This is a genomic window from Longimicrobiales bacterium (assembly GCA_028823235.1).
GTDB lineage: Bacteria > Gemmatimonadota > Gemmatimonadetes > Longimicrobiales > Gaopeijiaceae > UBA2589.
The window spans coordinates 1-57,671 of sequence record JAPKBW010000004.1; the positions used below are offsets into that span (position 1 = coordinate 1).

Below are 57,671 nucleotides of genomic sequence, written 5' to 3' on the forward strand. Positions count from 1 at the left end.
GCTGCCGCGCTCACAACGCTTCGTCGAGGATTTACCACCTCAGCAGCCGACCGGGAGGTACGTCGACGAGCACGCCATCGTCGACGACAGCACCCCGTTCACGAAGACGTAGCCGATGCCCTCCGCGTAATGCCGCGGATGCAGGAACGAGCCCGGCCCGATACCGTTCCGGATGTAAGGGTAGATATCCGCGGTCACATCCATGCCGACAGTTCTGACCGAGTCGATGAGCGCGAGCGCCTCGACCATGAGCGGCCAGTTCTCTTCGCCCGCCGCCTTCAGGCGGTAGATGTGCAACGGGACGCCTGTCCTCTCACCGATCGTGATCGCCTCGTGGATCGCGTCCAGCACCGCATGGCTCTCGTTGCGGATATGCGTGAGGTACGTGCCCCGGCACTCCGCCGCGACCCGCATCAACTCAATCGCAAGAAGCGCACGGGCAACCCCGACCGTTACTTTGCCTTAGAAGGCTCACCTGCCGCATACGCTCCAGAGAGGCTCTTCGCCCAGGACGTGGTGCGGCGGTGCAGGAGTCCCCGGGGTACCTTCGGAGCACATGACTTGAGGCCGCGCACCGCGATGTCCAGCCCGGCTAAGAGAAACGACCACCGTATCACTGGATGAGATCATGATCTCCGCCCGCCTTCGGATCACATGCTTCGCTCTGTTCGGCACTTTCTTGTTAGCCGCGTGCTCGGGGGGCGAGCCCGATCCCGGCACTGCGGCGACCTATACCGTCGTGGAGGTGCCGCTTCATCAGATCTCTGAAGACCTGGCCTCAGGCCGGACCACGTCGATGGAGATCACCGAAGCCTACGTCGAGCGCATCGAAGCCATGGACGGCTCGCTCAATTCCGTCATCACGGTGGCCACCGATGCGCTGGACCAGGCCGCAGCGTCCGACGCCCGCCGCGCGGCGGGAGAAGAACTGAGCGCGCTCGATGGTGTGCCCATGCTGTTCAAGGACAACCTGGACGCGGTGGGGATGCCGACCACGGCGGGCTCGTACGCCCTCGAAAACAACTACCCGACCGTGGACTCAGAGGTGGTGAGGCGCCTCCGAGCCGCCGGCGTGATCATCCTCGGGAAGGCCAACCTCTCACAGTTCGCCGGATTCCGGAACACGGCATCCTTGAACGGCAGCACGGTGGGGGGCGGCACCCACAATCCGTACGACCCGACCCGCACCGCTGCGGGATCAAGCAACGGATCGGGGATCGCCGCGGCCATGAGCTTCGCAGCCGCTACGATCGGCACAGAAACGGCCGGCTCTATTGTCGGCCCCTCCTCTGTAAATGGGGTGGTCGGGATGAAGCCGACCATCGCGCTCGTATCCCGCCGCGGCATCGTGCCGATCAGCCTGACGCAGGACTCGTCCGGTCCAATGGCGCGAACTGTGAGAGACGTCGCGCTGCTCCTTGAGGTCATCGCGGGCACGGACCCGGGCGACCCATGGTCAGCCGATGCCGACGCGAACAAGGCTGATTACGTCGCGGCCCTGAGCACCGAAGCGCTGCAGGGTAAGCGCCTCGGTTTTCTAAGGCCGACCGGCAGCAGCGCGGAGTCGGTCGGTCCTTTGTTCGACGCGGCCCTCGAGGTTCTTTCGGCTCAGGGAGCGGACTTGGTGGAGCTTCCCGGGGACGCGCTGGTCGATACCAGGCCCGAGATGCGTGTCATTCTGCTGCAAGACTTCAAGGTTGACCTGAACGCCTACCTTCGAGGGACGCCGAGCACGGTATCGGTGCGCACGCTGGCCGACCTCATCGATTTCAGCAGAAACGACCCGCGCGAAAGCATGCATAGCATGGAGTACTGGGAAGACGCCCAGGCGACAGACGGCGGACGCCAGAATCCCAACTACATCGCAAGCTTGGAGGCCGGCAAGCGCCTGGCGCAGGAAGACGGCATCGATCGGCTCTTGAGAGAGTACGATGTCGATGCGCTCGTGACGCCAACCGGTGCTCCGGCGGCGGTACTTCAGCCGGACGGTACTCCCGGCCCCGGACCGATCCCAGAGGGCGCGCGAGGCACTCGGCCTCCTTCACTCACCGCCACGGCTGCCGTGGCAGGATATCCGCTGATTTCGGTGCCCATGGGGCTCGTGGACGGATTGCCGATCGGTCTCTCGTTCGTGGGCACTGCATGGACCGAGGCTGTGCTGATCTCACTCGCCTACGACTACGAACAAGCGTCGATGTCGCGCATTCCCCCGCCGATGGCCATCACCAGTCGGCGGTCCAGTAACTGAGCGGTGCGATACCTGACGAGATCAATCGCCCCTGACTTATGCGCACCCAAGAGCTTAATGCTGCGGTCTTATGATGACCCGAGCCAGGCTCGGCAGGTCGGGTAGAAGCTCATCCTCGCCCGCCGGGATCCCGCCGAAAGCCAGCATGTACGCAAGGGCGTCGACGTACTCCTGCTCGGTCATCGACTCCGGATTGTCTTCCGGCATCGTCGCCCTCGTGTACGCGAACAGGGTCGCAAGTGATCTGTCCTCCCAGACGCGGAGGAATCTTGCCCGCGCCAAGGGGGGGGTCGAGCGCATGTCCGGGTCGTCCGGCGCACCATTCAATCTGTGGCCATGACACCAGCCGCAGGCACCCGCGTACACCGCCTCACCGCGGCCGGCCTGTGCTTCGGTGAACACGCCGTCCCAGACTGATACCACGGGACCGGCATCCTCCAGCCCCTTCAGCACCTCGGCTACTTCTTCGGTAGTCACGCTCCGAGAGCCGTTCGCCCACGCCTCGCGGACGTAGTTCACCAATCCGGTGATCTCGTCGGCGGTCAGCCCGGGAAACGGGGGCATGTGCTCTTTGCCCAAGCGGATGGTGCGGACGACCCTCAGCGGGTCCTCAAGCTGGTCACTGCCGCTCAAGGCCGGAAAGGCCGGCGGATCACCGGCGCCCGAGTCCTGATGGCAGAGCGCGCACTTCTCTTCGTAGAGTTGCTGGCCCTGGCCCAACAAGACCGCGCCGGCCGCTTGTTGTGCACCGGCACCCGGGCTGATCACGAGGGCAAGCCCCAGGACCCCGGCCACGAGTTTCAGCATCAGCTGGACGGCTCTTCGACCGCATGCGTGCCGGCGATGTAGCCGTGCACGTGACCCTTGCCCAAGCCATGCTTGTTGAAGCCGCCGACAGCCTCGCCTCCCGCATACAGACCGGGAATCACCTTGCCCTGCATATCCACGACCTGCTGACGGCCGTTGACCCTCAGCCCCCCGTAGGAGTCGTGCCAGATCACCATGATCGAGAGCGCGTAGAACGGCGGAGTCCCGATGCGATTCATGGGGGCATCGACCTCGCGTTCGAATTCGGGGTCGGTGCCTGATTCCACGTAACCGTTCCAGGTGGTCACCGTCTCCGCGAGGTAGTTCAGCGGTACACGTTGAAATTCGTGATCCGCCTCGACCTTTGCGGCCAACTCGTCGATGGTATCGGCCTGGAAGTAGTAGCCGTTGTCCGAGACGAAGGGGTAACGGAGCTCCCACCCGTTGCGATCGACCGCATCTTGATCGAAAATCGCCCAAATCGGCCCCGAGTAGTACTCAGGAGCCTCAGACCCTTCGTTGAGTGCCAGGGCGGCATGGACGCCGTGGTCGTAGTTGTACATGTCACGGACCCACTCCTTGCGACAATTCCGCCAATCGACCGGCGTGTGGTCGAGCCCCCGCCCTGGGGCACCCCGATCGCCGGGGTACGCGCTCGGGCCTGGCCTCGCCGGGAGACGGACTTCGTTGAAGAAGCGCTTCCCGACCTGATTCACGGCGATGAACTCTTCGAAGCCCGAGCTGCCCACGTTGAAACCCGCTGAGCCGCGGAAACCGAACGTGGGGTGTCCGGGCATCATCCCGGTATAGGCGTCGCGCGTACCAAGGCGCGTCGAGACGTGAAACGTGGTGTAATACGAGAGATTCTGCTGCATCCCAGCCAGATTCGCGCCGACCCTCAAGCCGGCGACAAGCGCCGATCCGTCCTGACCTCCCGGGCCTAGCAACGCCCGACCACTCGTCGGAAAGGCCGGCTCGCGCATGGCCGGATAGAACATGCTGCGGACCTCGGGGTTCCCGGCGTGGCCGCCGCTGGCGAGGATGACGGCCTGGCGGGCCCTGATGTTCACGGTTTCACGTCGCTCATCGATGTTGCCGTTCTGCCAGAGGCCCTGAAGGATCTCGCCGGTCTCAGGGTGATACCGGGGAGAATAGTGTGCCCTTATGCCGAGAACCCGGCCCGAGAAGGGTTGCTCGCGAACGATCTCGTCGAAGCGGCGGTGCAGCATGAAGTCGACGCCCTTCTCACGGGCAGAGAACTCCAGCGGCCGGGAGAGCGCGGCACCATTGGTCACCGCGTTGGGTCCGACCATACGGCTCGCGTTGTTCATCCGCAGGGGAGAGAACGCACTCGATCGTTCTCGATCGGCCACGCCCGCGTCCTCCGCGGTGACGGTTCCCGCCTTCATGTCCGTCACGTCGCCCAGCATGAGGAAGCAGTTGGCCAGCCGTGCGCGTGACAACCCTCCCCCGCCGTGCGTGCTGCTGACCCTCGAGAAGCGGACATAATTGTCGATCAGGAACTGTCGGGTCGCCGGACAGTTCTCGGCCCAAGCACGAGCCAACTCGGGCTCGTTGTAGCGATAGGGGGCCTGCCCCTTGGGGTCGAGAACCGACCAGTCAGTGAGATCCGTGAACAGGATCTCGACACTGTCATCCAGTTCTTCCGGGTCCTCGATAGGGTCGACCGTGATAAGTCCCTCCCGGTCGCTCTCCCCTCTCATGTCTCTCTGCTGAACCGGGTCGCCGCCGCCGAGCGACATCCGGGCCGCACTATGCAGCATGCGGCCGCCGAGGTCGAAATTCTGATCGACCACCAGCACACTGGCCCCGCGATCAACCGCGCGAATGGCCGCAGTCAGGCCCGCGCACCCGCCCCCCGCGATGACGACGTCCACCTCATAGTCCCAGACGACCTGCCCGGAGGCACCCGCGGGGACCTGCGCCTGCGCTTCAGTCGGCTCGAAGAGAGCCGCGGATCCCAATCCGGCGGCGACCCCTGTTTTGACGAAATCGCGGCGGTTCAGCCCATCCTCGTTCTCGAGCGTCGAGTCCTGCGACGGACGGTCGTCTTTCGTTGCCACCTGTAGTCCTCCCCAATGGTCGCCAAGCGTGATTGCTCATCGATCCGGCCAAGGGACATCTTGAGATGACCCTTGAAGCGAGCCTGACCGAACAAGCCACCGACCCGGAATGAAGACCCAAAGGCCGGGACGTTCGACCACGCTAGGTAGGGATGCAGGCCTCCTGCAAGCGGCCCATCCTATTCGCGGTAGAGATTGCGACTCTCGGTTCAGCTCATCGCACGCGCCCGCGGACTGCCCGCCCCGGACGAGCAGCAGTTACCTCACCCAACTCGACCACCACTTCGCCCGCAATGATCACCCATGCGATACCGGTCGAGGGGATCGTCGCGTCCAGGTATGTCGAGCGGTCAATCACGGTCGCAGGATCAAAGATCGTAATGTCTGCGTCGGCGCCGACCTGGAGGCGCCCTTTGCTGGCCATCGACTCCACCGTGGCTTCGAGCCGTCGAGCTGGCTCGATGGTCATCTTTCGGATCGCCTCGGGAAGAGACAAAACACCCTCATCCCGGACATACTGCCCAAGTACCTTCGAGTACGATCCGGAAGTGCGTGGATGGCCACGGCCGTCGACGATAAAGCCGTCGCTCGCGATCATCGTTAGCGGACTCACCACAGCTTTTCGGGTTACCTCCTCCGTGCGGCCGTGAATGATGACTGCCCCGCCCTCTTCCCGAGCCTGCGCGAATGTTTCTCGAGTGGCCCGTTCTCCCGAGGAGACGAGTTGGTGGAGCTCGAAGCGCTCTTCGGGCCAACTCTCCCAGTCGTCAAAGAGTGCCGACTGGATCTCGGTCATCCCCGCGCCATACGGATAGGTCTCGGTGGTAACATCTTGACCGGCATCCACTGCAGTTTGCACGCCGTCCAAAAAGGCGTCGATATCATCGCCCGCGCTTGAATTTATATGTACAAAGTGGAGCGACACTCCAGTCCGGCGTGCGGCGGCGACGGTGGAGTCGAAGCCCGAGAGACCACCGCGCATATGGATGTGAGCGCTTGCGCCAGATTCGGCTGCCACGCCGAACATTCGTTCGATTTCGGACATCTCGGCTCCGGGCGTGTAGGCACTGCCGAAGCCGACCGCCACTGCTCCCTGATCCAGGCCCTCACGAATACGGCGCTCCATTTCGTCGAGCTGTTCCGCCGTGATACTCCCCGAGCCTCCGATACCAGCGGGCAGAATCCCCGCCCCGGGATCTCCAAGAAGCTCCATGCGCACCCCAATGTGCCCAATGCTCGCACCGTAGTTGACGATCTGCCCCCCCTCACGGTCCGCGTAGAAACCATGGATGTCGGCTGTGCCGACCTCCAGCTCCAGGGCAGTCGTCACCCCGTCTCGGACCATGTACGAGTAGGCTTCTTCGCTCTGCCCGTGCTCATGCAGATCGATGAATCCCGGTGAGACGACATGTCCGGTCGCGTCGATCGTGCGTCTGCCGGTCAGCTCGCCCTCAACGATCGAGGCGACCTTACCATCGCGGATGCCCACGGAGCGCACCCCATCGAGTCCCGACTCAGGATCGATCACACGACCGTGTGTGATGACCAGATCAAAGTTGTCGGCATCCTCTCCGCCGCACGCGGTCAGCATTACGCATGTGAGGGCCAATTGCACCAGCCGCTGAAGCTTCACGTTGTTCCTCCGGTAGACTCGTCCGACCCTCGTGACGGATTCGTAATCGACACTCACCGAGTGACCGCGAGGATCCATGCGCAGAAGATGCGAATCAGATCTTCGATCCGCGAGCACTCGTGAATTTTTCAAGAGACGAGGGCGTCACGACCGACGCGCATCACATGACGGCGAATTGTGATTTTTACCCAAACATCCTGGAAGTCGTCCGTGATCGAAGTATCAACCACACGATCGAACAGCTGAGTGCGAGCCCTCGACCGGCTAGCTCACCACCCGCCGGTTCTGTATCACCTTCTGCATGTACTTCTCGAAGAAGAATTTCTGGATGTCCATCATGTCGATCTCGCGGCCCTGGATGTAGGACTGCTCGATATCACTCGTCATATCCAGAGGGGTCCCCGTGGTAATCAGGAGTGTCGCCTGCTTGCCGGGCTCCAGTGATCCGACCCTGTCGCTGATCCCCATGAACTCGGCCGCATTGATGGTCACAGCCTTCATTGCCTCTTCCTCCGGGAGCCCGAACGCCACCGCGACTCCAGCTTCCCAGGGCAGTCGGTTCGTATATAGAGAGCCTGACCCTCCGGAGATGGCGAATTTCACCCCAGCCTCATAGAGCCGAGCAGGCATAGTGTAGGCCCCATCGTATCCTTCGTATTCGCGACCGGGCGCGGCCATGGTCGACGTCAGGATCACGGGGATGTCATTGGCCACGAGTCGATCAGCCACATGGATTGCGTCGGCACCGCCACGAATCACGATCCTGACACCCTCTTCCTGTGCCCAGGTGATGGCGTCGTTGATCTGACCCGCCCCGTCCGCCGAAACCACGACCGGAATCTCTCCGTCCAGCGCGGGAACCATCGCCGCGTAGCGCGAGTCCGTCCGCACTTCCGCACCGGCCGCAGTGGCATCGCGATACGCGCGCGCTTCCGCAAAGAAGTCCTTGAGCTGCTGCACCTGTTCGGCATAGCTCGGCGGCGGATCCTGTGGAGCGCCTCCCCGTCCGCCGCGACCGCCGCGAGGGTTCGGGTTGGGCCAGTTCACGTTGAGGGCCGCAGCCGACTCCATAGACATCTCTTCCCAGTCCCATCCCTCGAGGCTCATCGCCGACGACATACCGGAGATGAGGCCGCCACCCGGGGTCGTGAGCGTGACGAGCACACCAGCGGAGCGGGAGGTGCCGATGTGACGGCTCTCCGCGTTGACCGCGACCTCGGCTCGAACGTTGGGGTTGAAGTCGCCGAGCTCGTTCACGTCGCTCGACACCCCAACCGCGCCGATCTCACTGATTCCCACCGTGCTGTAGGCATCAATGAGTCCGGGGTAGATGTGCTTTCCTGTGACATCGACCACGCGCGCACCTGCTGGAATTTCCACGTCGGCGCCGACGGCAACGATGATTCCGTCATTGAACACGATGGTTCCGTTCTCGATGACCCCATTCGTGATCGTGTGAATGGTGGCCCCCTGCAGCGCCACCGCTTCGGACTGCGGCGGCACGGTCATCCGCACCTGCGCCCCCACCGAAGTGGGCGACACGAACGGGGCAGCAAACGCCACGATCATCGCGGCGAGTGTCAGTGCTGTGACTGCGGCAACCCGGGACGTAATTGCCCTCATGGCTCCCCACTTCGTCATGGTCGTCGTCATGATCAGTTGCTCCCGCGCGATTCGCGCATGTTTTCGCCCTGGCTTTCACTCACCGAGAGAATGGCCTGGATGAGCTCGGTACGCTCACGGTCGATCTCTACCCGCAGGGCTGCGTCCTCCTCTAGGGAGAAATAGCGTCGCCCATCCACCCAAGTCTGTTCGGCTCGGGTGAACTGAGACAGCGGGTTCCCGCTCCAGATGACGAAATCACCGTCCTTGCCCTCTTCGAGCGAGCCCACACGATCGTTGATCGCCATGGCCCTCGCGGCCTGGTTGGTCACGGTCGACAGCGCCTGCTCTTGCGTGAGGCCGGTCCGAAGTAGCTTGCCGGCCTCCCAGTTCATGCGACTGGCGATCTCATTGTTATCAGAATGCAACGCGGTAACCACGCCGGCCTCGATGAGGATGCGAGCGTTGTACACGGAGGCGTCGTACGCTTCCATTTTGAATCCACCCCAGTCACTCCACACGACTGCGGCGACCCCGGAGGCAGCCAGCTCAGGCGCGATCTTGTACGCCTCTATCCCGTGCTGCAGAGTCTGAACCCGGAAGCCGAACTCCTCAGCAAGCCGGACCAGCGCTAGGAATTCGTCGGCGCGGTACCCGTGCGACGAGATCAGCAGTTCCTGGTTCAGGATGTCGAGGATGGCCTCCATCCTCAGGTCGCGCCGTGGGGGGATCCCCTCCTGACTGGCCTCCCAGCGGTTCCATTCGCGCTCATAGTCGCGAGCCGCTAGGAAGTGGTCACGAATGATCTCCTGCGTCCCCATTCGAGTGTCCGGATAACGCCCCTGACGCCGCTTTGGGTTCTCGCCCAACGCGAACTTCACTGTCCGAGGGGCATCCTTCAGCATGAGGTCCTCAGGCAGAGACCCCCATCGGAGCTTCACGAACACGTTTTCGCCACCAATGGGGTTCGCAGAGCCGTGCTTGATGTGCGCGGTCGTTAGCCCACCGGCAAGCTGCCGGTACATCCAGATGTTGTTGTGCGTGACCACATCGCCCATCTGAACTTCGGGCACGATGGCGAAGCCACTCTCGTTGATCGCGCTGACCCCGGAGTGAATGTGGGGGTCGATAAGCCCCGGCGTGACGTGCTTTCCGGTCGCGTCGATCTCTACCGCACCTCGGGGGGCGTCGAGATCCGTACCAATGGCCACTACCTGTCCGGCCTGGACGAGAAGATCAGCGTTCTCCATCCGTCCCAGAGGGCCCTGGCTCCATACGGTGGCGTTTCGCACGACCACCGCGGCGGGCTGCTCGGGAATCGACGGCCTCCCGTACTCCATCATCGGCCGAATGAACGGCAGGTCGATTTCAGGGACATTCATCGCCACTGTGCCCCGTGCTGCTCCCTCATAGATATCGGTGCGAGATCCTCGGAATGACGGATCTGCACCATTGGGCAGGGATGTCCATCCGTAGAAATCCTCACCCCGGACAGAACCGGCCAGAAGAGCGACTCCTTCGTATCCGAGTTCTTCACCGTCGAAGCGAACCTCGATGCGTCCCGTTTCTGCGATGACCTCCGCCGAAGCGAGATCGATGCTCGCGCCGCCTGGGCCGGCAACGTCGATAGACCCTCCGAGGCGGTTCAGCGGACCTTCCAGACGAAGAGTGGCTTCGAACCCCCACTCATCGTCTGATGCGATGGCCCAGGTGCCACGTGGGTCCACCTCCGGTGGTCTGGTGACCTCATATGCCTGACCGTGTACCCAGACATCCCGGACCGCGGCCTCTTCGGTAAAGAGATCGCCCTGACTCACGACGAGGTTAGCAACCCTGCCCTCTGCGATCGTGCCGTGGGTGTTTTCGAGCCCCAGGAGAGCGGCCGGCGTCGTGGTGAGCGCGGCCAGAGCATCTCTTGTGGAGAGCCCTCGTGCGACCGCAATGCGCAGGTTCGGCAGGAACTCATTCAGCGAGGAGAGACCGTCTGAAGTGATGGCAAAACTGACGCCCGCATCGGCCAGCTGGGCTGGGCTCGTGGGCGCCAGATACCAGTCACGGAGGTCGGCCAGGGTGGCGTTCAACGCCGATTCTGGGTCGTCGACCTCGGGAGCATCCGGGAAGCTCAGAGGAATGATGAGTGGATCGGTGCGTCCCTGCAGCACGTCGACGATCCGGTATTCCTCGCCGCTTCCTCGGTACCAAGCATCCACGCCATAATCTTGGGCCAGCTTGTGAGCCCGCAGGTACTCCTCTTCGCTACCCGTATCGAAGATGACCGGCTGACTGCCCATCACGGCTGCTTCAAGGGCACCCAGGGCTTCGCTGGTCTCGGGCGGCAGGACGGAGCGGCCACCGTCTTCGTAGGCGCCCCACGCTCTCATGTACCACTCGGCATCCATGAATGTCTGCTTTATGAGTGCGATCGTGCCCATGGCCGAGTTGGGGTAAGCGCCGCCCAACTGGAAGGAACGCTGAAAGCCGATGGCCTGAGCCAGATCCGGGCGCAGCACTCTGTCGCGGACCCCCGCATCACCAAGGTTCACGACCGAAGCGGTGCCCCGGAAAATGCCCTGCTTGGGCACGACCAGTGCCGTCCCGAAGCCCTGCGACCGAAGAGCAGCTCTGCGGTCGGCGTCGTCCTGAAGGTTGGCCGTGGTGCTGAACCAGGCGCGGACCTGTGGATTCCAGTGCGTTGGCCCCACATCCCCGCCCTCGGGGACCGCATCCATGCCGAGGTCTGCGTGAGCGTCGATGAACCCCGGATAAATCGTGTGACCTTCGAGATCCCAGACACGCGCGCCGGCCGGCGGCTGCATGTTACGACCCACCGCCTGAATGATTCCGTCCCGGATGACGATCGTCGCGCCGTCCAGAACCTGCCCAGGAGCCGTAACCACCCGTGCGCCAACAAGGGCGTGAAAGCCTGTGCCGTTGTCACGAATGCCCGCCACGGGCTGAGTCCGAGACGACTGCTGGGCCGTGAGTCCGCCCGTGAACAGAAGAGTGACTCCGATAAAAGAGAGGATTGCTCTCACGACAGTCTCCAAAAAAATGTACGGTGACCCACGGGGGTCTCCCTGCAGCGGGAAACCGGAACGCAGAGAAAGTACGGCGTCTAGCCTGGATGGCCATGCTCGCTAGGGCATCTCGTCAATTACGGCTTCGAACCGGGCCCTTTTGGAAGACCAGAAACCGGTATGACAAAAAACCACCCTTCAGTCCGGCCTGAAGGGCGTCGCCTCCCACCATGTTACCGAAAAACGGAAAGCGAGCGAGACGCAGTCTCCGAAGCAGCGGACTAAGCTTCCGGATAACGACATCTCTAGGCCGGCCCAGCCGAATGAGGGCTGTGAGATCGGTGTCGTCGACCGGCTCGAAGCCGACGGACTCGGCGGCGTACCGGCAATCGTCGGGCGTGGTGATGCCGGGCACGCGCCAACCCGCTCGGAAGTCCGAGACACAAGTCTGCTCCCGCTCTCTCAGCGAGCCGACCGCCGAAGTCAGGAAGTCATCGACCACGATCATGTGCCCGCCGGGGAGGAGATGATCAGACGCCCAACGAAAGAAACGCTCCGGCGAGGGCGCGTGCGCGAACGACTCAACCGCCACGACGACGTCCGCGGCAACCGCCAGTGGGGTGACAAGGAAATCACCGAGGTGAATCAGACACTGACCCTGGAGCCCCTTCTCGGCCACGATCCGATTTGCGAGCTGGTGCTGACGAGGACTGATGGTGATGCCGTGGAGGCTACTCCCCGGAAGGGACACCGCCAAGTGGAAAAGAGTGCCACCCACCCCGCATCCCATGTCCAGAATGGTGGAGGTTGAGTCGGAGCGAACACGCTCGATCTCTGTCGCAATGAGTCCGTTCACATAGCTCGAAGCTTCGCTCGCGTTTCGAACCCCTGGTCCCCACAACTGCCGATGGATGGACAGCGCACTACCACTACCACCAACGAAGAGGAAGCGAGCCGTATTGCTGTCGTAGTAACCCGCGACGTCTGGGGCCTGCATGGGCCTACTTCCCGGACAGATCGCTGTGGAGCATGTCACCGAGCCAGTGGCCGGCCCTCTCCACTTTGGCCCGCACGTAAGGCAGGTTGTGGGGATTCAGCGTACCGTGCAGGGGTTCGCGAGCCGTGACCTCGATGCCTCCCTCTTCGAGGGCCCTCACTTTCTCGGGGTTGTTCGTGAGAATGCGAACACGTTCGACACCCAGGTGCTGAAGCATGCCAACGGCGGCGTCATAGCGGCGCTCGTCTGAGCCGAAACCCAGGACCTGGTCCGCATCGATCGTATCGAGCCCTTCGTGCTGCAACGCATAGGCTCTCAGCTTATTTCCCAGGCCGATGCCCCGCCCCTCTTGTTGCATGTAAAGGAGCACCCCGCCACCAGCAGCGGCGAACGAGGTGAGACTTCCACGCAACTGCTCGCCACAATCGCAGCGCAGGCTGCCGAAGAGATCTCCCGTGAGGCACGCCGAGTGGATCCGCACCGGTAACGGATCCGGCCAATCCTTCTCATCGCCAATGAGGATGGCCACATGTTCGACGAGACCATTGTCTTCCCGAAACAGCATAAAACGGGCCTCCTCTGCGTCCTTTAGCGGTACCTGAGCCTCGCTGACATGCGTGACGACCACCTCGGTGCCCGGGGTAGCGGTAAGGGTTCGCACGTGCTCGGCCTCCACCCGAAGTGTCGCTCCGGACTCGAGCGCGGCTCGAAGCTCGGGAACACGAATTGGATGCGCACGTACCGTCACGACCGCGGGCAGCAGGCGACCGAAACGCACGAGATCGAGCGCAGCCACCTCCGTCTCGGTGGCGACCCTCGCGTCCAGCCGGGACGGGTTGAATCCTTCCGGGGCACTTGCCAGTCGGAACAACTCCGTCGGCGTCTCGCCATTGAATGCCAGACTCACACCTGTCAATGGCCCATCTCCCGAAGGGACACTCACACCCATGCTCTCGGCACGCCGAGGAGTCACGACGAGCCTCAACGCTCCGGAACCGAGTCTTTTCAGTTCCTCAAGGATCGCAGGGTCGAGACCCTCAACGGGTGCACAAAGCACACAGGCCTCGGGGTCACCCGCTCCAGTCAAGCACACGGGTCGCCCGCGGCGCAGATCGAACAGGCATCTCTCTACCTCGTGCATCCTGGGCTTTGACCTCATGGCAGTCGAGCGTCCCAACGCCTCGGTGCGATAGGACTGATCCGTATCGTCCCCGGCAGGGAGTCGGAGTTCCGCCGGGGTTCGCGTCTCCGACGGGACCAGAAGGATACCACGGCGACGCAGTCCTCGCCCCAATTCAAGGCTGCTCGACACATAGATCAGCGGCGCTGCCAGTAGTAGTCCCGCGAATATCGGAGCCAGCCAGGCGGCGAACAGCGGGCTCGCGACGACCGTGATGCCCATCCAGAGCAGCCCGGTGGCGGTGATCCACGCCGTCGGCCGCCAGACCTCTGCCCAGGAGATGCTTCTGCCCGCACGAGCCTGCGTTCCCCAGTCAACGCCCCGACCAGCTACGATCCCGATAACGAAGTTCGTGTGGTACATCATGAGAACAGGCGCGACCAAGATCGAAAATGCGGTCTCGAGGATCGCACTCGCTACGAGAGCCGGCCCGCCACCGAACTCTGAACGCCGGTGCACCAGCGCATTGAGCAATCCAAGAAGCTTCGGCAGGAACAGCAGAATCGCCGTGAAACCCAGTAGCGGCATCAGCGACGAAGTGAAGCCTGATACAAAGACGCCCGTAATGAGGCCTTGCGCCGGGAAGAGCGGGGCTGCGCTCAACGACGGGACGACCACATATGCCGTACTAGCAACAAGAAGGAGAAGCCAGAATACCGAGGCGAGGTAGCCCATCGCGCCCTGCACAAAGTGGAGTCGGCTAAGCGGGTGAAGACCGGGTTCGCGGAGAAGGCGGAGATGCTGAAGGCTGCCCTGGGCCCAACGGCGGTCTCGCTTTGCAAAGTCCAGTATGTTCGTGGGGATCTCTTCGTAACTGCCCCCAATCGCCGATGCCAGATAGACGTGCCACCCCGCCCGCCTCAGAAGCGCCGCCTCGACGAAGTCGTGACTCAGAATCCTACCGCCCAGCGGTGGCGTGCCCGGCAACACCGGCAATTGGGCGTGACGGACAAACGGTTCCACACGAAGGATGGCGTTGTGGCCCCAGTAGTTGGCGGAACCCCCTTGCCAGAACGCCTGCCCGGTTGCCAGCATCGGGCTATACAGTGCCGCACCGAACTGGACGAATCGACCGAAGAGGGTATCCTGACGCGCAGGAATCGGGACCGTCTGGATTAATCCTGCCTGCGGATTTGCTTGCATCGCGTAAACCAGCGAAACGAGGGTGTCGCCGCTCATCACGCTGTCGGCATCGAGAACAACCATGAAGTCGTAGTCATACCCCCACGTCTCGCAAAAATCGGCGATGTTGCCTGCCTTGCGACCGGTGTTCAAGGGACGCCTTCGGTAGTGCAGCCGCCCGGGCCTGGGAGATCGGGCCCGCAATCGGCTCCATGCCTCCTCCTCGACTCGCGCTAGATGGGCATCCGTGGTGTCACTGAGGAGGTAGACGTCGAAGTGACCCGCCTGACCCGTAGCCTCAAGGGAGCGAACCACGGCGCCGAGCCCCGCGATGAGTCGCTCAGGGTCTTCGTTGTGTGCAGGCATAACCAAGGCTGTCCGACTCACAACAGCGGCTGCGCCTGTATCTCGCAGCCCTGACAGTCCCAGAGACACAGGGTCTCGGCCAGCGAGATTCAGCGCGAAGCCAGTCGTAGCGTTCCAGAAAGAGAGCGATATCCATCCAAACGTGGGCACGAAGAGGCTCAGGATGACGACCTCAAGAGCGGTCAGGCCCTCTGCTCGAACGATATGGAGCATCATCGCGGTTCCGAGGACCGTGGTGCCGACGACTGCTCCGAAGAAGACGCTCCTTCGCAAGCGGAGAAACGGTAAGCGGAAAGGTGACTGGGCAGGTGTCACCGCGTCACCTGCGAGCAGTGATCGCATTAACTAGGTCACTGAAACCCCACGAAACCACGGGGTAGATCCCGCACCAGTACAGGCACCTGCGGAAGGCCGTCAGTGCGAATAACGCGGCCCGGACCAAGCCTGTTGAGGAGGCCTGAGGTGTGGCTTCGAACTGCATATCTGTATCACCTTTGTCTAAGAATTGTAGTTTAAATACGCATAATACCTGCCGCGTGTCCAGCTTTTCTAGATATTGTTGGACAAATCCTTCCTTCCGTGTACTACGAATGGATACCCCACTGCTATATCGGCTAACTGACGGAATCTTGATTGCCGCGGAACCACTGTGGCCGGGACTCTTCGCGGGCCATCTGTTTCGCTCACAGGTCGGGCACCGCATGGGCTTCAAATTATCGATCGCTCCAGCTCTCGTTTTCTAAGCAATCTAATTGGTGGAAATCCTCGGTCCTTGCGGATACCAGACGTAGCTCCAGCTCTCACTCACTCGTGCTTTGTCTCGAACGAGATGGAGTCGCATGTCGGCAGGCTCACTTCCCGCAGGGGAGAGACGAAACGAGACGCGCCACCCGGCATCATCGGGAAGTGGGGCCATGCGTACGTCCGAAATTTCGCCTGCGGAAATCTCAATGACGGCCTCGACCACAGCAGACTCGACTCCCATTGTCCGATCCCCAACCCGGCCACCCAAAGAGAAATCAACAACCACGCGTCGTTGACTGACGGGGGGTGGGGCAGCGGCACCTGGGAGCGCATCCCACCCAATCCGTGTCCGTTGAACTTGGGCCAGCGTCTGATGGTCGAGCCGGTCATCAAAAGTCACGAGTCGGTATTCATAATAACGCTCGTCCCCCGCCCGGAACGGCCGATCAGGCACCCAGGACACTGCGACGTTATCGCTGAACTCCGAGTCGGTCGGGGCCTCGAGCAGCTCTACGCCACCGACACCCCAGTCCCCCCCTACCCGCTCGACCCACTGACTCGGGCGCCTATGGTAGGACGTTTCCAGGTCGAGGTACTGGCCAAAATTGCGAGCGCGCTGAGCCAGCCCGAAGCCTTGTGGCTCTCCGTCGCGCAGAGCCGTGACCCGAACGTCTTGCCGGTTCGCCAACGGCCTCCAGATCCACTCTCCGACCCTGGTAAGCATCATGAGGCCATCGGAATCGTGCACCTCCGGACGGAAATCGTCGTAATTCCAAGCTTCGTTAGGTCCGTAGAGAAACATGCTGCTGAGCGGCGCGACGCCCAGCTTGTTCACATCATGCCGTGCGAACAACCGAGCACTCACATGTAGTACCGTTTCCGGGCCAGGCTCCAGTTCGAACCGATAGGCCCCCGTAACTGATGGGCTATCGAGGAGGGCATAGAAGACGAGGGTCCGGTCGCCCGCGCTCGGCTCAACCAGCCAGAATTCGATGAAGTCTGGGAACTCTTCTCCGGCGTACTCACCGATATCGATCGCGAGTCCTCGCGAGGACAGGCCATGCACGTGCCCCGGTCCGAGGAGTCTGAAATATGACGCCCCCTGAAAGACGACGATCTCGTCGGCCACCTCCGGACGATTCAGCGGGTAGTGAACCCGGAAGCCGGAGTAGCCAAGAGCCGCTCGATCTTCTTGATTCGCCTGAGCGGACCGCCCCTCGAAAGAGAACAGCGTTGGATCGAACGGCATCTCCAGGACCTGTTCCGAGCCGACGACATGGAGTTGAACCGCCTCCGAGAAGAGTCCACCCCTTGGGAGAAGCTGGACTTCGAACGGGGATGCGTCCCTCCACAGGGCAGCCGCCGGCCGATAGCGGATCGACCGATAGTCACTGTAGTCCAGGTTCGCCAGCGAGGCGGGCAACTGCGTGTCACGCCCGGAATACTCTCGTGCGGCCAAAACGCGTGCCTTCGCCCTGACGTGCTGGGCGATCGTCGCGGGGGTCGCGGGCTCCAGCGCGAGGTCCACCACCTGCCCCATCGGGTTGGCCTCCCGCCTGTCCGAAGGTAGTGTGGACTCCTCCTCCGAGACGCCGCACCCGAAGGCAGGCAGCAGGAGCAACGCCAGCAAAGCGAACGAGCGGGATACTTCCGGAGCAGACATGCGACACCAATGGCTACGACAGGGCAGATGAGCGCGGCGAGTGGCGCCCAGATCGCGGGTGCCAACAGCGAACGGCTCTTCGCGAAGATTATGAGGCTGTGTGCGGCCATGACCCTTGTCAACGTGGCGCTCCTCGCTCCGTGGTGGGTTTTGAGTGGAGGCTTCTCCCCTCCGTGGCTCGCACTGGAGGCGGTGGCGATCGTCGCCCTCTTTGCCAGCTTTCCACCCAGGCCTTGGGTCCGATACGTCGCACTGGCGGTTTCGGTGACGATCATGGCGGCCACAATCGTTGGCTTCGGCGAGGCAGCACTCCGGTTGAGCCTGGGCCGTTCCCTGAATCTCTATATTGATATCTGGCTGCTGAGCTCAGTCCGGCATCTTCTCTGGGGCTCGCTAGGGCCCTTGCTCGCGGTGGCGGTCATGGTGCTGGTGTCCCTGGGGCTACTCGTGGTCACAGCGGCCGTAGCCTGGCTGCTGACGTCCCTTCGCATCGACCACCGCGTCCTGTCCGGCCGATTGAGTGCTCTCGGGCTGATCACATTTCTGGCCCTAGGTACCATCGCGGAACGCTCCCCGATGCTTGGGCCCGTTTTGGACGTGCCCACTTTTCGACTCGTGCGGGTGCAGGCGTCCAGCCTAGCGGATATCGCAAATCAGAAGGAATGGTTTGCGGAGGCATTGGCCAAATTCCCGGAGAGCTATGCGAATCAGCCCGGACTCATGTCCGGTCTGGAAGGCCGCGATGTGGTCATCGGCTTCCTTGAGTCGTATGGCGTCGTCGCCCTTTATGACGAGCGATACTCGCCGGTCCTCGGGCCGCGCCTGGACGATCTGGAAGCCCGCGTTGAAGCTGCAGGGCTGCACCTGGCATCTGGAAAACTGGTCGCACCCAGCCAGGGCGGTCAGTCGTGGTTCGCCCACGGTTCCGTCTTGAGTGGGATCTGGCTGGATAATCAGATCCGCTACGATATGATGCTCTCCGGGGGCCGAGAGACGCTGATCGATGACTTTCAGCGTGCCGGATATCGGACGGTAGCGGTGATGCCCGCGATCACCGCAGCCTGGCCAGAAGGCGGTCGATTCGGCTACGACGAGATATTTACCCGCGACCAGATCGACTATGCAGGGCCGGCTTTGAATTGGGTCACGATGCCGGACCAGTTCACATGGTCCTTCCTTGAGAACACCGTCCGAGCCTCGAGTGATCAGCCTTTGTTCGTGGAGCTCGGGCTCATCAGCAGTCATGCGCCCTGGACTCCCATTCTTCCCGTCCTCGACGACTGGGAAGGAATCGGTGATGGATCACGCTTTCAGGAGTTCAGCCAGATCGGAGAACGTCCGGAGGAGCTATGGCGGGACACGGACCGCGTCCGTGAGCACTATGCGCTTTCCGTCGACTACGCAGTTCATACGATGGCCGCGTATGCAGAGCGCTACGTCGACGACCGGACACTCCTGATCGTGCTGGGCGACCACCAACCGGCACCGCTCATCACGGGGGACGGCGCGAGTTGGGAAGTACCCGTTCACGTCATCAGCGGTGACCGCTCTCTCGTAGACCCGTTCCTTGAGTGGGGCTTCGTCGAGGGCGCCTGGCCGGATACAGATCCTGGGCGGGAGACTCTGGGTGTAGACTACTTTCGTGATTGGTTCATCCGTGCCTACAGCGGTTCATGAGCCAGTCGTTGGCAGCGCGTGGGTCTGAGTGGTGCGGTCTCGCCCGCTCCTTCTTCGTGTACTGGCGGCCCGGTCGCCAACCCGGGCTGCGGCGTCTGTATCGTCAATTCGTGAGCAAGGGCGACGTCGTCTTTGATGTGGGAGCACATCTGGGCGACCGATCCGTGGCGTTCGCATCGCTCGGTGCCACCGTGATCGCTCTGGAGCCCCAACCTCAGGTTGCTCGATGGTTAAAGCACCTCGTCCGTCGAAACGAATGTATCCTAGTGAGAACAGAAGCAGTGGGAGCATCGGCCGGGACGGCACGACTCGCGATCAGCCGTAGGGCGCCAACCGTCTCATCGCTGTCTGCGCCGTGGCGCGACGCCATGAGGGAATCTCACCCTGGCTTCAGTGGCGTCCGGTGGGAGGATTCGGTTGACGTCCCTGTCGTGACCCTTGATGACCTCATCGAGACGTACGGTCTCCCTAGCTTCTGTAAGATCGACGTAGAGGGCTTCGAGGCCGAGGTTCTCACCGGCTTGAGTCTCGCGCTGCCAGCTCTCTCCGTTGAGTTCGTCGCGGGGCAACTCCCTGTAGCAGAGGCCTGCGTTCGTCGCGTTTGCGAGCTTGGGAGCTATCGTTTCAATGTGATCCTCGGTGAGGGACGCCATTTCTCATTCGACCCATGGGAGAACGAGGAGACGATCATCGCATGGTTGAGAGATGGCGCCGATGGCGCGTCGTCCGGCGACCTTTACGCACAGTTGCAGTTGGACCACCGAGAACCACTAGATGACTGATCGAAACGTGCGCTATTGGCACACCATGACCGCGAGCGAAGCGGCAGAGATTCACGAGCAAGATCCGGTCGTAGTCCTGCCACTGGCTGCGATCGAGCAGCACGGACCCCACCTTCCGCTGTCCACAGATCTGGACATCGGGCTCGGCTTGATCGCACGCGCGTTCGAACACCTGCCTGCCGACGAGCACGCCTTTGTCCTTCCACCTCTCGCGGTCGGGACGAGCCATGAGCATACGTCTTTCCCGGGTACGCTGAGTCTTCCGCCGGATCAGCTCGTCGACTTCATTCGCAGCCTCGGTGAGAGCCTCGCAGGAGCCGGTGTTAGGAGGCTGGTGCTGGCGAACAGCCATGGCGGCAATCGATTCGCGATGGACGCGGCAGGCCTAGCTCTCAGGGGCGAGCATGGGATGCTCGTGGTCAAGGCGAGCTATTTCCGATTCGCACGACCGGACGGCACCGACCTTCCGGACACAGAGTGGCGACACGGCCTGCACGGGGGGGCCGTCGAGACTGCGATGATGCTCGACCTACGGCCCGACCTTGTTCGGACCGCCCAGATCGCGCGATTCCCGTCTCTAGGAGAGGAACTCGAAGGCACCCTCAAGCGTCTCAGACCAGAAGGCGAGGCATCGTTCTCCTGGTTGGCGGGCGACCTCAATCGGCACGGAGTGACAGGCGATGCTACGCTCGGATCCGCCGCGCTTGGGGAGCGGCTGGTAGCACACTACGGGAAAGCCCTCGCGGAAGTCATTCTCGACACCAAGACTTTTCCCATGGACAGGTTTGGTGAGGCAGACGGCCCCTCGTGAGCGAGGCCTTCGACGAGGCAGCGGCCTGGGCCTACGTGCTGGAGGCGAGGAGACGCGCGCCAGATGAAGTTGAGCATCCGACTGCCTCGGAAGGCGGGACAGACGAGGCTCTGGACATACTGGAGATCTACCTTCCCCTGCTGACACAACCCGATCTGGTCCTGGGCCAACTCGGTCAAAGCCTGGATGGCAGAATCGCAACGGAAAGCGGAGCGTCGCACTTCGTAACAGGCCCCCAGGATCTCAAGCGCCTCCATCGGCTCCGGGCACTGGTCGACGCCGTTGTGGTGGGAGCCAACACGGTGGACGAGGATAACCCTCAGTTGACCGTCAGGCGCGTCGAAGGAGACAATCCGGTGCGTGTCGTGTTGGATCCGAACCGTCGCCTCAACCCGAGCAGGGGCGTCTTCAACGACAACGGTGCCCGTACGATCGTGGTGCACCAAGGCCTGACACACACGGTGACGGATGACGAAATCGTCGTGCCCGCAGGAGTCGACGCCGGGCTGGATCTCACGGTGTTACTCGCAGCGCTTCGCGCTCAGGGGCTTCGGCGACTCCTCGTCGAGGGCGGCGGCGTGACGGTGTCACGCTTCCTGGCGGCCGGCTTGCTCGACCGCTTGCACATCACCGTCGCCCCTATGTTGATCGGCTCCGGACGACCATCACTCACCCTCAGTCCGATCGCGAACCTGGACAAGGCTCTTCGCCCGGCGTTCCGGCATTTCCGGCTTGGGTCGGACGTCCTGTTCGACCTCGACCTTCGAACAGAGCCTGAATAAGAACGGCCGCACCGGGTAGGCTCGAGAGCAGCACAAGCAGTCCGTACGCGACCGAGATCGACACTCCGTCCTCCGGGCTCAACCCTGAGGCTCCCCAAAGTGCAGCCGCCGCACCCTCTCGGAGTCCCCAGCCCGCGACAGAGATCGGCACAAGCATCGTCATCAGCACGGGGGGGACGAGGGGCAGGAAACGAAGGAGCTCCGTCTCTACCCCGACCGCACGAGCAGCGACCAGATAAAGACCCACGTACGAGGCTACCGTGAGCAGAGCGGTTCCGACCTGAATCGGTAGCGCCTCCGGCGCGAGGACAGCCCTGTGCGTGTCCGCCCAGATGCGGCCCACGAACGGCCTCGGCTCGGCCCTTCTGATCATTGTGACGACAACCACAGCGGCTATACCGACCGTCCCCAGGACGGCCATCACTCTACCCAGCGCAGGCCCGAGCGGCAGCATCAGCACCGCCCCGGCCGCAAAAATCGTCATGATCACCTGCCCAGACATCCGCTCCAACACAACGGCCCGTACGGAAGGCCCGGTGGGTGCTTCGGTGCGAGCGTGTCGCCAGGCTCGAGATACATCTCCAGTAACCCCTCCCGGGAGGAGCTGGTTGAGAAAGATGCCGAGATAGTACTCCCGTACGGCGATACCCATCGGCAGGTCGATGTCCAGCCTTGCCGCCGTGAACCGCCACCGCCATCCGAGCATGACCACCTGGAGGACGGAGAGGCCCAGTCCAAGGGCCACCCACCCAAGGCTGAATCCTGAAAGGCGTTCGACGACCGCATCAAGGTCGAGCGTTCGTGCCACCACCGCGAGCACACTCGCGCTTACACCGAACCGAGCTAGCAGCCAGGGCCACTTTGGTTGAGAGGGAGAGCTCAACGTCGACCTGTAGGCGCCCCCGCCGGCAACACCAGCACGTCGACATGTCCGACCGTAAGCTGAAGCGTGGGACTCTGAAGATCCGCGGCTCGCAGCTCGCTCCAGGCACGAATCGCGTCGCTCTGGTCAGGTCGCTCATCGAGCGCGGCGTCGCGCCAGCCTTCGAGCAGCGCCCGTGCGAGAACCTTGTCACCGTGGGTGAGACGCCACGGCGAGGCAGACGTGAAGGTCTTGTACCCACGACGACAAAACGCCTCCAAGGTGTAGGTACCTGCGGTGGGGCCCAGCGCTCGACCCATGCCCTTGTCTCGCCGTTGGTGTGTGTTGATGGCAGTGAGAATCTGTTCATCGAAAGCGTCGACGTCCGGGCCCCAGGTGACCCTCCCGTCGTAGGTGAGCGCGAAAAGAGCCGCACATCTGGCTGAGGCACAGGCCTCGGCCAACGCGTCGACACTCTCTTCCGATGCCAGGTCTAGCAGCGCTGATGCAGTTACCAGATCGGCGCTCTGCACCTCGGTGATCCCCTCGTTCATGAGGTCACCTGCCACGGCGGTAACACGGACGCCACCGGAGGCTTTGGCCGGTTCAGCCATCGCCCGCTCAAGCAATGCCTGATCGTGGTCCAGCAGAGTCCAATCCTGTGGACCCGGCAGCCGACCGGACAGATATCGAAAATTCGACCCGGTCCCGCTCCCCAGATCCAGAACCTTCGTCGCCCCTCGCGCGGCCCACCAGAGGGAGAGTCGTTCGGCAAGGTCACTCGGTCGGGACCGATGGTCGACAGGCTCACGAAGCGTCAACCATCCCGCGTCAAAAGTCTCCACGCTCATCGCGTAAGCCCATCCACGGCCAAGGCGAATGCAGTTGCGGAATCTTCCCAGGACGGGAGAGTCGCTGCGTGGCTTCGGGCCGCAGCCGCCATGCTCTCGCGGCGAGTGGACAGACCACCGAGCAGAGAGCGCAGGGCTGCTGCGAACGCAGGCGCATCACCCGGACTGACTAGGATTCCTGCCTCGGCAGGCACGGTGAACGGAATGGCTCCGCCGGTCGTGCTCACGACAGGCAGGCCGCGTGCCAAGGCCTCGGTGAATGCCATTCCGTAGCCTTCATAACGGGAGGGCAGGACAAACATCGAGCTCGTATCGTAGAGTCTGCTGAGTACCTCTTCATCGACCTCGCCCAAGAAACAGATCCGATTGGCCAGACCCGCTGCCGTGACCTGATCCCGCACCGCACGTGTGTGCTCCAGGTCACGGTCCAGGCTACCCGCACACACACAGGTCCAGTCCAAGTCGCGCACGAAATCAAGCGCGGCAACGAGGGTGTCATGTCCCTTCCTTTGCGTCAGCGTTCCGACGCAGATCAGTTGAGGCGGAGCACCCTCGCCGGGACCGGTGGCCCACGCGGCAGGCGCCGTCCCAGGAGGCACAGCTCGGATTCGACGTTCAGGCACACCGTATCCCGCGAGTCGATGGGCCGTAAATGGGCTCGTGACAACGACCCCCGCACAGTGTTTCAGTGCCTCTCGCTCCGAGTCCCTGAACTTCTCTTCGTCGCTCGGCGAGAGGCCCGTTTCGTCCGCCAACGGATGGTGGACAAGCGACACGATTCTCAGGCGCTCACCGTGGTCGCGAATCGGGTCCGGCAAGCCGCCCATCGCGAGTCCATCGATCACCACCCGGGAGCCGTCCGGCAAAGCCGCAAGCGATTTCTCCATCGACACCCGTGCCCGAGCATCGGCGCGGGGGAACGCGCCCTCCAGGCTGATGACGTCGACGGTCCAACCGAGCCGCCGAAGACCCTCGACCATGTGGGCGTCATACAGATATCCCCCCGTCCGCTGATCGAGTGGGCCGGGAACAATCAAGTGCAGGCGAGGGCTCACAGAGCCCCTTCGTAACTTCCCCACGCCACGTGTGACTCATTAAGCTTCACACAGATCGACGTGACCCCCGTTGCACCCTCGCCAAGATCCCCGGCCCTCGCCGAGGCGGCGAGTCGTTCGAAGATCACTCGGGCCAGAAACTCTGTCGTGGTGTTCTTCCCTGCGAAATCCGGGTCATCGTCGAGATTACGGTAGTTCAACGCGCCCAGAACCTCCCGCAATTTGTCACCGGCGAGTGCGATGTCCACCACCAGACCGTCCGCGTCCAATTCAGCGCGCCGAAAGGTCGCATCAACGACATAGGTCGCACCGTGCAACTTCTGAGCCGGACCGAATGCCTCTCCAGTGAAGCTGTGGGCAATCATGAAATGTTCTCGGACGTTCAGGCTATACATTTTCAGGCTCTCTACGGTTGAGACGGGTATCGAATGAGATGGCACAACGCCCCGCCAGTGGCACGGCTCAGCCTGTCCATCACCTCAGGAAGGTCCTCGAAGTCGTTTTCGTCGGGAATGAGCGCGTCGAGGCGCGCATCCTCGAGCAACGACAACGCAACGGACATCCGCCGGGCGTGACTCCATCGTGGGGTCCGGTGTGAAGGGATCGCCCCGACCTGACTGCTTTTTAGTGTCAGTCGGCGAGAGTGGAACGCCTCACCGAGCGGCAAAGATACGGCCTTAGTCCCGTACCAACTGACTTCGAGAATCATTGCCTCTTTTCCCGCCGCCGTGAGGGCGGTGCGTAGGCCCGCCGGCTGGCCGCTGGCATGGAAGACCAAGTCCGCGTCGTCCGCCTCAGAGACCTGGTCTGCGAACGGTACGCCTAAGGTCGCCGCGACGGCAGCCCTGGTCGGATCGACGTCGACCAGGAGCACCTCGGCACCGGGGAGCGAATTGCACAGCCACGCCACCAACAGCCCAACGACCCCGGCTCCGATGACGACGATCCGATCTCCGGGCCCCGCCTGAGAGTCCCAAACCGCATTAAGTGCCGTCTCGACGTTCGCGGCCAGCACGGCCCGGGAAGGCGGAATCGCACTTGGTAAAGGCGTTACCGACTCGGCGGGCACGCAGTAGAGGTCCTGATGCGGATAGAGACAGAATACTGTCTGTCCCACAAGCGACGCAGGTCCCTCGAGGACTTCTCCAACGCTGGAGTAGCCATATTTGAGAGGGCCTGAGAAGTCGCCCTCCTGGAAGGGTGCACGCATCACTTCATGCTGCGAGTCCGGCACCTCACCCCGATAGACGAGTGTCTCCGTGCCGCGGCTGATCCCGGAGTAGAGCGTGCGGACCAAGACCTCTCCCTCTTGCCTGAGAGGGAGGTTCGCCGCCACGATCTCGCCGTGCCTGGGTGACTGAACCCAAAACTGTCGGGCTCGCTCGGTATTCAATTCACTCTACTCCAGGGTTTCAGGTCAGCTATGACGTCAGCTAGGTCCGGTCCCGCCTCGATACAATCCAGATCGCGTCTTGGCGCTGCGCGCGATCTGGCGTTCGGAGTGCCGGTGGTGCTGGGAATGACTGCGGCAACGTGGTGGCTCCTCGGGTTGGCGGCCAGTTTCGTATGGGTCGCCGGAGGCCTGTACCTCAGCATGTCCCTCTTGATCCTTTCACAGGTCCGAGAGGAACTGCCGGGCCCCGGCTTGGGACCAGCGAACCGGGTAACCGTCGGCCGAGCGGTCCTCGCAATTCCGGTGCTCGCACTTTCATTGTTCCCTGGCCCACTCACCCCGATTGGCGCCTGGTGGGTCATCGTTGTGTCCACTGTAGTCCTGATTCTCGATGGAGTGGACGGCCGGGTCGCCCGGCGCACGGGCAGTGAATCTGCTTTCGGGGCACGGTTCGACATGGAGTTGGACGCCGCGCTTATCATGGCCCTCTCCCTACTCGTATGGAGCAGCGGCCGTGCGGGAGCATGGGTGCTGCTGATTGGACTGATCCGCTACCTCTTCGTCATGGCGAGTTGGGTGGTGCCGTCCCTGTCTCGTGAGATGCCGAAGAGTCGTCGAAGACAGACGGTGTGTGTCGTGCAGGGCATCGCGCTACTGGTCGCTCTCGGTCCGCTCATTCCAGTGCCGATCGCCCTGCTTGTAGTCGCGGTCAGTCTAGGGTTGCTGCTCTACTCATTCGCTGTCGACGTCCGGTGGCTCCTGACCAACTAGCCGTCGGATTACACAGACTATCATCGGTTCGTCCCCCATGGGGGTATATTACGATTAAATCGTGCGGCTCCGTTCGGGAGGGCGCGACTCAATCGCTAAGGAGGAACAATGGCGCGACGCACCAACTACGGTTTCGAGAAGAAGCAGCGCGAGCTCAAGAAACAGCAAAAGAAGAAGGAAAAAGCCGAACGACGGGCAGCTGAAGAGGCCGCCAATTCGGCCCCCGAGGGCGGCGAAGGAACTGAGACTACGGACGACACACCGTCCGAGTCGGAACCATCTGATAACGGCTAAGCTGGGACCCGACCTCGACCCAGAGCTGGGTGCGCGCATCGATGCGCTGTGCGAGGAGGGTCGTGAATTCTGGCACCGGTTTGACCTGGAGGTTCGTCAGGATGATTTCCATCCGTTCGTGGCCGCGGACTACGACGCGGTGCTGGCAGCACTCATGCCACTCCGGAAGCCAGGTCAGCGGTTCCTGGAATGGGGCTCGGCCGCGGGTATCATCACGATCATGGCCGACTTGCTCGGTTTCGACGCTTGTGGAATCGAACTCGATTCAACTCTCGTCGATGTAGGGCGAGAACTTGCCGTACGATTTGACTCGAACGCGCGGTTCGCTGCCGGGAGCTTCATTCCGATGGGATGGAAGTGGGGGCGCTCCGACGGCGATGGTCGCCACGGGACGATCGGCGGAGGCCCCTCCGGCTACCTGGATCTCCGGCGGTCACTGGACGAATTCGACGTCGTATACGGATTTCCCTGGATGGGTGAGGAGCAGATGCTGCTCGACCTCATGAACTCCCACGGGCGCCGTGACGCGCACCTAGTGCTCCATACTGCCCAGGACGGAACCAAGACGTACCAGGGTGGAAAGGTCGTGTAGGAAGCGGCTGAGACAGCCGCAGTCCGGTCTCATTCTGGAGGCCGGACCCGGATGACATGATTCAAGAGTCTAGGGCTATTGCCCGGGCGCGATGCCGATCCAGTTAGTCGCCAGTACCCCGTCGATCTCCAAGGATCTGCTGCGCAGCGAGTTTGCCGGGCCCACCCGTGACGCACCCACCCGGATGGGTACCGGACCCGCACTGGTAGTAACCCTCAATGGGTGTCCGATACTGATTCCAACCGGGTGCAGGTCGATTGAGAAAGAGTTGGGACTCAAATAGCTCCCCTGCGAATATATTGCCTTCCGAAAGCCCGATGAGTTTCTCGATGTCGAGCGGCGTCACGATTTCACGATGCAGAATCAGCTTGCCGAACCCAGGAAAGAACTCTTCGACCGTGGCCTGCACGGTATCACCGAGGTTCTCCCGTTCCGACTCCCAGTCGCTATTCGCGAGATGGTACGGCGCGTACATGACGAAGCACGACATGATGTGCTTTCCGGCGGGGGTCATGTCCGGGTCGATGGTCGACTGCACACAGCAGTCCAGGAACGGCCGCCTACTGAAGCGGCCTGCCTCGCAATCCGCGAACGCTTCCTCGAGGTAGTCGATGGAGGGGCCGAGGTTGGTGAAACCCATGAAGATGTCTTCCCGACCTTCGAGTCCCGGAAAGGAGGGCACATCCGAGAGCGCGAAGTTCACCTTCGCCGCGGTTCCCTGAAACTTGTAGTCAGCGATATAGCCAGCGAGATCCTCCGGAAGATCGTTCGGGTCCATCAACCGCGTGAACGTCTGGCGTGGGTCGAGTGCGCTCACGACAATGTCGGCATCGACGACGGAGCCGTCCTCCAATTCGACACCCGTCGCGAGCCCATCGTGATACAGGACACGCTGCGCTCCGGCGTTCGTACGGACGGTGCCGCCAAGCGCTTCCACAGCTCTTGAGAGCACCTGAGTGAAACCGCCGTTTCCACCCTTGTGGAAGCCCCATTGTCCAGGGACGCCGTCATAATCGCCCATCTTGTGAAACAACCAAACGAGGCCGGACGCCTTGCTCCGCGGACCGCACCTGCTCCCGATGATCCCGCTCGACGCGTAGAGCGACTTCACCAGATCGCTTTCAAAGTACTCGTCGAGAATCTCGGCCGCGCTGCAGGCAAGGAACTTCTCCAGCAGTTCTCGCACCTCAGGGTCAAGACTCCCCATGTAGTCTTGGAGCTCTTCGAGCGCGGCGACCTCAGCCGGATCTGCGCTAAGCGCATTCGGCGGGATCCGGTCCATCCATGGCTTAAGCGCGCGCACTAGGCGACTGATCAGGTGGTCCAGATCGCGGGCCGCTTCCGCGTCTTCGATAGAGTGACGGGCGATCTCGTGGTAGTTCGCGTCGTCGTCGGCACCGAGAAAGATGTAGTCGCCATCGAGGTCAGGCTGAAACGTGTTCACCATCGGCAACACCATCAGTCCGTGCTTCACGAGGTCAAGATCCTGGACGATATCCGGTCGCAACAGGCTGATCGCGTACGAGAAAGTCGTGAACTTGAAGCCAGGAACCAGTTCCTCTGTGATCGCTGCCCCACCCACGAGGTGCCGGCGCTCCAGAAGCAACGTCTTCAGTCCAGCCTTGGCGAGATAGCCGGCATTAACCAGCCCGTTGTGTCCCGCACCCACAACGATCGCGTCGTACTTCTCGGCCGCGGGCATCAGGTCGACTCCCCCGCCATCGGCTCGGACATCAGAGCAGTCTTTCGAGGCGGATTGAAGAATGGCATGCGCTCAACCCGTGCGAGCACATTTTCGGGACGGCGGATGACCGTGACCTCCAGATCTACTTCCGAGCCAGGCTTCGCTAAATCGAGGGGCAACTTGGCAATCGCGAGAGGCGTTCGGAGCAGAGACGAAGAGAAGAAACTGCTCGCATAACCGGCATAATCCCATTCTTTCTCGCCGCGTCGGTATATGCTCATCGTGGATTCCGCATAAATCTCGTGCCGTGGCGGCACGACTCCGGCGGTGTTGTACACCCGCTCATAGTCATTCCAGTCGACTGCCAAGCCCACGGTCGTCCACCGACTGGTTCGCTGCTCAATCTCGGCTTCGATCGCAGCCCTTCCAATGAAGTCACGACCGTCTTCGCCGAGCTTCCGGAACATCCAATTCCACCCGAGCTCCTTCGGCGTCTCGCGCTGAGCGTCCACCCAGGCAAACCGCGAGGTGTGGAAATCAGCGCCCATGAGCAGCAGCCCTGCCTCCACACGAGCCATCTTGAGGGCGGTCGTCCCGATCGGCGTGAGGTTGTGGCCCCTCCCGGCCGCCACGAGTGCGTCCCAGACCGTGAGGGCGTCACCTGCGCGGATCCATAACTCGTAACCTAGGTCCCCCGTGTATCCGGTCCGAGAGATCGTCACCGGACATCCCGCCACATCCGCCGACGTCACAGCGAAGTATTTCAACGGGGTCACGGCGTCGGTCAGTTGTGAGAGCACCTGGTGCGCGTGAGGACCCTGTAGCGCGAGAATCCCGTAATCGTGGGTGATATCGTCGATCTGGACGTCTGTGCATGCGAGGTCGCGCGCGACAGTCCTGAAGTAGCGTAACGTCGGTTCCGCAGCTGTCAGCAAGTACTCGCCCGGGGCCACCTGCATGACCACGCCGTCCTGAAGCACGAATCCACGTGAGTCACACCAACAGGTGTATTGGGCACGTCCCTCGCCACAGCCGGCAATGTCGCGTGCCATGGCTCGCTCGAGGACCTTCTTCGCATCCGATCCCGCGAAGCGGTACTTGAAGAGTGGCGACGTATCGAGCAGCGAGACCGAGTTTCGAATCGCGTAGTACTCCGCATTCAGTGAGTACTGGTACTGCGGCGCGATTCGGTAACCCGACCAGTGCTTCCAAAGGCCGGTCTGGTTCAGGGACTCAACACGAGGTTGAAACGGGGTTGTGCGGGGCATGTCGGGCTCGTGGATGCCGTGCGATCGCGCGTGACCGGGCCAACATGCACGGAAAGCGGGATCGCCTCAACCTGTGGGATACAGGGGGGCCGGGCAGAGACGGCGGCGTGAGGAAGTAGTCGCCGTCGAATCCGATGGCCAAGGAGTCAAGGGTAACCTGGAAGGGCACGACAGACGCCCCGTCACCGGAACGCAGTTCCGCCAAGGAAGACGTCCGCAGCCAGCTCGGAACGTTGCCGGCCAGGACCTCCGCGCTCGTCACGCGGGAGCGTGCTACCGGATCCTCCCCCCAGACGGCGCTCAGACAGAGCGAAAACCTGGGCCTTCCGCCGAAGGAGTGAACGCACAGCAGCATGTCAGTCAGAAGCCCGCAATCGACCTCAGGCGCATCGGCGCCTTCACCTCAATTGAAGAGCGACTTCGCCAGCATCCCGTGCACGCCCTTCGTCTGATCCACCACCTGAGTCACCCGAAGATCCAGCGCTACCGAGCAAAGGACGTACGCATCCTCTCGGGACATCCCCTTTTCCTCGACGAGCCAGGAGACCATTTCGCGTGTGGCCAGTTCAGCTGCTACGTCGAGGTCGGGGTCGAGGCCCATGGAGATGTAGTGTGTCGCTGTCTCAGCACGCGGCCACGTCAGCGAAAGGTCCTTTCGCAGGGTTATCTCGATCGTTCCGTAGAGCGAGGTCTCGATGGCGGTCCCGCTCACCTCGCCATCGCCCTGAGCTGCGTGACCATCACCGATCGACAGGAGTCCACCCTCGACATGCACGGGGAGGTAAAGCGTCGAGCCCTCGACGAGCTCCTTGTTGTCGAGATTCCCGGCGTGCCGTCCAGGTGCGGTGCTGTTGAGCCGCCCCACGCTGGCAGGAGGTGCCACTCCGATCGATCCGAAGAAAGGCCGGGTCGGGATCGTCACGCCGCTGACCCCGGTCATCGTCGCGGTGCCCGCAATCGTGTCGATCTCGAAGGCCCGGACCCCCGTCTCGGTGAAATCAGTAATAGCACCTCCCCCGGGCCGCCACGCGCTCACGCCGTACGAAGCAAGGAAGCCGATAGCGACCAATCGTACTTCAAGGACGTCACCGGGCTCGGCCCCTTCGACGAAGATCGGACCGTTCAGCGGATGTGACCCTACCCTCTCGGTCTCTTCGGCCTCGACCGCGAGCATCTCGGCCGAAAACCGCTCCTCGGCAATCCCGGCATCTCTCAACCGTCCGAGACCGCGAGCCAGAAGGTTGTCGAACGACACCCGATCTCCCGACCGGATCCGAAGCACCGGCTCCAGAGTGGAGTCGTAGTAACCCCAGTGGATCTTCGAAGCCTCGAGGGGGAGACTGTGGCTCTCCTGCCCCAGGACGGTCGTCGCCGGCATCAGCAACAGAAACGCCGAGCTCGCGAGTACACTTCTTGTCCGCATCGTCATCCTACTCCTCGGGTTCGGAATCCCAGATCTCACGGAGATATTCGAAGGTATAGATCCCCGTCGAGTGACCATCACTCCAGACGCATTGAATCGCGTAGCGGCCAACGTAGTGAATCGCCGTGGGATATACGTGGTCGTCCACCATCCGAGGCGTCAATGTGCGCACCCCGGTCATTTCGTTGACGCAGCCAGCACACGGACATAGAAGCCTGAGGTACCGTGGCACGTATTCGGAAACCACACCGTCCTTCCACTCGATGCGGAGCTTGGACTCGTCGGCACTTGGGCCGATCTCGGCAGGTTCGAAACGGAGGTCACGGGCCATCAGGACGCCTCCGTCACTGCACAACGCGCTGTGAACACTTCGGCCAGAGCTCGAAACGCGTTTCCACGATGGCTACGACTGTCCTTCTCGGCCGGAGACATCTCTGCGAACGTCTTACCCATTTCCGGGTCGAGCACATAGGGATCGTATCCGAAGCCACCTGAACCGCGAGGCTTCTCGACGATGACACCGGGGGCTTCGCCGCGGATCACAAGCGGAGCACGTTCGTGTTCCAGGAGCACGGCCACGCATACGTAGCGGGCCGTCCGCTGGGACAATGGAACTCCCTGCAGGCTCGCCATGAGATGTCGATTGTTGGCTTCGTCGAGCGGCACCCCATCCAGCGATGATGCATCCTCGCCACCGTCCTCAGCGAATCTCTTCGTGCGAACCCCGGGGCGTCCATCGAGTGCATCAACCTCGATACCTGAATCGTCCGCTACGGTGGAGAGCCCGGACCGCATAGCGAAGTGCCGAGCCTTCGACAGCGCGTTCTCCTCGAACGTGGCAAATGGCTCCAATTCATCTTCCTCTGGTTCGTAGTCGAGCCCAACATCTTTCAGGTTAACGACTTCGAGGTCCGGCACGGACGACAAAATACGGCGAATTTCAGGCATCTTTCCCGAGCTTCGAGTCGCGACCAGCAGCTTCATCACGCGTTCGTAGCCGTCATTCGCCGCGCAATGCGGTGGCCTGGACTGCCAGCAGTGTCTCGATGCCGGCCATGCCCAGGTCGATCATTCGGTCTAGGTCACCCCTCGGGAAGGGATCACCTTCGGCGGTGCCTTGCACCTCGACCAGTCCGCCTCCTTCCGTCGCCACGATGTTCATGTCCACCTGAGCAGACGAATCCTCTGGGTAATCGAGATCGAGGCAGGCCTGTCCGTCCACGATACCGACGCTGACAGCGGCCACTCGCTCTCTCATCGGGCTCCGCTCCACCATGCCCTCGTTCAGCATCCACCGCGTGGCGAGCGCGAGGGAGACGCATGCACCGGTGATCGATGCGGTCCGTGTCCCTCCATCGGCTTGGAGGACATCGCAGTCGACCGTGACCGTGTACTGCCCCATGGCAGGCATGTCGGTTACGGACCGCAACGATCGGCCGATCAATCGCTGAATTTCCTGTGTCCTCCCTTTGGGGCCATTTCGTTCACGCCCCGAACGCGTATGCGTAGCTCGGGGCAGCATCGCGTACTCTGCGGTAACCCAACCTGCCCCGCTCCGCTCCCGCCACCGGGGCACACCTTCCACAACGCTGGCCGTGCATAGAACACGCGTATTGCCGGTGGCTATGATGCATGAGCCCTCGGCATAGGGAGACACCCCAGTCTCGATCGTGATGGGCCGTCCCTGGTCGGCACGGCGGCCGTCGTGTCGCTCACTCATTAGCTCTCTCGAATTCGGCGTATCAGGTCAGTCGTGGAGAATCCGTCCACGAACGGAATCAGTGTCACGGTCCCGCCAGAGGCCTCGACGGGCTCCCGGCCGACCACTTGCTCCAGGTCATAGTCCCCACCCTTCACGAGCACGTCGGGCAGCGTCGCCTCGATGAGCGCCACAGGCGTGTCCTCGTCGAAAAGACAGACCGCGTCCACACATTCGAGCGCCGCGAGGACGAGCGCGCGATTCTCTTCTGAGTTGAGTGGGCGACCGACCCCCTTATCTAGCCGTCGTGCCGAAGCGTCCGTGTTCAATCCCACGATCAGAGCGTCACCGAGTGCGCGGGAAGACTCCAGGTACGCGACGTGTCCACGATGCAAGATGTCGAAGACCCCATTTGTAAAGACCAACCTCGAGTTCCGAGGCCTGCCATAGAGACGGACCGCTTCGGCTCTGCTCAGCGCCTTGCTCGCGGCCGACGGCACGATCAATTCGATACTGGCGCGACCACGAGGCCGTACCCGCGGGAATTGAGCTCTCGCGCCGCCTGGAGTCCGAGCCCCTCGGGTTCGTCGAGCGGCCCGGTGAGGTCAGATCTCACGAGGCGCGTGCCGTCGGCGCTGGCGGCGGCCGCCCACAGGCGGATCCAGCGGCCCGACGGCTGCGCAAGGCAGCCGATCGTCGCATCCGTTGGAGTTTCGAGGGCGTCAAGCAGAGCAAGTTCAGTCCGTATCGCCGTCCGCGTCGGGAGGTGATCCAGTGCAGTAGCCTCCGCAATCGGGTGTCGCGCGACGAGCGCCACCGCGCCCTGTCCGGGCGCCGGGAGCCACGACTTCGGCTCCAGGGCCTCGACCGTCGACTCTACCAGACCGGCCATCCGAGCTTCGATCGCACTAATGACCAACGCGTCTGGACAGTCCTCCATCGAGCCGGCGAGGACTGTATCCATCTCCCCTCGCGTCAGAGTGACTCCGGTAACGTCAGGACGATGAGCGGCGAGGAAGGCCCTACGCCTCTCTCCCATCACTCCAACCCTGACCCCCGCGGAAAGGGACATCAGCGGGGTGGGGTCTCCGGCCACTGTTACCAGCACGTCTCGGACTTCTTCTCTGGGCAATACAGCCACGGTCGTGAGTCCATCGGCGGCACTGCCGCGAAGCGCGTGTATGCCCACGAGTGCCAGATCGATCGACGACTCTCGGAGCGCGGTGAGGAGATCCCGCGTCGCCCCGTCCGAGTTCATGTCCTCCACCCCGACGACGTCGACGTCCACACCGGCACTCACAAGCAACTCGAGCACTTGGGGTGCGCGGGCGGCTACATCGAAATGGGTCGCGAGTCGAGCAGTCACCGGGTCACCTGTGAAAATCGCTGGGTCGCCCTACAGGAGCCGACCCGATGGGATCATTCGTCAGAGGTAGAACAGGAGATAGGCCGCAAGCAGGAGTGCGACCCACATCACCATGCTACCGGACGGCCACGACCGGGCCAATGGCCCCATCTCTCCGTGAGCCCGAGCGAGCGCTCCCAGCGCCGACCGCACCACTTCCATAACGGAGGCACGCACATAGGCATCAACGCTCAGAACCGCGCCTCCGACCGTTCGCACGATCCACGGACCGAGCTTGCGATACAGCACCTCTGCGTCAACGTGGACGGCCCTCAATTCACTCGGATAGATCCGACTCTTCACCAAGGTGATGAAGCCGAGGGCACCGAAGCAGAGCAGCTGAAGCTGGGTGAGCACGTGGCGCGTGTCATACGGATGGTAGTCCATCTCGAATGGAAGCAGCGTGTAGAACTGGCCGGGGAACACCCCGATCAATACGCAAAGCACCGCACCGATAGACATCGCGAACAGCATGTTCCGCGGCGGCTCCTTGGTGCGGATCCCCGAGTCGTGCGCAAAGAACGCGAAGAAGGGAATCTTGATACCCGCATGCTCAAGTACGCCGGCCGACGCGAACAGCATGAAGAGCCACACGAGGTAGTGATGCTCTTCGAGCGCCGCGACCATGATCATCGACTTGGTCACAAAAGCGCTGAATAGCGGGAAGGCGGAAATCGCCATCGCGCCGACAATGCACAACGTCGCCGTGATCGGCATCGTCTTGTAAAGCCCGCCGAGATCGGTGCCCTTCGAGCGACCCGTCATCGTAAGGACAGCGCCCATCGACATGAAGAGCAGCCCCTTGAAGATGACGTCGGCGAACGCGTGGGCGACCGCTCCGTTCACGGCGAGGCCCGTCCCGATCCCGATACCAGCCACCATGAATCCGATCTGGTTGATCATCGAGTAGCCCAGTACTCGGCGTAGATCGTTCTCGAGGACGGCAAAGAAAATCGGGAAGAACGTCATGGCCGTCCCGACGTAAATCAGCACATCCGCACCTGCGAATCCTCGAGCGATCGCATAGACCGCAACCTTCGTCGTGAAGGCGCTGAGGAATACGGTCCCCGTCGGCGTGCTCTGCGGGTACGCCTCCGTGATCCAATTATGGGCCAGCGGGAAGCCTGCCTTGATACCGAAGGACAGCAGGAGTAGCCAGCCCGCGGCTCCCGTCCCGTCGAGGCCGATGTGGTCAAAGGCGATCGACCCGGTCTGGTGCGCCAGCATGAGCGCTCCTGACAGCAGCATCACGCCCGACACCACGTGGATGATCAGGTACCGGAAGCCGGTCTCGTACGACCGTTTGTCATCTCGGGCCCAGATCAGGAAGGCCGACGTGATGGCCAACAGCTCCCAGAACACGAACAGGGTGATGAAGTCCCCTGCGAAGACGGCTCCCAGAGCACTACCTGCGTAGAGCATGGCAGCGACGTGCTGCAGTCCCGCCGTCTTGTTTCCAACGATGTCATGCTCCCCGACATCCGACGCCACGGAACCATCGGGCGTCCCGTCCCCGAGGTGGAGCGCATACATGAAGCCAAGGAAGGCCGCGATATGGAACAGATAGCCGAACAGGAGACTCAGCTTGTCTGCCCGATACGGCGTCAGTGTGTACCCGAGCAGATCGAGCTGAAGGAAGACCTGTGCTGTCGTGTCCCCTATGGCACCGGTGACAATCCCGACGTCTGCCCCGGCCGTCATCCAGAGATTGATACCGCCAAGCATCGGGACGGCTAGAACGATGGCCTTTCGGACAGAGCCCTTGGTGAACGCAACAGCGATGGCGCCCAAGAAGAAGAGCGCGAAGGGAGGCATGCTACTCAGCATGGCTGGATCCTCCCTCATGTCCATCGTCGCCCTGGTAGGCCCCGCCGCCCTCGTAGTAGTCCTCGGAACGGATCAGGAGCTTTCGCATTGGCCGGGCCAGCAACACCAGGAACCAAAATGACGCGAAGCCATAGACCGGATACACGAAGAAACGCATGGCCTCTTCAAGGGGATGCGGATGATGATTCTCCGTCCCCATCAGAACAAACTCTGCTAGGAAAAGCAGCACGCAAAGCACATAGAAGATCTGGAAGAGCAGCTTCACGAAGTCGGGCTTGTCCATCCACCCGATCGGCTCTTTCACCTCGTGGTGACCATCGTGACTCACGATCCACCTCCCGCGACAACCATGCTCATGAGTTCGTGGAAGAGACCCGGCCAGAAAAAGAGAACGACCGTAGCCGTGGCCGTTACGCACATGGCGATAAGCGACGGAAGCGGTGCTTCCTTGATGCCCTCGTTGTGATGTGCGTCTTCGAGCGGCGGGAAGAAGAACGCCTTCACCGGCACCTCGAGCAGGTAGTAGAGGCCTAGCAGTGAGCTAAGCATGAGAACGCACAGGAGGCCGACCTGGCCAGCTTCAAGCGTGCCCATCCCCAGGAACCATTTGCTCCACGAGCCGCCAGCCGGCGGTAGACCGATGATGCTCAGCGAACCCACGAAGAATGCTCCGAAGGTGATCGGCATCGTCCGACCGAGTCCATGCATACGGCTGATCTTCTTTTCGTGCGCCGCGACCATGATGGCGCCAGCAGCGAAGAAGAGCGTGATCTTCCCGAATGCATGCATGGCGATGTGCATACCGCCACCGATGATGCCCCATTCGTTCGCGAGCATCGCGCCGAGCACGATGTAAGACAGTTGGCTGATCGTTGAATAGGCCAGCCGCGCCTTAAGGTTGTCCTGCTTGATGGCGACGAGGGAGCCGAGGATGATCGTCATCGCGGCGGCCCAGGCGAGCCAGTCCGCCGTGGCAAGAGTGCTGAGCAAATCGAGGCCAAAGACGTAGACCGAAATCTTGAGCACCGTGAAGACACCGGCCTTCACCACCGCAACAGCGTGCAGCAGGGCTGAGACAGGTGTCGGCGCGACCATAGCCGCCGGCAGCCAGCGGTGGAACGGCATCAGCGCCGCTTTTCCGACCCCGTATACGTAGAGCACCAGAATCGTACCGAGGACTCCGGTCGAAGCGGTGCCGGCAAGAATACCGCCATCCACGAAATCGAGTCGACCCGCCAGCACCCAGGTCCAGATGATCGCGACCAGCTGCAAACCAACGGACGTCGTGAGCAGAATACCGAGGTAGATCCGCCCGGACTTCTTCGCCTCCTCGCTCTGGTGGTGCGTGACCAGCGGCACCGTGCAGAACGTCAGGAACTCATAGAAGACGAACAGCGTGAAGAGGTTCGCACTGAAGGCAACGCCCATCGCACCGGCGATGGCGATCGCGAAGAAGAAAAAGAACCGAGTCTGGTTCTCTTCGTGGTGCCCTCGCATATAGCCGATGGCATAAAGAGACGTGATCGGCCACAGGAAGCCCGCAACGAGTGCGAAGACCATACCGAGCGGCTCAACCTCGAACGCCAGCCAGACGTCAGGAACTACCTCGAGCATATCGAAGCGAGGGCGCTCACCGGCTCGGACGAGCTTGAGCAGAGCGAGCACGTGGAAAAACGTCACGCCACCGGTGACCAGCGTGGCCGCCTCCCTGGCATTGGGGCGGTTCCTCAGAAGCAGCACACCACACGCGCCGATGACGGGCAGCACGACGGTGAAGAGTACAATCATGCCCGGATCCCCAATCATGGCATCACCCCCAGCAAAGTCTCAGCAGCTCGGGTCGCCACGTCTGCGGTCGTACTGGCATCAATCCCGAACCAGAAACTCGCCACGACTAGGATCCAGGTGGGGATCAACATGCCCAGCGGAGCTTCCTTGATCTGGTGATCCGGATCGGGCTGCTGAAAGTAGGCGACCTCAACAACCTTCCAGATGTATATGAGCGCCATCAACGATCCGATCATCACCACCGCAGCCACGGGCCACTGGCCCTGTTCCAGGGCCGCCTGCACCAGATACCACTTGCTCACGAAGCCCACCGTGAGTGGAACCCCGATAAGACTCAGGCCTCCGCCGACGAAGGCCGCCATCGTCCACGGCATCACTTTGCCCAGGCCCTGCATCTTCTCGATGCGCACGGAGCCGACGCGGTACATGATGCATCCCATCGCCATGAACAGCGCACCCTTCATCAGCGCGTGATTGAACAGGTGGATGATCCCCGCTGTCACGCCAAGGACTGAGCCGAAGCTGATACCGAGGATCATGTACCCGATCTGTGCCACCGACGAGAATGCCAGCATACGCTTCACATTCGTCTGGTAGATGGCCACGAGGGACATCGCCAGGATGGCCACGAGTGCCAGCGGCATCAAAACTCTGTTCAGGTGCATCTGTCCGAACGAGAACTCCGCGCCAAATATCGTGAAGAAGAACCGGAGCATCACGTAAACGGAGACCTTCGTCGCCGTCGAAGCCATAAATCCGGTCACCGCAGACGGCGCGTACGTGTATGCGTTCGGCAGCCAGAGATGCAGCGGGAAGAGCGCCAGCTTCAGTGTGATCCCAACGGTCAGGAACGTGAAGGCGACCGCAATCGTCCGCGTCCCCTGCCCGTCAGCCAAAACCTCGGGGATTCGCACAGCCAAGTCTTCCATGCCGAGCGTGCCTGTCATCACATAGAGCAGCCCGATGCCGATGACATAGAACGTCGCACCGATGCTGCCCATGATCAGGTACTGGAACGCGGCGGTTAGTGCCCGGCGATCCTGCCCGAGCGCGATCATCGAATACGCCGAAAGCGAGGAGACCTCGAGGAAAACGAAGACGTTGAAGACGTCGCCAGTAATCGAGATGCCCAGCAGTCCCGTCATCGACAGGATGAAAGCCGTGTAGAAGAGCGCGATCCGATCTTCGCTGATTTCTTTCGCAATGCTCTGACGCGCATAAAGGACCGAAACCGCACCGATGGTCGTGACGATCACCGCCACGAAAGCACTCACCAGATCGATCCGGTACTCGATACCTGTCGGAGCAGCCCAGCCCCCGAGAGCGTAGTAAATCACGCCCTCGGCTCGGACGCGCTGTAGAAGCGCGATCGAGACTCCGAAGCACCACCAGGCCGAGAATGTCGCGATCGCCCAGGCGACCGAGGCCCGCCCAATGAGCGCGGCGACAGGGGCCAGTAGAAGCGGGACTACAATCAGAAGCGCCGGGAGGTTCTCACTCACAGGCCAAGATCCATAGCGTTGATTTCGTCCTCTTCGATCGTTCCGTAGGCCTCATTGATGCGTACCACCAGACTCAGGCCGAGCGCGAGTGTTGCGACTCCGACGACGATGGCCGTCAGCATAAGCACGTGTGGTAGCGGGTTCGAATAGGCCGTGAACCCAGCGGCTTCGACCGTAGCCTGCGTCGCCTCCATTGCGGCGTGGGCCACATCAGCGGCCGCCTCGCCGGGGCCGGCAACGGCCTCTGCCCCCTCAGCGGCATGGTCCACTGTCGCAACGGCGTGGTCCGTGGCCTCAACGGCATGGTCACCTGCCGCCTCGCCATGATCGGCCAGGAAGAGAATCGGAGCGGTCCCGCCTGTGACACGCCCAAACGAGACGTACATCATGATCACGGACGTCTGGAAGATGTTCAGGCCGATCAGCTTCTTCACGAGGTTGTCGCGAGCGATGAGCGTGTAGAAGCCCACCATCATCAGGACGATGACCGCCCAATAGTTGAAGAGTCCGAGCGCGGTCACAGGTCGATCCTCCGCCGCCCTGCAAAAGCATAGAAGAACGCCACCATCACACCGAATACCGTGACCAGTACACCAAATTCGACAGCGATGATACCGTATTCCTGACCATGAGCCGGGTCGTGGGCCAGCACGTTGTATTCCAGGAATCGGCCGCCCATGAACATGGTCACGTACCCGACCCCGATGTAGATCATCACGCCGAGCGCACCACAGATGTAGGCGACCTTCGGAGGAAGCACCTTGATCGCATTGCCCAGGCCGTACACCAGCGCGTACAGGACGAATGCAGCGGCGAAGATCACCCCGGCCTGGAATCCTCCGCCCGGACCGAAATCCCCGTGGAACTGCACATAGAGGGCGTACAGGAGAATGAAGGGAATCAGAATCTTGGTCCCCACACGGAGGATCACGCGATCATCCATGCGTCGCCTTCTCGTCTCCGTTGGGATCCGCGTCTGCATGCAGATCCGCGACCTCGTCGGCATTTGCGGCGGGATGTGTTCCCGACTCCGATGCCGATGGCGGTGAACCGGTCGGCGGCGTTTCCTCCAGCAGGTCCTCAAGATCTTCGCGAGTGGTACCGGGTCGAAGGGTCATCCATCGCCCCCCGTGGTACACGCGCTTCGGAAGTGGGCCACGGGCGAGAAGAAGCAACACACCGACCATGGCGGTAAAGATCACCGCGGTCTCTCCCATCGTGTCGTACCCGCGATACGAAGCGAGTACGGGTGTAACAACGTTCGGGATATGTGTGTCGGAATAGGACTGATCCAGATAATAGCGCCCGACTTCCGGGTGTTGATGTATCGGATTGCCAGCGGCGCCGAAGGGTGGAATGTCAGCCGTTCCGTAAGCCAAAATGCCCCCTGTCACGAGCACGACGAAGATCGGAACAAGCGGTGTGTGTGACGGCTTGCGCTCCTTGTAGCCAACGAGCGCCAGTGTCCCCAGCAGTAGGACCGTCGAGATGCCCGCGCCGACCGCGGCCTCCGTAAATGCGACATCCACCGCGTCCATCACCACGAACAGACCCGCAGAGACGAGGCTGTAGATCCCGGCCAGCATCACAGCCCCAAAGAGGTTGCGAGTCCAGATCACGGCGACGCCCGTGACAGCCAGAAGAATCAGTAGAACGATATCGACGACACCGAGCCAGCTCATTTGCTATCCCCTTCTTCCGCCGTCCACGGCTCGACGCCGCCGGCTAGCCCAGCTCGCGCAAGCGCGTGTGTGGCAATGGGGCTGGTGAAAAGGAGGAACAGGTATACAAAGACGAGCCGGACCAGCACCATCCACCATTCTGGATGATCGTGCATCATCCCTTGGATCGTCTGGAAGGCTAATCCGAGCAGGATCAGCCCTGCGCCCAGCGTATCTGTCATTCCCGCCGCGTGGAGGCGCGTATATACGTCCGGAAGCCGAAGCATGCCGATGGTGCCAACGAGCATGAAGAAGAGCCCGCCGATGATCGACGCCCAGCTCAGCACTTCAAGTGCCATGTCCATCACTCGGCCTCCCGTTCGACGCGCCGGGTGAGGCCAAGATCGCCGTACTCGAAGAACTTCAGCACGGCGATCGTGCCAATGAAGTTGATCAGTGCGTAGACGAGCGCGAGGTCCAGGAATTCAGGCCGGTTGGAGAGGAATCCGAGCACCGCGATCAGCAATACGGTCTTCGTACCAAACGTGTTCACCGCCATCACGCGGTCGTACACAGTGGGCCCGAGCAATGCACGCACGAGTGCGAGTGACATCGAGGCAAGAATGCCCACAGCTGCTGCCGCGAACATCAGGCGCCCCCCTCCACCCAGCTGCACCGGCGGTCCATCTGGTCTTCCTCGTCGGTCTCGAGGTCAGCTGCCGTGAGTGCGTGGATCTGGAACTCCTGCCCCTCCACACCGGTCGTGATCGTGCCGGGCGTCAGGGTGATGGAATTCGCGTAGAGCACCCTGCCCAAGTCTGTCTCCTGTGACCCGTAGAAGACGACCATTCGCGGGCTGATTGGAAGCTTCGGATCGAGAATCACCTTCGCGACCACGAGGTTGGCGACCACGATCTCCTTCATCAGCCAAGGGAAGTAGATCAGTACGCGTCCCGTGATGTGAAATGGCACGCCCTCGCTATCGACCACATCCATGCGCATGGAGAGGTACACCACGAGGGTACACGAGAGCACACCAAAGCCGAGCAGCAGCGGGGTGTAGTGCCCCGAGAGTGCCAGCCAAAATGTGAAGAGTACCGCGCCTAGTCCGATCGCTCGAAGCAATCTGACTCCTGGAAATGTGTCGTTATGAAGGCGGAGGTGGCGGGTCCTCCGTGGAAAGGCGACGCGAATCTACCAGTTGGATTGAGCCCCGTCTACAATCTTCTGAACAAGAAGTTCGATCGCCTTTTCTCGACCCCCTTCTTCCGGCGCGCCTTCGGGGAATTCGCCAAGCGCAGTCACATTCGCCGACTCCCAGAGAATGACGTTCTCCACCAGATCGATGATCTGGACACTGACGGTCACGTTGACCTGCCGCTGGAGTACGCGGGCGGCCTGACCAGGCTCTCCTGCCCGATAGTTCGGAGCGACAACCTCGTACCTCGTAATTGATCCGCGTACGATAGCGTCGGCGATATCGGCACCCGCAGTTCGGATGCCGAGTGCCCCGGGGAGGTTCTGAAGGAGCTGGTCGTAGAGCTCACCGGTGAGTTCAAAGCGTGCGGTCTCGTTCTCGAAGGGCTCGATCGCGATCGTCCGAACGTGCGGTGGCGGAAATGAACCCGCGACGAAGGAGTAGTTACACCCCGTCGTGAGGATCGCAGCCAGCAAGGCCGCCCCGGACCGCACAGTGATTCGCATGGCGTAATCTATGCTCAACGAGTTCGGGATCTAGCGTGGATCCCAAATGGCGTCCGCGAAGGGTTCGGTCGCACGCAACGCCGTGCGCAGAATCTTGAGCTCACGGAAGTCGACGAGGTTCCGGTAGGTTGCCGAGGCAGGATACCTGCCGTCGCCGTCGGCCTCGAGGCGAACCCACTGAACGACGGATGCTCCCTCGAGAAGCTCAAGTGCGACAACCGTCCCTCCAACGATTTCGTAGTGGATCTCGTTACCGCCGGAATAGCGATAACGGAGACGTTCACCCCCGTTCTCCAGTCGGTCGCCCCCCGCGAGCGTGGTCCCCTCGACCGGCCGAAATACGCCCAAGGTACCCCACATCAGGTCCACTGGCGGGAGGAGGCCGTCGGGAGCACCCGCTGGAAGTCGGAGGTCGTCATCGACGAGCGCCGCCGAAATCACGGTCTCCCCCCCTTCGAGAAAGAGGTCGAGGCGCGCTCGGTAGGGTGGCTCGACTCGGGCGACGCCCACGCCCTTTACCCGCGCGCCGGACTCGTTGAGCTCCCAGGCAAAGTCGATCCGGGTAGGCTCGGTGAGCCGCGTACCCTCTGTCGTGGCGCGGGCCAGAGGAGCGGAATCATTGATCGGCCCGATGACCGCCGTGCGTTGAGGTCCGCATGCGCTAGCGCCCAATAGTCCGGCGATTGCTACTACCGCGGTCGCGAATCGGGCCCAATAGAGTTTCTCCATGGCGTACCCTACCCCTTCCAGGCCGTGGCGGTTCGCACCTACTTTCGTGCGTGCCTGAATCCAAGCCCGTCCTTCTGGCCTCGGATATCCATTCCGGGGCAGCTCCACCCGCCCACCAGCGAGCGTTTCTCGACTGGCTGGACTACGCAGCGGTTGAAGCGTCGGCCATTGTCATTAACGGCGACCTGTTCGACTTCTGGTTCGAGTACAGAACCGGCACCACGGGTGGACACGGCGACCTGCTGTCCAAGCTGAAGGAGATCGTTGACGCCGGAGTCCCTCTGACCCTAGTCGGAGGAAACCACGACTGGTGGGGCGGCCGGTATCTGACCGAAGAGATCGGAGTTGAGTTCCTTCACGAACCGTCCAGACGGTCGATCGCAGGGCATCGGACGTTTCTCACTCACGGCGACGGCCTCGGAGCCGGAGATATCCGCTATCGCGTTCTGAAAAGTGTACTACGGGCCCGTGCCACGCGGCTCGCATTCGGAATGCTCCCCGTCACCGTCGGCGATCGCATCGCGTCAGGGGTGTCGAAAACGGAAGATCGTTGGGACCAGTGGGGCGGCCGACAAGAGCTCCGGTCCGCTGCGCTCGAGGCCTGGGCCGTGGACCTGTTCTCTAGGGAACCGGAACTCGGACTCATTCTCCTGGGTCACACCCATCTTCCGCTGGTCCGCGAGGTTGCTCCGGGCCGATGGTACGTGAATTCAGGAGACTGGGTGTTCCATCAGAGCTACGTGACACTTCAGGAAGGGGCGGCGCCCCTCCTGCTCGATTGGAGAGAGCGCTCGTGAAGAGCAAACTTCGTCGAGCCATCAGATGCAATGCGGTCTTTTCTGGCGCCCTCGCTTCCGCCCTCAGCTTGACGGTGTACGGACCCGCAGTGACCCCGATCGCAGCTCAGGAGCGTCCTGTGGTCGTATCCATGGCCCAGGTGGATCTTCCCCCGCCTCTGTCGATCTCACCCGGAGGAGCCTTCCGGCGCACATTGATACTCCCAGGGTGGGGCCACGCGGCGATCGGGTCCTACACGCGGGGCGGATTCTACTTTGGCATACAGACCGCCACCGTCTTCACGCTCCTCCGCACCCGCGTACGCATCGGCGAGTCTCAGGACCGCGTTGGCTTTCGAGAGACGGTGCTTCGAGCCCAGTACACTTCGCAAGGCGTGACAAACCCCGAAGAGGTTCAGGGTCGGCTCGACGCCGATGAGGGCCTCTCCGACCTCGTGCGATTGCTGGACTCCCGGAAGGGCCAGCAGGAGGATCTGATCGCGTTCGGGCTGTTCATGCTCCTTATCAGCGGTGCAGATGCATACGTATCAGCGCATCTCGCGCGCTTTCCCGAGCCGCTCGACTTGGGCATCGAGCCGTCGCCTTTGGGGGGCGTGGACCTCGGGTTCAAGATCTCGATCCCGAACTGACCGGTCTCGACATTGGGCGGCTGGCGGGAGCGTGTGGGAATCGAACCCACCCACCCGGGTTCTAGCCGGGCTGCACGGTTTTGAAGACCGTCGGAGACACCAGTCTCCCTCCGCCCCCTTGGGTGCGCAGCCGCGCTGACCCGATAGCAAGCGACTCCATCACGCTTGCGTACAGGTCCATGGAAGGGGACAGACCATAGAGGGAAGCGGGTCTTAGTTCCAGAGCGACCCCGAGTGAAACAATCCGACTGACCGCATAGCTTCGACCCGGTAGTTATTGCTCAGCAACAGGATACGTACCACCACTTCAAGTCAGTTCGACTCCGTGAAGCTGTGCGGCATCGTGGGGACGACATACAGGATCTGGCGTCGATCGTCAGGCCCGAGTTGGACCTCCTGGATCTCTGCCGGCTACCCGAAGACCCAATCGAAGACCAGCTTGCCCCCTGCACCGCCGAACAAAGAGGTCCCACCGATTTCTGGCAAGAAGGAGAACTCGTTCCTGGGCTGCCGCGTGGTCTCTTGGTTCAGTGTGCGGTACCGGTACCCGAGCCCCAGCACGTGTAGGCGGGCAGCGGGATACAGCGACAGACCACTCTCATAGTCGAACCGGCCTTCACCAACCGGGATGATCTCTGCCTCGATCGGGAAATCCACAACAGGGAAATTGGTGGTAATGCGCAGAGAAACGGGGAATCCACCCCTCTTCAGCTGCGCGATGTTGTACCTCGTCGACAATCGGACGCCCCGCAGCATGAAAAATGGCGAGGGGGTCGATCGGCGCATTCGGATGGCACGCGCCGTGACCAGCACCGGCCCGGAGGCAAGCCTCGGACCGGTGCGCTCCACATCGTAGAAGACCGCGACTGCCCAGCCCACGATTTTCGTGATGAGCCCTGGACAGCACGTGGTCGTTCTCCGTCAGATCAGGTGATCAGTTGCTCAGCATCGATCGGCTCCAGACCGAGTTCCCGCAGCAGCTCGTTCAGACGAGCAAGGTCCTGCTGGATGACCAACTGCATCTGCTCCAACTCCGCGTCCAGCTGCGCCGAAAGGGTCTGATAGACCTCGTACGACTGATCCGTCGGCCGCGTCTCCGCACCTTCCACCAGGTTCTGAAGCGCCGCGATCTTATTGTTCAGCTTGATCGGGAAGTTCAGCGGATCCTGGTTGGACTGATTCTGCACCTGGTAGATCTCACCCTCAACTCCTCCGAGGCGCTCGTTGACCGTGCCGCCCAGTGACTGTAATTCGGCGTTGTCGTTCTCGTCGAGCCGGTCTCCGATTTGATCCTTGATCGAACGAATCCGAAGCACTGCCTCGTTTGCGTCGGTCACACGGTCTCTGATCTGAATCGAGAAGTCGAACCGTTCCTGCAGGTCAGCCATCGTGATGCCATCCGCGATAGCGCGCGGGTTCATCTTAATCTCGAAATCCTGAGTCATGCTTTCACCGTCGACGGTGAGTCGCACCTGGTACCGACCTGGAAGCACTGCCGGCCCCTGGTTTCCGGCAGCCCAGAAGATTCGCCCATCGAAGTCCGTCCAGCCTGCCAGTCGCTGGTTCCAGCGAAACCGATTCGAACCCGTAACCTTGCCAACCGTCGGGGTCCCACCGCCTCCGAACGGGTTGAATCCCTCGGTGCCCTCCTCGTCTTCTTCCTCTTCGTCCTCCGGGGACTCGAAAGTAGCGAGAACATCACCTGACGCACTCATGAACTCGAGCATGACCTGTTCGGCATCATCGGCGAGGTAGTAGTTGATGTCGACCGCGTTGTCGAAACGCCGGACCGGGTCCTTCGGATCGAAGAGCCAGTAGTCTGCCGAGGCGACTTCGTCCGTGAGCTGCCGAAGCGGCCCTATGCTGCGCATGACCCAGAACGAGCGGCCATGCGTGGAGATGACGAGGTCGTTCTCTTCGACTACCAGGTCGGATACCTGCGTCACCGGCAGGTTCATTGTGAGGGGCTGCCAGGAGGCACCGTCGTTCCACGATACGTACACGGTCCGCTCAGACGCTGCATAGAGCAGCCCGGGGCGTGTTGGGTCCTCGCGGACGGCGCGCAGAAAGTCATCTGCGGGGATCCCGCTCACGATCTTCGTCCAGGTCTCGCCGTAGTCCTCGGTCTTCCAGATGTACGGACTACGATCGTTGTCCACGAGATACCGAATTCCCGCAACGTATGCCTTCCCCGGGGTGTTGGGAGATACCTCGATCGTGTTGATGCGCACGAAGTCGGGGGCATCCGCGGGCGTGACGTTTTCCCAACTCGGGGACGCCGCACGCGCGTTCCGCGTCACGCTCACATACCCGTCGTCAGACCCGGCCCAGATGACGTTCGGATCGTGGGGCGAAGGCGCGATCGCGAAGACCGTCGCGAACGTCTCGACACCCGTCTGGTCGAGCGTGATCGGGCCACCCGAGGCGCCCACGGTCATCGATTCGTTTCGCGTCAGATCCGGACTGATCTGGACCCAGTTCTGACCCTCGGTCGTGCTCTTCCAGACCTTCTGAGTTCCCGTGTAGAGAATGTTGCTGTCGTGCTTGTCGAATACGATCGGGAAGGTCCATTGGACCCGCTCGCGCAGGTCTTCGGCGGACTGCCCCATCGGGTTCTCCGGCCAGACGTTGATGCCTCGCTGGAAGCCCGTCTCGTGGTCGTACCTCGACAGCTGACCGCCGTAGCAACCGGCGTAGAAAATGTCGAGATCGTCCGGGTTCGGCGCGATGTAGCCGCTCTCACACCCTCCGACCGAGTAGTAGTGGCCACCACCACCGAAACCGCCGGCAGCCGACAGGTGATTCCACCCACTCGACGGGGTACACGCCGTAGAGTTGTCCTGCTGAGCACCACAGATATGGTAAGGCTCGTGGTCCGTCGTGATCACCCGGTAGAACTGAGCGGTCGCATACTCTTGATCGGTCCACGTCTCTCCACCGTTGAAAGAGACATTCGCCCCACCGTCATTCGAGTTGATCATGCGATCGGTGTCGGACGGTGCGATCCAGAGGTCGTGGTTATCGCCGTGCGGGACCCGGATCTGCTGTGGGAACGTCACGCCCCCGTCAGTCGACCGGTAGAACCCTGTGTTAAGCGCATAAACGACATCCTCGTCCTGCGGGTCGGCGTAGATGCGTGTGTAATAGAATGCTCGCTGCCGGAGCTTCCTCTCGTCGTTGACCTGCTCCCAGCTCCCACCCGCGTCGTCCGAGCGGTACACACCACCCCCCGGGACGTGTTCGACAATGACCCAGACGCGATCGGAGTTCGCGCCCGAGACGGCGACGCCCATCTTCCCGATGGGGCCCACGGGGTCGAGACCGAGACTCGACGTGATGTCGGACCAGGTCTCACCACCATCGATAGACTTCCAGAGGCCAGAGTCAAGGCCCCCTGAACTCATGCCCCAGCTCTTCCTCCACGCCTCCCAGACGGTCGCGTAGAGCACGTCGGGGTCGTTCGGATCTATGATGAGGTCCGCGGCGCCCGCCTTCTCGCTCTTGAAAAGGGTGAGGTCCCAGGTCTCACCTCCATCTGTCGTCTTGTAGACGCCGCGCTCCGGGTTGTCCGCCGAGTGCTGCCCAAAGGCCGCCACCCATGCGACGTCACAGTTCTCCGGGTGGATCCGGATGCGGGCGATGTTTTGCGATTCGACCAGCCCGAGGTGCTCCCAAGTGCTCCCGGCGTCGATCGACTTGTAGACACCGTCTCCCTGCATGACGTTGCCGCGTAGCTGAGTCTCGCCAGTACCGATGTAGACCACGTCCGGGTCGGCCTCACAGACCGCGGCCGCACCGACCGAGCCCGACGTGATCTGTCCGTCCGTCATCGGATTCCAGTTGCTGCCGCCGTCGGTCGTCTTCCACAGACCGCCGCCGACGGCGCCGAAGTAATACTCCAGCGGGCGGGCATCGCTGCCGGCCACCGCGGTGGAGCGTCCACCCCGAGATATGCCGACGCTGTTCCAGCTGAGCATGTCGTAGAGCGCTTCGTCGTACTGCTGTGCCGCAACTGGCCCACCCGGCACGAGGCCGGACATGGTGAGGGCGAGTGCTAGCGGTGTGAGATTCCGTAGCTGATTACGCATGAGTTCGATGTCTGAGGTTGGTTGCTCGAAACAGGTGTGCGCTCGAACCTGACGGCCTCACGCACGACGTGTCACACCGAATAGTGCGACGCGGAGACGCACCGTGGTACGCCATTCCTGAAGATAGCAGCAGACACTCAACCCGTCGGGTGGCCGACGGCGAACTCTCAGGTACCGATCAGACCCCAGATCATGGAAATCAAAGAGCTGCTCACGACGATTGCCGACTCGGGCTGGGGTAGTCCTGGCGTCACGAGGTCGCCGCCATTTTTCGTGGAGTTGAACGCGCTGATGCCGGCCGCCAGAGCGCCTGCTGTGATCACCACACCCAACACAACACTCTTGGTGGACGAAAACTCGCGAACTTCGATCACGCTCACCTGCTCGGCGCTCAGGCTGATCGTATCGAACTGAACGATCTCTCGGTACGCTCCATAGGTGCGGATTGATTTGGTCGCGAGCAATAATGTCTCTCCCACACTGACGACCTGACCTTCTAGCGACGCCGTCTGACTGGCGGCATTGGGCCTATCGAGTGCCGACGTCACGGGCACCCGAACACGAACGATCGAGCCTATCGACGGTGTCTCAACCACTCGGTAATTATGGCAACCGGACAAGACCGTGCCGGCAAGCATCAGCACGGGAAGCCATCGCACATTGCCGATTCGCATTAGAGCTCGACCTCGATAACGTCGGTAAATGAGTGGTTGAACTGGTACAGGAACCGCCACGGTATATCGGGGAACAGGTCGCCCGCACGGTCGTAGAGAGTTCGTCCGTCCGCTGCGATCGCCACGTCGACGTTGACCGCATCCACTGCCGACACCTCCGCTTGGAGGAAGAGGCGCCGTTCGATCCGGACGTCGATGATCGTATCGAATGGCAGGGTGTGCAGGACCGTATCAGCCCTATAGATCGCGACCCGTGTCACATCCATTTCATCGACCCCGGCAATGAACTCCTTCGAGTAGACTATCGAAACCGTCTGCCCGACGGGTCCGCTCATCCGGACCGTAATGAATTTCGGGGTGAGGTCTTGGAACACTTCACAGGCGGCGATCAAAGACATCAGCAGGACGAGGCCGAAAAATCTCTTTAGGGTCTTCATAGTCCGCGGAGCAAGTAGTGGTTCCGGCAACAAAAAGAAGGCGAGGCGCACCCGCACTGAGTACGGATGCGCCCGCCTTCTTATTACAGCGTACTGCTTATGCTGTTTCCTTCGCTACTTCTTATCGATCAACCGCTGCAAGTCGATGTACCCAGATTGCAGTTAGCGCGGATCTCGACGATCGTGATCGGAAGCATGTGTCCCGGTTGGGTCAACGTAGTCGAACCCGCAGCCCACAGCGGATCCGTCAAACCCCACCGGTACATGTCCTGGAGCCGGAGCCCCTGCCAGAGTGTGTTCACACGCCGCGTGTGCTGAAGCATGGCGACATCGGTGACCGCACCACCCGAAACGAAGGGCGATGCGTAGCTGTCGTACGCGCGGATCGCGTTGATCTGCGTCGCGAAGGCTGCTGCATCACCACCAGCGAGTGCGTCCTCGGCAATGATGAGCCGCATCAAGCGTGCCGATGCGAGCGTGAGGTTGCCGTACTGATTGCCACCCCACTGAGCGACCGCTGTGACGAGCGCGGCGTCATCAGCACCTGTCACCACATCCTTAAGAATGACCACACCTGTCCGGCCCGATGCTCCGGGGCCAGTGTTTTCGACGAGAGACTGGTCGAGCTGGTTCTCGCCGCGCTGGTTGACGTTCGAACACATTGCGCAGGAATTCTTACCCGAAGCGTAATCCAGGGTGTACTTCCAATCCGCACCGGCCGCCGCAGTCAATACAGCGTTAGCATCCGCTAGCGCTGCCGGGAACGCCATGGCGCCCCCAGCTGTCGCACTGGGATTGATGACACCCCAGATCGCACGTGACATGTGCGCACGAGCACGAAGACCCGTTGCAACCGTCGCCAGGTCTGTCTTTCCAAGCGCCGTGAACTGGGTGATAGCCAATCCGAGTTCGGAGATCGCGCTATCGATCACGCCCCCCATCGCTGCTGGCCCAACCGGCGGACCATCAGTCTGCTTATCGGAGAACGTCATGTCGTCCTGGACCTCACCCGTGACCATCAGGATGATGCCGTTGTACAGGTGAGCGTTCGCCAGATCGAGGCCGAAACCCGCGTCACCCGCATTGTTCGCCACATGTTCACTGATGATTGTGACGGCATTTCTCGCCATCCACGTAGCCTGTCCCAGCTTCGGGAAGGCGCTGTCCATGAACTCGTTCAGTGGATCGCCGATGTTGCCCCTATCAAGGGACCCCCAGGCATCACGAGAACCCGTCCAGTAAAGCTCATCGGCCACCATGGCCGGACCTTCCCAAACGTCCGCAACCGCATCGGCAACAAGCCGAAGCGAACCATTGGCGACACCATTCGAGGCTGCCTCCAACTGGATCGAGGCCTCAACCAGGCTGTTGGGGTTGTCCACGTCGAGCAGATCACAGCCCGAGAATGCGAACACCGCGGCAACAGCAAGGATAGGAGCTTTGATTCTGTTAGTCATTGTCAAATCTCCCTTAGAAGGTGAAACGCGTGGAAAGCGTAAAGGAACGTGGAATGGGGAGAGCCCAACCTTCGGTTGACTGCAGGAAGTTGCAGTTCAGTCCGCCATTGCAGCGGCCGTTGACGTTGGTCTCAGGGTCCATCCCAGTGTAATCACTGCCCGGCAACCACATCGCCAGGTTCCGCGCACCGATGTTGATCGTTGCGGTCGACAGACCCCAACCATCTACGATGTCGGAAGGAATCCGGTACGAGAGCGAGAGCTCCCGGAACCGGATCATATTGGTGTCGAAGATGCCGTTGAGGCCAGACATCGGAGACAGTCCCTCAATCTCACGTGCCCACGCGATGGCAGCGTCTAGACGCTGACCAGCCGACGAGGTTGGGCTTTGCATGATGGCGCCCAGCTCCGCCGCACGCGGCGTGTTACGACCGATAACCGCGTTGGCTTTCCGGAACATGCCGGACAGGTCCTGGTTCTGACCGCCCCACTTGTAGTCGAATTGTGCCCGCAGCTCGAAGTTGCTAGCGAACGACATGTTGAAGCCGGCGGAACCAGCGAAATCCGGGGTCGGCTTGCCCAGCAGCGTCTCGAGGAGACCGCTACCGCAGTTGTTCGAAGAATACCCGCCGTTCGGCGTGTCGAAATCGGAGTTGCCGACCGCGAGAGGCTTGTACGTGCTCGGCTTCACCGGGTTGGCGAAGTAAGTCTCTGCAGTCGCCCGGTCCAGCGGCGTGCAACTTCCGTCGAGGTTCAACGGAATGTCGATATCGGCAATCTTTGCGCCGAAGAACGAACCCGGAGCATACCCCTCAAGGAGGTAGTTCCGGTAGCGCGGGTAGGAGCCACCCGTCTTGAGCGGCGGAGCGCCACCCAAACTGGTGATGTTCTCCTTGAGGTAAGCCGTATTAGCGAAAACGTTTACGGTTAGGCCTTCCCGCTGGATGAGGGCACCCTGAAGGCTGAGTTCCACGCCGGACCCGACGAGCTCACCGATGTTGACGAGCTGCTCCTGCGTGAATCCACCCGTGACCGAGAACTGACGCGAAACCATCGCATCCGTCACGGTACGGTCCCAGTACGTCGCGTCGAGCGACCAACGGTCCTGGAACAGGCCGAGCTCTGCGCCGACCTCCCACTCCGTCGAAACCTCTGGTCTCAGTGCGTTGTTACCGAGGTTAGCCGGCCCAACGCCCGGACCGTTGGAGGACGGTCGCGGCTGGTACGTCGTGAACTTCGCGAACGCATCCGGCTGGAGACCGGACTTACCGATCGCTGCCCGGACCCGGAAGGTCGAGAACGTGTCGTTCTCCCAACCGAGCCCCTGGCTTGGAATCACGGAAATCGACGCCTTGGGATAGCGAGCCGTCGCAAAGTCTTCACCGAACGCCGAGTTGGCGTCCCAGCGAACACCGAGGGTCAGGAAGACCCAGTCGTTGATCCCGACCTGATCCTGTACGTATCCACCCAGCTGTGTAACACGCGTCCAAGACTCGGAAGCGCTCTGGTTCGCGAGCGCGGAGAGCGTCTCAAGACCAGGACCGGGGAAGGTGTTTCCGCTACCACCGGCGGACTGCCGCTGGCGCATGAAACCCTGAGTACCGAAAAGCAGCGTGTTCTCGATGTTATCGGTAATGAAGGTGTTGTGTGAACCCTTCAGGTCCGCCGTGATTTCACGGCTCCGGTCTTCGTTGACCCGGCGACTTCCCTGCTTGGAGTAGTTGGTGAAGTCATCAACGTCATAGCCGTACGGCTCGAAGAACCGACGATCGTCGGAGGTGAAATCAGCGCCGAACGTCCCGTCGAGACGGAAACTCTCGGTCGGCGTGTAGCCGATCGTCGTGCTTCCAGCGAAGTGATTGGAAGACGCTTCGTTCAAACGATACGAAAACTCACGGGTCGTCCCGAATGCCGGGGCGCCGTAGTAGTTGCCGCCGTCCATCGTCGTAGCACGCCGTGGCTGGCTCATCAGCATCGAGCTGAAGAATCCGACCACGCTGTTTCCATTCTCCGGCGTGTGCTGTTCCATATCAGAGTAAAGCGTGCTCACGCTGATACGGAGTTTCGAACTGGGAACAACCGTCATGTTCGAAGTGAAGCCGACGCGACGGTTCTTATCCTGTGCGAAGTTGAGTCCCTCGACTTCTGGGAATGCGCTAGCCGCATCGACAACGCCATCTTCGTCCGTGATACGACCCGAGACGAAGTACTGGAACAGATCCGAACCACCGGAGACGGAGGCCGAGTAGACCTGCCCGAAGCCGGCGCCGAGCCAGTCAGTAACTGGCGCTCCTTCGAAATCCTCAAAATCACCCGGGCTAACGCCAAAGCGATTCTGCATCCGCGCCCGGTACTCGTTCATCTTCGTCACGTCTGCAGCACTCGCGCAGCCAGCGGACGCGCAGTCGCGACCGATGTAGTCGTACGTCGATTCGATCCGGTTGGTCGGCGTACGGAGATCAGTCCAGTCCGCCTGCGCTGTGAACCGAGGCGCACCAGAGCGACCCCGCTTCGTGAAGATCTGGATCACGCCGTTGGATGCCTCGGTACCGTACAACGTTGCCGCTGCAGCACCCTTGAGGATCTCGACGCGCTCGATCGACTCGGGCGGGATGTCATCGAGGCGGCTGGGGTTACCCGTACCAGCCAGGGAGACCACGGAACGGTCGACCCGGATTCCGTCGACGTAGATGATCGGCTCGTTGAGCTGTGAAAGGCTCGAAGAACCACGAATGCGGATCGCAGCACCCTCACCGGTCGAACCGGAGGAAGGCAGTGCGACAACACCGGGCTCACGACCTGCGATCATCTGACTGAAGTTAGCGATCGGTGCATTTTCGAGAGAAGCGGCATCGATCGAGGCGACGGTGTTACCGAGCCGCCTCTTCTCTGTCGCAACACCTGCACCCGTCACGACGATCTCGTTCAGGCTGATAGCCGTCTGCTGCATGCCGAAGTCAGCTACAACGGACTGACCGGCGCCGACCGTGACGGTCTGCGAACCGGAGCGATACCCAACGATCTCGGAAATGAGCTCGAGCTCGCCTGCCGGAACATTGAGGAGAAGGAAGCGACCTGCGGCATTTGTCAGGGCACCGATACCGGTACCGCCGATGTACACCTGGACCGCCTCCAAGGGACGCTGCGAAGCAGCATCCCTGACCGTACCGACTAACGTACCCGTTTCCTGGGCCGTAACCGGTGCGGGTGCCCATCCGAGCATACCCGCGAGGGCCAAAACGAGGCCTCCGCGCAATAACCCGGACTTAAGACGTACTGACGTTGGTGACGTCATGTCCGTCCTCCCTAGCTGGAGTTTGACTGATTGAGAACCACCCTACTATGAACCACTCGGAGCCAACCGCGCTCCTGGAGGGTGCATTAACGCACCACAATCCCTCAAAGAAGGCTCGTACTGAGCCACCTCGGTGGGGAATAAAACCCGGCTTTTCTAAAAATCTACGTCATCCACATCCAACGTATTTCCGAGATTGTCGTAGCAAGGTACCCGGGGGCCTGAACAGGCGCAATGCATTTCAGAGCAACGTTTTCGAAGCCTCTTTCGTTATCTGTTCGGGACCTCAGCCGACTCGAATCCGTGCGATGCACTCAATCTCGACGTCGCAGAATTTCGGAAGTGCGCCCGCCTGGACTGCGGCCCGCGCTGGACGATGGTCGCCGAAGTGTCGGGCATAGACGTCATTCATCTCCCCGAACGTGTTCATGTCCGAGAGAAATACCGTGGTCTTCACGACTTGGTCGAGCGAAGAGCCCGCCGCTTCGAGGACCGCGCGAAGGTTCCTGAGAACGAGCTCGGTCTGCTCCGTGACACTGCCGGTCAAGAGCTCGCCGGTGTTCGGGTCCAGGGGAATCTGCCCGGAGCAAAACACGAAGCCCTCTACCACTATTGCCTGTGAATACGGGCCAATCGCGGCAGGGGCATTATCGGTGTGGACGTATGTGAGATCGCTCATGTCATCTCTCTAGGGTGAAGTTGTATTCAGATAGATTGAGTAACGTGGTCGAGGATGTCGGCTCGGGTCACTGGTGTCACACCCGACCGACCGATCCCGATCGCGGCCGCATGATTGGCAAGGATCGCAGCCTCTACAGCGCTGCCACCCGCCGCAAGCACCGAAGCCACTACGGCGGTCACGGTATCCCCGGCACCGGAGACATCGTAGACGGAACGGGCCACGGCTGGGACGCGGAAATGCCCACCACCCCCGCCCTGCACGACAACACCTCTTTCTCCCAGTGTCAGAAGCAGAACCTCGCAACCGAGACGAACGCGAGTCGCTTCCATCCAGTCCGCGTCGTCGGGGCAGATGAAGTCCCCCAAGGCGTCCTCTAGTTCCTTGGCATTGGGCTTGAAAACGGTAACGCCCCCAAAGCCGAAGAAGTTTCTGCGCTTCGGGTCAACGATCGACGGCAAGCCGTGCCGCGAGGACGCCGCCAAGGCCGCCTCGATGACACCCGGGACAAGGACACCTTTGTTGTAGTCTTCCATGATCAACACGTCAGCCGACGCGGCCAGCGAAACGATCTTCGCCCGGAGTTCAGCTTCGACGGTATCGTCGACGTCCGAGTCATCTTCGTAGTCGAAACGGACAATCTGCTGGTGCTGCGCCATGACACGGGTCTTCACGGTCGTTGGGCGCGTGGGAGTAATAACGAGCCCTTCGGTACCTACGCCGAGCTTTTCGAGGCCGGCCCGAAGCGTGATCCCCGCAGCGTCGTCACCGAGACATCCGACCGCGGTGCACGACGCTCCGAGCGCAGCCACGTTCGCGGCGACGTTCCCCGCTCCACCGATCGCCGATCGCTCAGACTCTACTTTGACCACTGGCACGGGTGCTTCTGGCGACACTCTCTCCACAGAGCCGCTGACATACCGGTCGACCATGAGGTCGCCCACGACGAGAGCCCGAATCTGGGAAGCGGCATCGAGAAGCTGCGCCGCGCGCTCTCCCGTCAGTTCGGCCACGCCCCTCGCCCCCGACCCTCGAGTTGCATCAGGTGGAAGCCTTCCGAGGTCCGAGCGATCAGCTGGTCCTGCAGGTTCACCGACACGCACACGTGATTGGGAACGATGCTCACCCTCTCTCCGATAGTCGGGACCCAGTCGGACCCGCCGAGGTCCAACACCCCGTGCTCTTCGGATACACCCACAACAGTGACATCAGGTCGGTCGAGGAGGATTCCGTACCCACCTCCACCGCCCCGTGACTCCTTGGCCAACGCCTTGGAGCCCGCGTCGACAACGGCATGCCCGGGCACGGCGGTGGAGACCACCGTTGCCAGCACGGTATAAGCGATGTCCTCGATGCCGGCTACGCCGAGATCCAGTCCCTCGCGATCATAGTAGATGCAGGACCCCGAGCGGATCTCAGTGAGACCCTTCATCTCGTGACTGCGCCATACTGTGGGTGTCGAGCCTCCAGACACGATTTGCGGAGACAAGCCCTCTGACTCGAGCGCCTCGAGTGTTCTGGAGATCCTGCCCGATATGTCGATCAGGCCGGCGTCCTGATCGGCCTCCTGCATGCGGATATGGCCGGGGTAG

General features: G+C 61.7%; 53 protein-coding genes and 1 tRNA gene (1 of these 54 running past the window's edge). 10 read left to right on the top strand and 44 right to left on the bottom strand.

All coding sequences use genetic code 11. From position 1 onward, the window contains the following. Positions 1-39 precede the first annotated feature (39 nt). Entirely contained in the window at positions 40-414 is a 375-nt protein-coding gene (locus tag OSA81_02860) for a hypothetical protein (protein ID MDE0897934.1), read from the bottom strand. 214 nt (positions 415-628) lie between these two features. Here OSA81_02860 and OSA81_02865 point away from each other — a divergent pair, with 214 nt between their 5' ends. After that, a complete protein-coding gene (locus tag OSA81_02865; GenBank protein ID MDE0897935.1) occupies positions 629-2,248 on the top strand; it encodes an amidase family protein in 1,620 nt (539 codons plus the stop codon). 54 nt (positions 2,249-2,302) lie between these two features. On the opposite strand, the gene OSA81_02870 is transcribed toward OSA81_02865, so the two are convergent. The 8 genes from OSA81_02870 to OSA81_02905 form a co-directional block, all read right to left on the bottom strand. Then, positions 2,303-3,055, bottom strand: coding sequence for a c-type cytochrome (locus OSA81_02870; protein MDE0897936.1), 753 nt, complete (start codon positions 3,053-3,055; stop codon positions 2,303-2,305). Further along, the gene (locus OSA81_02875) at positions 3,055-5,139 is read right to left on the bottom strand and encodes an FAD-binding protein (protein MDE0897937.1); all 2,085 of its coding nucleotides are present in this window, start codon (positions 5,137-5,139) and stop codon (positions 3,055-3,057) included. Before OSA81_02875 ends, OSA81_02870 begins: the two co-directional genes overlap by 1 nt. Positions 5,140-5,353: 214 nt before the next feature. Beyond that, positions 5,354-6,772: an amidohydrolase family protein gene (locus tag OSA81_02880; protein MDE0897938.1), complete on the bottom strand. Its 1,419-nt coding sequence runs from the start codon at positions 6,770-6,772 to the stop codon at positions 5,354-5,356. A gap of 264 nt (positions 6,773-7,036) precedes the next feature. Continuing rightward, positions 7,037-8,425, bottom strand: coding sequence for an amidohydrolase family protein (locus OSA81_02885; GenBank protein ID MDE0897939.1), 1,389 nt, complete (start codon positions 8,423-8,425; stop codon positions 7,037-7,039). A 2-nt stretch (positions 8,426-8,427) separates the two neighbouring features. Beyond that, positions 8,428-11,409: an amidohydrolase family protein gene (locus OSA81_02890; GenBank protein MDE0897940.1), complete on the bottom strand. Its 2,982-nt coding sequence runs from the start codon at positions 11,407-11,409 to the stop codon at positions 8,428-8,430. Between the two features lie 115 nt (positions 11,410-11,524). Then, positions 11,525-12,388, bottom strand: coding sequence for a methyltransferase domain-containing protein (locus OSA81_02895; protein MDE0897941.1), 864 nt, complete (start codon positions 12,386-12,388; stop codon positions 11,525-11,527). Between the two features lie 4 nt (positions 12,389-12,392). Further along, the gene (mdoH, locus tag OSA81_02900; GenBank protein ID MDE0897942.1) at positions 12,393-15,398 is read right to left on the bottom strand and encodes a glucans biosynthesis glucosyltransferase MdoH; all 3,006 of its coding nucleotides are present in this window, start codon (positions 15,396-15,398) and stop codon (positions 12,393-12,395) included. Positions 15,399-15,804: 406 nt separating this feature from the next. Beyond that, entirely contained in the window at positions 15,805-17,463 is a 1,659-nt protein-coding gene (locus tag OSA81_02905) for a glucan biosynthesis protein G (protein ID MDE0897943.1), read from the bottom strand. A gap of 27 nt (positions 17,464-17,490) precedes the next feature. Between OSA81_02905 and OSA81_02910 the strand changes: the two genes are divergently transcribed. The 4 genes from OSA81_02910 to OSA81_02925 are packed head-to-tail and all read left to right on the top strand — an operon-like array spanning position 17,491 to position 21,515. Next, positions 17,491-19,140 (top strand): sulfatase-like hydrolase/transferase, encoded by a 1,650-nt coding sequence (locus tag OSA81_02910; protein ID MDE0897944.1) that lies wholly within the window; start codon positions 17,491-17,493, stop codon positions 19,138-19,140. Next, positions 19,137-19,922, top strand: coding sequence for an FkbM family methyltransferase (locus OSA81_02915; GenBank protein ID MDE0897945.1), 786 nt, complete (start codon positions 19,137-19,139; stop codon positions 19,920-19,922). The genes OSA81_02910 and OSA81_02915 overlap by 4 nt, the downstream gene beginning before the upstream one ends. After that, complete coding sequence (locus OSA81_02920; GenBank protein ID MDE0897946.1) at positions 19,915-20,733, top strand: creatininase family protein; 819 nt, start codon at positions 19,915-19,917, stop codon at positions 20,731-20,733. Before OSA81_02915 ends, OSA81_02920 begins: the two co-directional genes overlap by 8 nt. Beyond that, the gene (locus OSA81_02925; protein MDE0897947.1) at positions 20,730-21,515 is read left to right on the top strand and encodes a RibD family protein; all 786 of its coding nucleotides are present in this window, start codon (positions 20,730-20,732) and stop codon (positions 21,513-21,515) included. Before OSA81_02920 ends, OSA81_02925 begins: the two co-directional genes overlap by 4 nt. On the opposite strand, the gene OSA81_02930 is transcribed toward OSA81_02925, so the two are convergent. Genes OSA81_02930 through OSA81_02950 form a run of 5 tightly spaced genes read right to left on the bottom strand, consistent with a single transcriptional unit; the run spans position 21,409 to position 25,676 of the window. Further along, positions 21,409-22,398, bottom strand: a complete 990-nt coding sequence (locus tag OSA81_02930) for a lysylphosphatidylglycerol synthase transmembrane domain-containing protein (GenBank protein ID MDE0897948.1) — start codon at positions 22,396-22,398, stop codon at positions 21,409-21,411. The genes OSA81_02925 and OSA81_02930 overlap by 107 nt on opposite strands. Beyond that, positions 22,395-23,228, bottom strand: coding sequence for a class I SAM-dependent methyltransferase (locus OSA81_02935; protein ID MDE0897949.1), 834 nt, complete (start codon positions 23,226-23,228; stop codon positions 22,395-22,397). The genes OSA81_02930 and OSA81_02935 overlap by 4 nt, the downstream gene beginning before the upstream one ends. After that, on the bottom strand, positions 23,225-24,283 hold the full coding sequence (locus OSA81_02940) for a glycosyltransferase family 4 protein (GenBank protein MDE0897950.1): 1,059 nt from the start codon (positions 24,281-24,283) through the stop codon (positions 23,225-23,227). Before OSA81_02940 ends, OSA81_02935 begins: the two co-directional genes overlap by 4 nt. Beyond that, a complete protein-coding gene (locus tag OSA81_02945; GenBank protein MDE0897951.1) occupies positions 24,280-24,678 on the bottom strand; it encodes a 6-carboxytetrahydropterin synthase in 399 nt (132 codons plus the stop codon). Before OSA81_02945 ends, OSA81_02940 begins: the two co-directional genes overlap by 4 nt. Positions 24,679-24,689: 11 nt before the next feature. Then, entirely contained in the window at positions 24,690-25,676 is a 987-nt protein-coding gene (locus OSA81_02950; protein ID MDE0897952.1) for a zinc-binding alcohol dehydrogenase, read from the bottom strand. A gap of 126 nt (positions 25,677-25,802) precedes the next feature. Between OSA81_02950 and OSA81_02955 the strand changes: the two genes are divergently transcribed. The 3 genes from OSA81_02955 to OSA81_02965 all read left to right on the top strand — a co-directional run bounded on the left by OSA81_02955 (position 25,803) and on the right by OSA81_02965 (position 27,333). Then, positions 25,803-26,447 (top strand): CDP-alcohol phosphatidyltransferase family protein, encoded by a 645-nt coding sequence (locus OSA81_02955; GenBank protein MDE0897953.1) that lies wholly within the window; start codon positions 25,803-25,805, stop codon positions 26,445-26,447. Positions 26,448-26,555: 108 nt separating this feature from the next. Beyond that, entirely contained in the window at positions 26,556-26,741 is a 186-nt protein-coding gene (locus tag OSA81_02960) for a hypothetical protein (GenBank protein ID MDE0897954.1), read from the top strand. A 118-nt stretch (positions 26,742-26,859) separates the two neighbouring features. Beyond that, positions 26,860-27,333: a hypothetical protein gene (locus tag OSA81_02965; protein MDE0897955.1), complete on the top strand. Its 474-nt coding sequence runs from the start codon at positions 26,860-26,862 to the stop codon at positions 27,331-27,333. 103 nt (positions 27,334-27,436) lie between these two features. Here OSA81_02965 and OSA81_02970 read toward each other — a convergent pair whose 3' ends face one another. The 20 genes from OSA81_02970 to OSA81_03065 form a co-directional block, all read right to left on the bottom strand. Then, the gene (locus tag OSA81_02970) at positions 27,437-29,035 is read right to left on the bottom strand and encodes an NAD(P)/FAD-dependent oxidoreductase (GenBank protein ID MDE0897956.1); all 1,599 of its coding nucleotides are present in this window, start codon (positions 29,033-29,035) and stop codon (positions 27,437-27,439) included. Further along, positions 29,035-30,285, bottom strand: coding sequence for an aminomethyltransferase family protein (locus tag OSA81_02975; protein MDE0897957.1), 1,251 nt, complete (start codon positions 30,283-30,285; stop codon positions 29,035-29,037). The genes OSA81_02970 and OSA81_02975 overlap by 1 nt, the downstream gene beginning before the upstream one ends. A gap of 403 nt (positions 30,286-30,688) precedes the next feature. Then, positions 30,689-31,714: an acetamidase/formamidase family protein gene (locus OSA81_02980; protein MDE0897958.1), complete on the bottom strand. Its 1,026-nt coding sequence runs from the start codon at positions 31,712-31,714 to the stop codon at positions 30,689-30,691. Position 31,715: 1 nt separating this feature from the next. Beyond that, on the bottom strand, positions 31,716-32,039 hold the full coding sequence (locus OSA81_02985) for a DUF971 domain-containing protein (GenBank protein ID MDE0897959.1): 324 nt from the start codon (positions 32,037-32,039) through the stop codon (positions 31,716-31,718). Then, positions 32,039-32,692, bottom strand: coding sequence for a non-canonical purine NTP pyrophosphatase (locus OSA81_02990; GenBank protein ID MDE0897960.1), 654 nt, complete (start codon positions 32,690-32,692; stop codon positions 32,039-32,041). The genes OSA81_02985 and OSA81_02990 overlap by 1 nt, the downstream gene beginning before the upstream one ends. A 16-nt stretch (positions 32,693-32,708) precedes the next feature. Next, positions 32,709-33,428 (bottom strand): ribonuclease PH, encoded by a 720-nt coding sequence (rph, locus tag OSA81_02995; GenBank protein ID MDE0897961.1) that lies wholly within the window; start codon positions 33,426-33,428, stop codon positions 32,709-32,711. Then, a complete protein-coding gene (gene rfaE2 / locus OSA81_03000; protein ID MDE0897962.1) occupies positions 33,428-33,907 on the bottom strand; it encodes a D-glycero-beta-D-manno-heptose 1-phosphate adenylyltransferase in 480 nt (159 codons plus the stop codon). The genes rph and rfaE2 overlap by 1 nt, the downstream gene beginning before the upstream one ends. A 2-nt stretch (positions 33,908-33,909) precedes the next feature. Continuing rightward, a complete protein-coding gene (locus OSA81_03005) occupies positions 33,910-34,773 on the bottom strand; it encodes a hypothetical protein (GenBank protein ID MDE0897963.1) in 864 nt (287 codons plus the stop codon). A gap of 60 nt (positions 34,774-34,833) precedes the next feature. Continuing rightward, complete coding sequence (locus OSA81_03010) at positions 34,834-36,639, bottom strand: Na(+)/H(+) antiporter subunit D (GenBank protein MDE0897964.1); 1,806 nt, start codon at positions 36,637-36,639, stop codon at positions 34,834-34,836. Further along, complete coding sequence (locus tag OSA81_03015; GenBank protein MDE0897965.1) at positions 36,629-36,967, bottom strand: hypothetical protein; 339 nt, start codon at positions 36,965-36,967, stop codon at positions 36,629-36,631. Before OSA81_03015 ends, OSA81_03010 begins: the two co-directional genes overlap by 11 nt. Further along, complete coding sequence (locus OSA81_03020) at positions 36,964-38,427, bottom strand: proton-conducting transporter membrane subunit (protein ID MDE0897966.1); 1,464 nt, start codon at positions 38,425-38,427, stop codon at positions 36,964-36,966. Before OSA81_03020 ends, OSA81_03015 begins: the two co-directional genes overlap by 4 nt. A 14-nt stretch (positions 38,428-38,441) precedes the next feature. Further along, complete coding sequence (locus tag OSA81_03025) at positions 38,442-39,929, bottom strand: monovalent cation/H+ antiporter subunit D family protein (protein MDE0897967.1); 1,488 nt, start codon at positions 39,927-39,929, stop codon at positions 38,442-38,444. Then, on the bottom strand, positions 39,926-40,450 hold the full coding sequence (locus OSA81_03030) for a cation:proton antiporter subunit C (protein ID MDE0897968.1): 525 nt from the start codon (positions 40,448-40,450) through the stop codon (positions 39,926-39,928). Before OSA81_03030 ends, OSA81_03025 begins: the two co-directional genes overlap by 4 nt. Continuing rightward, entirely contained in the window at positions 40,447-40,872 is a 426-nt protein-coding gene (locus OSA81_03035) for a Na(+)/H(+) antiporter subunit B (GenBank protein MDE0897969.1), read from the bottom strand. Before OSA81_03035 ends, OSA81_03030 begins: the two co-directional genes overlap by 4 nt. Further along, positions 40,865-41,611 carry a DUF4040 domain-containing protein gene (locus OSA81_03040; GenBank protein ID MDE0897970.1) on the bottom strand — a complete coding sequence of 249 codons (747 nt, stop codon included), beginning with the start codon at positions 41,609-41,611 and terminating at the stop codon, positions 40,865-40,867. The genes OSA81_03035 and OSA81_03040 overlap by 8 nt, the downstream gene beginning before the upstream one ends. Further along, positions 41,608-41,955 (bottom strand): monovalent cation/H(+) antiporter subunit G, encoded by a 348-nt coding sequence (gene mnhG / locus OSA81_03045; GenBank protein ID MDE0897971.1) that lies wholly within the window; start codon positions 41,953-41,955, stop codon positions 41,608-41,610. Before mnhG ends, OSA81_03040 begins: the two co-directional genes overlap by 4 nt. Next, positions 41,955-42,239, bottom strand: coding sequence for a monovalent cation/H+ antiporter complex subunit F (locus tag OSA81_03050; GenBank protein MDE0897972.1), 285 nt, complete (start codon positions 42,237-42,239; stop codon positions 41,955-41,957). Before OSA81_03050 ends, mnhG begins: the two co-directional genes overlap by 1 nt. Then, positions 42,239-42,715 (bottom strand): Na+/H+ antiporter subunit E, encoded by a 477-nt coding sequence (locus OSA81_03055; GenBank protein MDE0897973.1) that lies wholly within the window; start codon positions 42,713-42,715, stop codon positions 42,239-42,241. The genes OSA81_03050 and OSA81_03055 overlap by 1 nt, the downstream gene beginning before the upstream one ends. Before the next feature lie 69 nt (positions 42,716-42,784). Then, positions 42,785-43,294, bottom strand: a complete 510-nt coding sequence (locus OSA81_03060) for an LptE family protein (GenBank protein MDE0897974.1) — start codon at positions 43,292-43,294, stop codon at positions 42,785-42,787. A 30-nt stretch (positions 43,295-43,324) separates the two neighbouring features. Next, the gene (locus OSA81_03065) at positions 43,325-44,023 is read right to left on the bottom strand and encodes a hypothetical protein (protein MDE0897975.1); all 699 of its coding nucleotides are present in this window, start codon (positions 44,021-44,023) and stop codon (positions 43,325-43,327) included. Between the two features lie 50 nt (positions 44,024-44,073). On the opposite strand from OSA81_03065, the gene OSA81_03070 reads away from it, so the two are divergent. Continuing rightward, the gene (locus OSA81_03070) at positions 44,074-44,820 is read left to right on the top strand and encodes a UDP-2,3-diacylglucosamine diphosphatase (protein ID MDE0897976.1); all 747 of its coding nucleotides are present in this window, start codon (positions 44,074-44,076) and stop codon (positions 44,818-44,820) included. Next, complete coding sequence (locus tag OSA81_03075) at positions 44,817-45,449, top strand: DUF5683 domain-containing protein (protein MDE0897977.1); 633 nt, start codon at positions 44,817-44,819, stop codon at positions 45,447-45,449. Before OSA81_03070 ends, OSA81_03075 begins: the two co-directional genes overlap by 4 nt. A 21-nt stretch (positions 45,450-45,470) precedes the next feature. Here OSA81_03075 and OSA81_03080 read toward each other — a convergent pair. From OSA81_03080 to OSA81_03125, 10 genes are all read right to left on the bottom strand, one after another. Beyond that, positions 45,471-45,567: transfer RNA gene (locus OSA81_03080), tRNA-Sec, on the bottom strand. A 293-nt stretch (positions 45,568-45,860) separates the two neighbouring features. Continuing rightward, entirely contained in the window at positions 45,861-46,328 is a 468-nt protein-coding gene (locus tag OSA81_03085; protein MDE0897978.1) for a hypothetical protein, read from the bottom strand. 47 nt (positions 46,329-46,375) lie between these two features. After that, entirely contained in the window at positions 46,376-49,537 is a 3,162-nt protein-coding gene (locus OSA81_03090) for a hypothetical protein (GenBank protein ID MDE0897979.1), read from the bottom strand. Between the two features lie 167 nt (positions 49,538-49,704). Then, positions 49,705-50,211 carry a hypothetical protein gene (locus tag OSA81_03095; GenBank protein ID MDE0897980.1) on the bottom strand — a complete coding sequence of 169 codons (507 nt, stop codon included), beginning with the start codon at positions 50,209-50,211 and terminating at the stop codon, positions 49,705-49,707. Further along, positions 50,211-50,648, bottom strand: a complete 438-nt coding sequence (locus tag OSA81_03100) for a hypothetical protein (protein MDE0897981.1) — start codon at positions 50,646-50,648, stop codon at positions 50,211-50,213. Before OSA81_03100 ends, OSA81_03095 begins: the two co-directional genes overlap by 1 nt. Before the next feature lie 128 nt (positions 50,649-50,776). Continuing rightward, positions 50,777-52,105: a hypothetical protein gene (locus tag OSA81_03105; GenBank protein MDE0897982.1), complete on the bottom strand. Its 1,329-nt coding sequence runs from the start codon at positions 52,103-52,105 to the stop codon at positions 50,777-50,779. 13 nt (positions 52,106-52,118) lie between these two features. After that, the gene (locus tag OSA81_03110) at positions 52,119-55,400 is read right to left on the bottom strand and encodes a SusC/RagA family TonB-linked outer membrane protein (GenBank protein ID MDE0897983.1); all 3,282 of its coding nucleotides are present in this window, start codon (positions 55,398-55,400) and stop codon (positions 52,119-52,121) included. 286 nt (positions 55,401-55,686) lie between these two features. Beyond that, positions 55,687-56,079, bottom strand: a complete 393-nt coding sequence (locus tag OSA81_03115) for a RidA family protein (protein ID MDE0897984.1) — start codon at positions 56,077-56,079, stop codon at positions 55,687-55,689. A gap of 26 nt (positions 56,080-56,105) precedes the next feature. Continuing rightward, the gene (locus OSA81_03120) at positions 56,106-57,092 is read right to left on the bottom strand and encodes a PfkB family carbohydrate kinase (GenBank protein MDE0897985.1); all 987 of its coding nucleotides are present in this window, start codon (positions 57,090-57,092) and stop codon (positions 56,106-56,108) included. Next, a protein-coding gene (locus OSA81_03125; GenBank protein MDE0897986.1) for an alanine racemase crosses the window boundary here: on the bottom strand, positions 57,080-57,671 show its 3' portion. Its footprint extends 503 nt past the window's final position; the window shows 592 of its 1,095 coding nt (coding positions 504-1,095); its start codon lies beyond the right edge, outside the window; the stop codon is at positions 57,080-57,082. Before OSA81_03125 ends, OSA81_03120 begins: the two co-directional genes overlap by 13 nt.

Excerpts from the sequence above, each read along its gene's own strand:
- OSA81_02860 (MDE0897934.1), bottom strand. The coding sequence starts at position 414 with ATGCGGGTCGCGGCGGAGTGCCGGGGCACGTACCTCACGCATATCCGC.
- OSA81_02920 (MDE0897946.1), top strand. The coding sequence starts at position 19,915 with ATGACTGATCGAAACGTGCGCTATTGGCACACCATGACCGCGAGCGAA.
- OSA81_02910 (MDE0897944.1), top strand. The coding sequence starts at position 17,491 with ATGAGCGCGGCGAGTGGCGCCCAGATCGCGGGTGCCAACAGCGAACGG.
- OSA81_02990 (MDE0897960.1), bottom strand. The coding sequence starts at position 32,692 with ATGAAGCTGCTGGTCGCGACTCGAAGCTCGGGAAAGATGCCTGAAATT.
- OSA81_02870 (MDE0897936.1), bottom strand. The coding sequence starts at position 3,055 with ATGCTGAAACTCGTGGCCGGGGTCCTGGGGCTTGCCCTCGTGATCAGC.
- OSA81_03050 (MDE0897972.1), bottom strand. The coding sequence starts at position 42,239 with ATGTTCGCGGCAGCAGCTGTGGGCATTCTTGCCTCGATGTCACTCGCA.
- OSA81_03105 (MDE0897982.1), bottom strand. The coding sequence starts at position 52,105 with ATGACTAACAGAATCAAAGCTCCTATCCTTGCTGTTGCCGCGGTGTTC.
- OSA81_02865 (MDE0897935.1), top strand. The coding sequence starts at position 629 with ATGATCTCCGCCCGCCTTCGGATCACATGCTTCGCTCTGTTCGGCACT.
- OSA81_03100 (MDE0897981.1), bottom strand. The coding sequence starts at position 50,648 with ATGAAGACCCTAAAGAGATTTTTCGGCCTCGTCCTGCTGATGTCTTTG.
- OSA81_03090 (MDE0897979.1), bottom strand. The coding sequence starts at position 49,537 with ATGCGTAATCAGCTACGGAATCTCACACCGCTAGCACTCGCCCTCACC.
- OSA81_02980 (MDE0897958.1), bottom strand. The coding sequence starts at position 31,714 with ATGACGATGCGGACAAGAAGTGTACTCGCGAGCTCGGCGTTTCTGTTG.
- OSA81_02985 (MDE0897959.1), bottom strand. The coding sequence starts at position 32,039 with ATGGCCCGTGACCTCCGTTTCGAACCTGCCGAGATCGGCCCAAGTGCC.
- OSA81_02915 (MDE0897945.1), top strand. The coding sequence starts at position 19,137 with ATGAGCCAGTCGTTGGCAGCGCGTGGGTCTGAGTGGTGCGGTCTCGCC.
- OSA81_03065 (MDE0897975.1), bottom strand. The coding sequence starts at position 44,023 with ATGGAGAAACTCTATTGGGCCCGATTCGCGACCGCGGTAGTAGCAATC.
- OSA81_03095 (MDE0897980.1), bottom strand. The coding sequence starts at position 50,211 with ATGCGAATCGGCAATGTGCGATGGCTTCCCGTGCTGATGCTTGCCGGC.
- OSA81_02955 (MDE0897953.1), top strand. The coding sequence starts at position 25,803 with ATGACTGCGGCAACGTGGTGGCTCCTCGGGTTGGCGGCCAGTTTCGTA.
- OSA81_03010 (MDE0897964.1), bottom strand. The coding sequence starts at position 36,639 with ATGCTGAGTAGCATGCCTCCCTTCGCGCTCTTCTTCTTGGGCGCCATC.
- OSA81_02975 (MDE0897957.1), bottom strand. The coding sequence starts at position 30,285 with ATGCCCCGCACAACCCCGTTTCAACCTCGTGTTGAGTCCCTGAACCAG.
- rph (MDE0897961.1), bottom strand. The coding sequence starts at position 33,428 with ATGAGTGAGCGACACGACGGCCGCCGTGCCGACCAGGGACGGCCCATC.
- OSA81_02970 (MDE0897956.1), bottom strand. The coding sequence starts at position 29,035 with ATGCCCGCGGCCGAGAAGTACGACGCGATCGTTGTGGGTGCGGGACAC.
- OSA81_03035 (MDE0897969.1), bottom strand. The coding sequence starts at position 40,872 with ATGGATGATCGCGTGATCCTCCGTGTGGGGACCAAGATTCTGATTCCC.
- OSA81_03060 (MDE0897974.1), bottom strand. The coding sequence starts at position 43,294 with ATGCGAATCACTGTGCGGTCCGGGGCGGCCTTGCTGGCTGCGATCCTC.
- OSA81_02945 (MDE0897951.1), bottom strand. The coding sequence starts at position 24,678 with ATGTATAGCCTGAACGTCCGAGAACATTTCATGATTGCCCACAGCTTC.
- OSA81_03020 (MDE0897966.1), bottom strand. The coding sequence starts at position 38,427 with ATGATTGTACTCTTCACCGTCGTGCTGCCCGTCATCGGCGCGTGTGGT.
- OSA81_02905 (MDE0897943.1), bottom strand. The coding sequence starts at position 17,463 with ATGTCTGCTCCGGAAGTATCCCGCTCGTTCGCTTTGCTGGCGTTGCTC.
- mnhG (MDE0897971.1), bottom strand. The coding sequence starts at position 41,955 with ATGGACATGGCACTTGAAGTGCTGAGCTGGGCGTCGATCATCGGCGGG.
- OSA81_02885 (MDE0897939.1), bottom strand. The coding sequence starts at position 8,425 with ATGACGACGACCATGACGAAGTGGGGAGCCATGAGGGCAATTACGTCC.
- OSA81_03040 (MDE0897970.1), bottom strand. The coding sequence starts at position 41,611 with ATGAGCTGGCTCGGTGTCGTCGATATCGTTCTACTGATTCTTCTGGCT.
- mdoH (MDE0897942.1), bottom strand. The coding sequence starts at position 15,398 with ATGCGATCACTGCTCGCAGGTGACGCGGTGACACCTGCCCAGTCACCT.
- OSA81_02895 (MDE0897941.1), bottom strand. The coding sequence starts at position 12,388 with ATGCAGGCCCCAGACGTCGCGGGTTACTACGACAGCAATACGGCTCGC.
- OSA81_03115 (MDE0897984.1), bottom strand. The coding sequence starts at position 56,079 with ATGAGCGATCTCACATACGTCCACACCGATAATGCCCCTGCCGCGATT.
- OSA81_03110 (MDE0897983.1), bottom strand. The coding sequence starts at position 55,400 with ATGACGTCACCAACGTCAGTACGTCTTAAGTCCGGGTTATTGCGCGGA.
- OSA81_02935 (MDE0897949.1), bottom strand. The coding sequence starts at position 23,228 with ATGAGCGTGGAGACTTTTGACGCGGGATGGTTGACGCTTCGTGAGCCT.
- OSA81_02960 (MDE0897954.1), top strand. The coding sequence starts at position 26,556 with ATGGCGCGACGCACCAACTACGGTTTCGAGAAGAAGCAGCGCGAGCTC.